The sequence below is a fragment of the Shewanella sp. Choline-02u-19 genome, from assembly GCF_002836205.1.
Taxonomy (GTDB): Bacteria; Pseudomonadota; Gammaproteobacteria; order Enterobacterales; family Shewanellaceae; genus Shewanella.
The window spans coordinates 346,029-403,699 of the sequence record NZ_PJBE01000013.1 but is presented as its reverse complement, the minus strand read 5'-3'; the positions used below and the strand labels follow the sequence as shown (position 1 = coordinate 403,699).

The following is a 57,671-nucleotide window of genomic DNA, read 5'->3' as shown; positions in this document are numbered from 1 at the left end:
TCCAAGGTCGATGATTTAGACGGGCAATCTTGTGATGCCGATATATTGTTATTGCCTGTATCCACTCTATCTCTGCCTATCCCGTTTTTAAGCAATGTATCCAAGGATTCATCAACCACTAGTTGACCTGATTTAATCATCAAAATACGCTGTGCTATTTTTTCCATTTCAGGCAAAGTGTGCGTGCTCAACAATACCGTTCTTTGTTCTCGTTGGTTGCTTATAAGTGCTAATACTTGCTGAATTTGCATAGGATCTAGGCCACTTGTGGGTTCATCTAGAATAAGCAGTTTAGGCTCATGAATAATCGCTTGCGCAATCCCTACCCTTTGCTTATAGCCTTTAGATAATGTTGAAATCGTTTTTTGTTTTACCTGTTCTAAATCACACTCTTCTAGCACTTTAGCAATCTTAACCGCTTGTTTTTTGGACGGGACATCTTTTATCTCAGCGGCAAACTTTAAATATTGCAACACGGTCATGCTGGTGTACAAAGGCGGGGTTTCAGGGAGGTAGCCAATTTTCTGTCTGATCGTTAGAGAATGCTTAGTAATATTATCGCCATCAATAAAAATTCGGCCTGAGGATGGTGCAAGAAAAGAAGTAATAATACGCATCAAGGTTGTTTTTCCTGCGCCATTCTTTCCTAAAAAGCCGACGATATCACCTTGATTAATTTCAAAGCTAACATCATCTAGCGCTTGCAGGGCACCGAAGCTTTTACTGATATGTTCAACCGTTAGAATACTCACTCAATAGCCTTTTCATCGTGATTGTTAGAAACTGGATTTACATTGCCTTTTTGGGCTAATCGTCTTAATACCTGCCCGTACACCTACCGCCTGACTTTTGCCTATTCTCTTCATACCGAATGAGAATGAGCAAAACATAGCGATGCATTGAAAGAGACGGGGCGGGCTTTAATCACCATCACAGAAAAGCGATGGGCCAGTGTAGCACGAACAATATTTTTTAATTTTACAAACAATATCTTGCAGTCATTACTAAGTAAGCCGCCGTACTAATCGAGGGGCGCTGGAGGTAAATACCCACGAGCGTCTTTAACTAAATCACTCTTTCCCAACGTGCTGTCATTAAGCGCGTTGCCATAATTATCTCGACAATGAACGCAGGGACTCATCTTGTTCACGAAGCGGCCTTTTCGAGTGTACTTTCTTATATAAGCATGTGAAATTTTGACATTACCGCGATGTAATCCGATGGCATCGTCCAGCTTATGCCTCAAATCACTGACGGCTGCATCTTCAGCGCACATGTTGTCGCTGGCACAGCCCCAACCGATAACATCACTGCTTGCATATCTAGCCGCGACCCAGGGACCACTGTGATCTCCCGTAGGCGTACCATCGGGGAAATTGGATGGCTTATTAGCCAACTGATACGAGACAAGTTCAAGCGGATCTACAGGGGCTCTATCGCAGAGGGTGTCACGACTTAACGGGCGCCCTGTTGTCACAAAATAATGATGGTTGTGGCTAATTTTCAGATCGCAGTAATGGTGTGACCCTTCGATTTTATTGATGTGCGTTATCTCTGCTACCGCGCCACTGCAGGCTAAGATTTGGTCAGCCATCTTAAGATTGCCAGCCTCAACCCACTCCTGTGCAACAAGGTAAAAACGGTGATTTTCTACCACAAACATCGACGTTTTTAATTCAGCAATAGTATATTCAATCTCGATCATATCTTGTACAAGGCTTCCAAATATTCATTCAATAGGGTTAAGTAAAACGGTTCGGTAAAATAAAGCACTATCGGCACAGGTGTCACTCTAGATATAGATTTTAATCATTTGCCTTAACGCCCAAAGCACAGGCATAAAGGCTGCGAGCAAGCAAACCACTCTTTTCAGGAGGATAGCCCCTTTACTTGTTCAGCTTTATTTGTGGCACAACATTGCCTGCTTAGCTGCTGACAGAAGCTCTAGCTTTTACTCAATCATAGTGTTGCGCTATATTCTCCATAAATACCAGCAAGAGCACAACAAGAACAATAGTCACAACCGATATACTCAGCGGCAACGATTCCCCATTGGCACAGAGTCGCTGTCAATATACCACCCTCTTTCTTGCCAACCACAACAAAGGGCGGTCGACTTGATAAAGGGGGCTACTGTATCAATAAAAATGATTGCCTCAACCACTTTGACCTAAGCTGATTCAAGGGCGTTGTGTCTCACTATGGGGAGCAGTTTAGTTATGCCTTGTTAGTTATTTCAACATGATCAGATAAGGGGAAGTGATGAGCATCGGAAAATATTTATTATATTCAAGCGATAAGCTAGTACTGACTGCATGGCATACACCATCAATAGATAATTTCATTTTAGTGCTAAATCACGTAAACTACGCGCTGTTTTTTAAGTCTCTTTTTAGGTAAATCATGATTCGTTTAAACCAAGTAAAATTGCCTCTCGACCATAATGAAGATGCGCTGCAAGATACCGTATTGCAAAAGCTCTCTATCTCAGCGGAGCAGCTGGTTGACATACATGTGTTTAAGCGTGGCTACGATGCCCGAAAAAAGAATTTAATTTCCTTAATTTATACATTGGATGTGACATTAACCGATGTAGACGAAACGGCATTATTGGCCTCGCTTGAGGATGATCATAACATCCGAGTTTCGCCAGATACCGATTATAAATATGTTGCCAGTGCGCCAGAAGGATTAACGGAACGACCATTGGTGATTGGCATGGGCCCATGTGGCTTGTTTGTCGGACTTATGTTGGCGCAAATGGGCTTTAAGCCGATTATTTTAGAGCGCGGTAAGTCAGTACACGAACGTGCTAAAGATACTTTCCGTTTTTGGCGTACCAGTGAGCTAAACACCGAATCAAATGTGCAATTTGGAGAAGGTGGCGCAGGCACGTTCTCTGACGGTAAGTTATACAGCCAAGTCAAAGATCCTGGTTTTAAAGGCTTAAAAGTAAAACAAGAATTTGTTGCCGCTGGCGCACCTGCTGAAATTATTTATGTCAGCAAACCCCACATAGGTACCTTTAAGTTGGTCACTATGGTGGAAAAAATGCGCAGAGAAATCATTCGATTAGGCGGTGAAGTTCGTTTTGAGACTCGTGTTGACGAAATCAATGTTAGCGATCGTCAAGTCACCGGTGTCACGCTTAGAAATGGCGAAGTATTGCATTCTAAGCATGTCATTGCTGCAATTGGTCACAGTGCTCGCGATACGTTCCAAATGTTGCATGACAAAGGCGTGTATATGCAAGCGCAGTCATTTTCAATTGGTTTCCGTATTGAACACAAACAAGAGATGATCGATAAAGACCGCTTTGGCACTAACGCAGGCCACCCAATGTTAGGCGCTGCAGATTACAAGTTAGTGCATCATTGTAAAAGTGGTCGCAGTGTATACAGCTTTTGTATGTGTCCTGGTGGTGTGGTTGTGGCAGCAACGTCAGAAGAACACGCTGTTGTTACCAATGGTATGAGTCAATACTCGCGTAGCGAACGTAATGCCAACAGCGCCATTGTGGTGGGGATTAATCCAAGTGATTTTGATAACGATCCATTGCAAGGTATTGCACTGCAGCGTCAATTAGAGCGCAATGCCTATGTTATGGGTGGCAGCAATTACGATGCCCCTGCACAAATGGTCGGTGACTTTTTAGCGGCAGGTAGTGGTAAGCCGTTTGAAAACGTAGTGCCCTCTTATAAGCCTAATGTAAAAATGACCGATTTAAGCGATGCGTTACCACAATTCGCTATTGATGCAATCCGTGAAGCACTGCCGGCGTTCGGTAAGAAAATTCGTGGGTTTGATAGTAAAGATGCCATGTTAACCGGCGTTGAAACGCGTACCTCTTCACCAGTGCAAATAAAACGTGGTGCAGATTACCAGAGTATTAATACCAAAGGTTTGTACCCTGCAGGTGAAGGCGCTGGTTATGCTGGCGGGATTTTATCGGCGGGTATCGACGGCATCAGTATTGCTGAAGCCGTTGCATTAGACATGCTAAAAGAGCTGACAAACAGTTAATCTGGCCTTGGATAAAGAGAACAGCAAAGTCACATAGGGCTGTTCTTTTTATGACCACCGCAACAAGTGCGCATTGGTAAACCAAACATTGAAGCCATCATTCAAGCCTGAATAATACAACGAAATATACTGTGATAACATGGAGCCCCCCTCCAAACTCACTAACACTTTCCTTGCTGTCCACATAATAATCAATTCTCATCAACAACCATGACTTAAACTTTCTCAAGGGAGCTATCTCTAACAATGTTGAGGGACTTAGTTATTTTTATTTTCTTGTTAAAATGTAAGCTTTCTCATTAGCGGTGTTGCTAGTGCGAAACGGGTAAACAGTATTCAATCCTAATATAACGTTACTCATATTAGGATTCACCAATTTTTAGTGAGTTTGCCTTAGAATATCTTCCATAATGGCTATGGTGTTGTGGCTTAATAAATGTCACAAAGTCAATAAACGCGTCTATAGACCTCTTTTTTTTGATATCTTCCATTTAGCTTTTATTTTCTTTATCGGTTACTACGATCTCTTCACTTTCGGTATTTTTTTGATTAGATTCTTTGTCACTTTTACGCGAACTGAATAGGCTGAGAAATTTATCCCACCAGAGTCTTATAGTGGCAAACCCCATGACGACAGACGCTATAATAGCTTGAAAAATTATACTCCCAGTGCCTGGGTCCAAATAAGCGTAAGCGGGGGTACTTATCGTAGCCAATAAGGCTAAATAAATAATTTTTTTCCCTATCTGGTTGTGTTCCATTTTGAACTCTCCAGAGCTGCAAGTAAGTTAAATGGGGTTCTCACTGAATATAGTCAGACATTTACCATTGAGCAAATTGCAAATGAACTATAGTTGTGGGTATCAGATTATTTATCTTATTAAATAGTGAGTTACTTTTTATGGATGGTATAGAGGTACATAGCGCTTCGTTCCGAGATAACAGTGGTTTTATCTTCAGCAAGCAAGGTAGTTTGTATCGACAAGTTAACTCATCATATAAAGAGGAGTTTGATGCTTATGTTGACAGTGGCCTGCATCAAGCACTCGTCAATAAAGGGTATATCGTTGACCATGAAGAGGTGAACCTTGATGAGCATTGCAGGGATAACGTGCATAAAGTCATTAAACCTGTTCTGATCCCTTATCTTACCTACCCATATGAGTGGAGTTTTAGTCAGCTCCAGGATGCTGCTAAGTTGACCTTAAATATTCAATTATTAGCCTTAGATTTTGGTTTTACACTCAAAGATGCCAGTGCGTTTAACATTCAGTTTTACGAAGGTAGACCGATTCTTATCGACACTCTTTCATTTACCCAGTACAAGCAAGGGCCTTGGGCCGCATACCGTCAGTTTTGCCAACATTTTTTGGCGCCTTTGTTGTTGAAGAAATACTGTGATCATCGATTGGGCCGTATGGCTGAACTCTTCATCGACGGAATACCACTCGATTTGGCCAGCCGCTTACTGCCATTGTGCACTTGGTTTAGCTTCAATACTTTGTCACATATTCATCTGCATTCAAAAATGCAATCTCACTATAGCGCGAGTGGAGACGATGGTAGCCAGCGTATGGCGAAAGTGAATTCGAAAATGGACATCACCAAACTTGGGGCACTCATCACTAATTTGAAGTCTTATGTCGAAGGCTTGCGATGGTCATCGGCTAATACCGAATGGGGTGACTATTATGACCATACCAACTACTCCAAAACGTCAATGCAAGGTAAGCAGGACCTTATTGAAAGCTACCTTAAAAATCTCGGAAAAAAGGTATCCTTATTAGGCGACCTTGGTGCCAACAATGGGCATTTTAGCCGCCTGGCGAGTCAATATTCACACAGGGTTGTGTCGTTCGACTTTGATGAACTAGCAGTTGAACGGAATTATCTCAAGGCAAGGGCTGAAGGCGACACTAAACTACTGCCGGTGGTGTTAGATCTGTTTAACCCGTCCCCCTCGATTGGTTGGGGTAATGAGGAGCGAAGCTCGTTTGTGTACCGTGAAAAATTCGACGTAATTATCGCTTTAGCCTTGATACATCACCTAGCGATAAGCAATAACGTACCACTTAATAAAATTATTACCTTACTACACAACTTAGTCACTGATTGTTTGATTATCGAATTTGTCCCCAAGACTGACTCTCAGGTCGAGCATCTGCTATCAACCCGAGAGGACATTTTCCCAGACTATCATGAGCAAGGTTTTGAGCAAGCGTTGCAGGGCTACTTTACCGTCACGAGTAAAGACAAAGTGCCTGATTCAAATCGCATGCTGTATTGCCTTAAGCGAAATTAAAAATTAAGTTGACCTACATCGTAACCCATATCCTTGAGATGCGTGAATATCATGTCATACGCTAACTCTGGTTCAAGATCGGTTGCAGGACATGTGGCAGTTTTGGCGTGAACCCTTTCTTGGGAAAGTAAAATGTGGTTAATATTGTTAATATCCATAGAGTACAACATTCCACAATATGCCATAGACATAGTCCCCAGAGAGTAAAAAGGTGGCACTAAATTAGCTGAAACCTTCCACTCCCCCGCATTGATTAATTGCTGCTTAGAAGAATTCACGATAAATATTGGATAGACTTCTTTACTCCGTGATAACAGGCTATGGCCGTCCATCCACTCTGGCGGCGTGACACCTAGAAAAGATAAGACCGTTGGTGCTATATCCATTCTTTGCGATGCTTGTTTCACTGAACCGGTATGTTCTTGATTTGGGAAACGTATGATTAAGGGTAAAGTTTCATTTACTTTATGCCGTTTACCATGATCGCTGCTGAATATCAGCAAAGTATTATCCAGCTCACCCAGCTCATCTAACAGTTGGTATATTTCTCGGCTATAAGCATCCCATTGATAGATCGCATTGTCATAATGGTCAACCATCCAACGGTTAGGTTGTTCCTTCGTTTTGGTAAAAACAGGCTTCTCATAATCAAACTTTTTCCCATGTGGACCGAGTAAGTGAACGTTGGCGAAAAATGGTTTTGGAGCATGTAATATCTGATACTTTAATTGGTCCATACGATCAATATCTGATCTATGGTCTGGCACTTTTTCGCCTTGATTAACCAGTTTATGTGGATTAACCATAGACGTATAGCCACTTAAATGTGCCAAGCGTTGATAAAGCCGCTGCCAGTTGTCTTCGAAAAACTGAACCGAAGTAGGCCAACGTGAAAGAAAGAAATTTTTAACCACAGAGTCTCTATTATCCAGTAACCTATTATTAGCGTAATCAAACGCGTTACGCATTTTGAGATCTTCAGGATCAATATAATGCCTCAAGCTGATATCAATATTATAATAACCTAACCCTCTCAGTACCCTTGGAAAGTGCTGAAACATATCTTTCCCGGAAAAAGTATCTGGTCTAAAAATAACCTTGGTACGAGTTGGATATTTACCACTTAATAGCGAACCTACAGCACCCGTTGTTTTGGCTGAGTTAGTCCAATGATTCATATAGACAAGACTCTCATGAGCGATACTGTCCATGAAGGGTGTCGTTACCCGTTCATAACCATAAATGGACATATTCGTGCTATTTACGCCGTCGGCAGCAAAGAAGATAATATTGGGTAAATCATCCTTTATTGGAGGAAGGTGCACTTCATATTCTGTTGATAATGGTTGATGATAAGATACTGCTAGCGACACAGATGAGATACCTAGCAGTACTGCCATTAACGTAAATAGCGACCTTATATGTCGAGTGATTATTCCGCCATTGGAGTTTCCATTAGCGAGTTTACCAATAGCGTAAATTAAAAATAACGTAATAATAATCCAATAGTATCCCTGAGACGCTAATGTAGAGGCAGAATGAGAGGCGATACCAAACATGGTATAGGAGAAGTTTTCTAGCATTAAAAATGCTGTACAGGTCAGGATAACTGCTGGGGTAACATAGGGGAACTTGTCTATAATAACCTTAATAACTCCCTTTTTGATAGGTAATACAGCAGGTAATAAGCTCATAATGCTGACAGCGGGTAAAGCAATAAATATCATTGTCAAAGGAGCATTGAAGAGTAAGGCTAAGTTTTCAGGGACCGTCAAATAACTCAACATGGAGGGTCTAGAGAGGAAGAATAACCATTCCATTAAATAGTAAAAGTAACAACTCAATACAGTTAACACTAATAAGCTACCCAAGAGCCTGAAGTTGTTAGTGTGGCCTAGCATCATTTAATCCCTTAATGTGTAGTCTTAATTCATTGTTAATATAGAATCATCAATATTTTCTCTTCTTTAGTCTATATCCCCGTTCTCCTGAAACTGCAGGATTCAGTGGGCATTTAATGGGCTTTGATCAATGTCAGTTATTGCTCCTGCATAACTGACATTCACACCATCCTTGGTGCTTGCATTAATTGCCACTAATGGTCGCTCCCTTGGTAAAATCAATAACACAGAGTAAAGGCCATTAAAACCCATCAAAGAAGGCGTTGTGCAAGCCCACTTCGTTGTTGCATTAACTTAAAAGGAAATCACCATTTCTACGTTAATGCGCCTAGAATTGAATTGGCACAACACCTCTGAAACGAGCATTTTCAAGTAGAACGGGTATAAGTATAGTCGCGGATCAAAAAACAACTAAGACATCTATTGTTATTTCTATCTCGTAGTTTGCATCATTAAATGACTTAATTTTAAGAGTATTCATTCGCGTTAATGGAAAACCAATTCATCAAGTCAATATCTAACTAACGCCAAATATCGATTATTTATCCGATAAAAAGCCAACAAGCCATGCTGACGAGAAAATATAGCGAAGAGGGGGAGCTTATCCCCCCTTTTTTAGGACTACATTATGCAGAGACAACTCGCTCAATGGATGAGCTTTAATATCCAACCGCTGGCTAATACCGCTCAGTTCTATTGTTGACTCTGCAGTTGATGAGTTGCAAAGCTTATTATACGAGCTCAGATCTAATAGTTTTGCCCAACGGTACTATTTATATTAAAACCCACTAAGCAGCACTGTTCCTTAGCTGTTGCAGCTGCTTTTTAATGGTTCCAGGAGACTGAGTTGAACGGCAAAGCAGTTTATACATCGTCGGTATCACCACTAAAGTCACCAGCGTTGAGAATCCCATGCCGAAAAAGACCACCACTCCGACAGAGACTCGACTTTCAGCGCCTGCACCACTGGATAGCAATAACGGTAAAGCCCCCGCTAACGTGGTAAAGGCGGTCATCATGATAGGTCGTAGTCGTCGGCTAGCACCGTCGATAATAGCATCATCGAATGACACTCCTTTATCCCTTAATTGACCAATAAATTCGACAATAAGAATACCGTTTTTGGTTACCATACCAATTAGCATGATGATGCCAATCTGGCTGTAAATATTAATGCTTTCTCCCATTAACCAAATACCTAACACTGCACCAAATAATCCCGTCGGCACCGTCAACATCACCACGAAGGGATTAATAAAACTCTCAAACTGTGCTGCCATCACTAAATATGCGACTAGCAGTGCTAATACAAAGATAATAAAGGTACTGCTTTGATTGTCGATAAACTCTTTAGATTCACCTGCGTAACTAAAGCTAATATTTTGCGGCAATACCGTGATAGCAACTTGTTCAAGACTGCTTAACGCTTCTCCTAGCGTTGCCCCTTCGACTAAGTTAGCTCTGACGACAACGGATTTGCGCTTGCTGATGTGGGTCAGTTTTTGCGCCGAGGCGACTCGATTAACCTTGCAGAATGTATCTACCGACACGAGATCGCCCGAGGCGGTGCGCATAAAAATACTGGTTAAGTCACTGCTCGAGTTAAACTGCGCTTCATCACCTCGTACAAAAACATCGTACTCTTCACCGTTTTCTACATAGGTCGTTTCTGTCTTGCCACCTAACATTACATTAAGCGTATCAGACACTTCAGACACGCTGATTCCGAGTTCAGCAGCACGTCTGCGGTCAACTTTTACCACCATTTCGGGAGTTTTCTCTGAATAGTCGACTAAAGACCCCGTCATCAATGGACTTTCATCCATCTTAGATTGCATCACTTTAGCCCACTTATTAAGCTCGCTGTAATCGCTACCGCTAAGGGCTATTTGCACAGGCTCTTTTGAACCGCCTTTAAAGCCTGGAAGTTTAGGTCTAATTCTGACGTCTGGAATACCAGCCAGTTGCAGCTTCACTTTTTTCAAAATGGTTTGTGCATTTTCATCACGCAGATCCCAATCTTTCAATTGCAGAATGGCTAAACCATATTGGTCACCATTTTTACCGCCAGAGATCGGGGTTTGTATGCTTAAGGACTTCAGGCTGCCATTTTTCAACATCGCCATAAGCCGCGTTTCAACTTTTTGCATATTCTCTGACATACGCGAAAAACTGGTCCCTTCCGCGCCATTAACCTTAACCATTATGACGCCTCGATCTTCTTGTGGCATAAGCTGAGAAGAAAGCTGAGTCACGACAAAGTAACTGCCAGCTAAACAAGCGATGATAATCGCTGGCGCAACAAAACGGTACTTAAGGCTCAGTGTTAGCAGTTGTCGATAGCGAGTTTCGAGTGCACCGAGTAAGCGTTCAACGTAGGTATTAATGGCGTTGTGTTTTTGCTTTTTAGTGAGTAATTTGGCTCCGAGCACCGGGGTCAACGTCAATGCGATGAGCGTCGAGAACATCACCGAGACCGCTATCATCACCGAAAATTCGGTAAACAAACGCCCTATCATGCCGTCCATCATCGCGATGGGCAGAAACACCATCACCAGTACAAACGTGGTCGCCAGTACTGCAAAGCCCACTTCCCGAGTACCTTCAAAGGCTGCTAGCAGCGGTGGCTTCCCTCGTTGAATATGATGATAAATATTCTCAACCACCACAATCGCATCATCGACCACCAGCCCAATAGCCAAGATAAGTGCCAGCAAGGTTAACAGGTTGATGGTAAAGCCTAAGTAACTTGCGAAGATAAACGTTGCGATAAGGGAAACCGGTACTGTTACAGCGGGGATTAATGTTGCTCTTGCTTGACCAATAAAGAGATACAGCACCAAGATAACCAGAGCGCAGGTCATGAACAGGGTTTTATAGACCTCACTTATTGAGCGGTCGATAAAGACGGTGGCATCATAATCCACCACCACTTGCGTGCCTTTGGGCAGAAACTGTTGGATTTTATCCACTTCAGCATGAATGCGGCTAGAGAGATCGAGTGGATTTGCATCGGCCTGTGGAACAATCGCTAAACTGACACTGGAGACGCCATTACTCCTGTAACTTGAGTTTTCACTTTCAGCTTGTAGCTTAACCTCTGCCACTTGATTCAGATAAATGGCCACTCCCGTTGCCGATTTCCCAATCACTAAATACCTAAAATCCCTTTCGGCATCGTAGCGCCGCTCTGTGCGCACTGGCATAACAATCGAATTGTTTCTTATCTCGCCAGCGGGACTCTCTAAGTTTTCAGCCCGTAACGCGCTAAGAATATCGGTAGTCGTGACTTTATGGCCAGCCATTTTCTCAGAGTTAAGCTTTATAAACATGACTTTATATAAGCCACCAGCAACATCAACGGCACTTACGCCACTAATAATGTTGAATCTATCTTCAATGTTTTGGCTGACATAATCGGTAAGCTGAGTGCGATTCATCGCTGATGAACTCACATTAATATATAACGCTGGCTCCCCGGTGCCATCGTCTTTCGATACCGTTGGCTCATCGGCGTCATCGGGTAATGATCCTTTCGCTCTGGAAATAGCATCTCGAATGTCACTGACGCTGTCATTAATATTAGCACCCGTTTCAAATTCGACGGTGATGCTGGATGCACCATTTTTACTGACCGAAGTGATGTCTTTAACACCGCTAATCCCGGTTAACTGAGCCTCTATTTTAGCGGTCACTTGGCTTTCAATAATGACCGCTGATGCCCCTTTGTATTTAGTGCTTATCGTTGCTATGGGACTCACCATATTGGGCATTTCAGTGACTGGAAGCTTAAAAAAAGCCACTATGCCAAAGAGTGTTAATAAAATACTTAACACTATTGCGATAACAGGACGCTCTACACTGGTATCTGAAATCAACATTATTGGGCAGCCTCACGACTAAAAGCAGGCGCTTCTTTGACGACATCTTTATCACTAATATTCACCAGCCCCTCAATAACAATGCGTTGCCCAGATGCTAACCCTTCACTCACCACCACTTGCTCGGCTATCTGTTCCCCGAGTACTACTTCAGTTTGATGGGCTCGCCAGTTTTCATCGATAACATAGACAAATGTTTTCTCACCGGCATATTCAATTGCTTGCAAGGGCACAACGGTATAACTCGATGCTGGGAATTTAAGCTTCGCATGTGCCAACATGCCGGGTTTGAGTTTACGGTCCACATTGGTAATGCCGACGCGTATTTTTATATCAAGGCTTTGTGGTTGCACTCGAGAGTCAATGGCTGCTACTTTCCCTTCAAAAACATCTTCCCCCCAAGCACTGACTTTGGTGGTGATAGTTTGCCCTTTGGCCAGTTTTGAAATGTACTTTTCAGGAATATTCAAATCAAGCTGCATTAACGCGGTATTGTCCAACGTCATAACCGGGGTATCTTTGATGAGCCTTTGCCCTTGAGTAATATTAACCAAACCCAAAACCCCTGATATTGGCGCCAATATACGATGATAATCGTAATTCACTTTTGCGGCATTCATCCTTGCTTGAGCAATATCAACGCTTACCTGCTGACTTTCTCTAATCGTGGCACTAACACCGCCTTTTGCACCAAGTTGTTTAAACTCTTTTAGCTTACGGTTTTCATCTTTAAGATAAGCCTGCGCCTCTTCTAATTCGGCTTTAGCTTGACGATCAATCAATGTAAATAGCAGGTCTCCTTTTTGTACTTGCTGGCTATCGGTCACCTTTATCTCGGCAACACGGCCATCAACCTCTGAAGCGATAATCACTGACTCTTTTGCCACCAGCGTGCCCACAAGTTTTATAGGTGTACTCATACTTTGAACTTCGACCAACGCGCTCGATACAAATATTGATTTATCTTTAGCCTTATCGACTTTGGCGCTATCACAACCTACAGCGAGCATTAACAATATTAAGGTTAACGATGCTTTTTTCATAAAATTTAAATCCATGATAATGATGTTTTAAATGACCCGTCAGCAAAGGTCGACGCGAAAGTCTAAATAAGGTTTGTATTCATGTCTTGGCGTTTTACACTTCATTACACTCCTTTGTAATTCTTTTAGAATAGCTGACGTTTATTTTTTAGTCTTTTTCACTAGGTAAACACAATAACCTCAATGTTCGATGGGCGGTTAAAAAGCAAGATTAAAACGTTCAAACTGATAATTTCAACCCACTGATTCACCACTGGATCTCACCGAAAAATGCGCTTCAGCCGCGTTAACAGTCCGGCCATATCGCCGTGGATAGAGAGCCTTGAACTCGCTCAACCCGCTCACCTAGCAACATTCACGACGATTAAGTGTTAACTAGTTAACAATAATGAACATTCATTACATGCAACTCTTCTTATTTACACCCTTTGGGCAGAAGAATTAGCCAACACTATCAATAAGTTACATTAGTAAAGATAATTATAATCATCAGAACCTATATTCTGGTGAACTTTAGTTATCTATAAATTAGTCGACCCATGCTGGAAAATATTAGCCGTAACTTTATCTTGATTCTATTTGAGTAGATGCCAGCACTCATAAGCAGGCGGTACCCAAATAGATGCAGCATATAATTGGTAATATAGTGGGATTGATTAAATGTCTAAAAAAATAAGAAAATATAATGTACTTGCGGCTATCGTCGCCGCAGTCATTTTAGTGGGTTGTAATGATGGTAATGATGGTGCGCCAGGAGAAGATGGGCCACCCAGTAGTGGTAATACCGTATCTACTGCAGCAAGTTTAACCGTGACTATGTCACAACCAACCTTCGAAGCAGATAAACTGACTTTCACTTTTACAGCTGAAGACCAAAACGGCAGAGCATTGGTTGGCATAACTGATGTCCGCACCACCCTCGCTAAACTCATTCCAGATGAAGACGGTTACACAACAGACTGGAGCAGCTATCTGCGCAAGGCTACCGATATTGATAGTGCACAGTATCCTGATGTGAGTAATGTCAGCTTACCAACAGCTGACAAGGGTGAATTGATAGACAAAATGGATGGTAGTTATCAATACACGTTCGCAGCCGATGTATTGAGCACAACCGACCCAATATCTGGTGAAGCTATAGCGTGGCAAGAAGCGCTGACTCATCGAATCGGTTTAGAAGTTCGAAAGTCTGACAATTATCCAGTGGCTAACACTACATTTGACTGGGTACCAGCAGGTGGAGACATCAGTGAGTCTCGCCAGATTGTGGCCATTGAAAGCTGTAATAGCTGCCACACTGAGCTTGCATTCCACGGTGGTAATAGAATTGATACCGACAACTGCGTGACTTGTCACAACCCAGACGCGAACGACCCTATCAGCGGTGAAAGTTTAGATTTAAAAGTCATGGCGCATAAAATACACCAAGGTATTGATCTGCCGACGCTAGCTGAAGTGGGTAACAAGTACAGCCTATTTACTCGCAACGGCGACAAAGAAACCATTTTTGCAGAAAACGATGGTCTCTGGGTGTTAAATAACAAAGGGACTATTGACGGTATTAACTACCCACAAGACATCCGTAACTGTACAGGCTGCCATGCAGATGATGCTGATTTAGTGTCGAACCCTGATCTTCAAGGTGTCATTACCTCTGAAGGCGGTAACTGGAAGAGTATTCCTACCGTTGCAACCTGTTCATCTTGCCACGATAACATTGCCTTTAATGAAGCGATGTTAACGGCTAAGCCAAACAGCGAAAAACACATCATGTTCCCAGCTGAAAATGACACTTGTTTATCTTGTCATGGTGAAGGCGCTGGGATGTCTGTTGAGAATGTTCATACGTTAGCAGCGCTAGGTAAGAAAGCAGCGGGTATTGATTATGGGGTGAAGTTTGAAGTCACCCATCTAACCGCAAGTAGCGCAACCGCCTACGATGTGCATGTTCGCGTCACTAAAGACGGCAATGGTATTTCGCTAACGGATGAGTTCCTGCAGTATAAAAATAGCGTTCGTCTGCTACTAAACTGGGACAACGGCGCTGGTTTTGAAACTCATGTTGCGAAGAACACGCCCAACTCTTTTGAATTAGATAAAAACCCACTTTGCCAAGCAGGCGCAACGACTGGCGACATTATTTGCCAGTGGGATACTGCACTAGACTCGAATATTAACCAGGGTGAAGCACTCACTAGCGGCGATATTCTCACGACGTTCATCTCTTCTGGAGTGTGTGTCGATAGTCGTAATGAATTGGTCAACTGTGAAGACAATAGAGCACTAGAGAAAATCTCAACACCTTCGACGGTGATCAATAATTTCTTTGATGCCGCAACATTAACTTATAATCCTGATTTTGAAGTTAAATTTGGTGCTAACTTTAACAAGTGTGATTCGTGCCATGAACAAGTTATTCAGCATGACAGCCGTCGTTCAGATGACCCGTCGCAATGTAAAGCTTGCCATAACTCAAATCGATTCACTCGTTCACCAGCAGATTCTCCACGGACTGGTGGTTCTAGTGATTTGAAGTTTGAAGTACACAAAATCCACTCAAACTTTCGCTTTGTTAATGCCGAGAATGACTTTGATATGGTAGGACGTAACGAGTTCTACTCTGCACCTATCAGCGATTGTGCTCAGTGCCATGATGATAATCAAATTGATTTACCTTTGACACAAAACAGCAGAGCTTCAATCACACGAGCACCAACAACCTCACTCAGTGACGGTAACAACCTAGTGCGCGACGGTGCGGTATACACCAGCCCTATCGCTCTTGTATGTACCTCTTGTCATCTAAGTGTCGGTCCAGGACTTATCGGTTCAGACGGTAAAGTGGTACTCGATGCCGATGGTACCACTCTGCTAACGCGAGATTTGAGCAGCAATGGCCCTGGTTATGATAATGGCGAGTTTCCACAAGTCCCGGTCACGATTACCGCGGCAGAGCAAAGCATGCTGAACCACATGATCTTATCTGGCGGCGCAGTATTTGGAGCAACGTCAGCAGCGCAAGCTACTGGCACTGAGTCTTGCTCAACCTGTCACTCTATCGGTAGCGCATCAGGCGTTGATAAAGTGCACGGCCAAATACACTAATGATCATCTAATCGTTAGCGAACTAAGGCTGTAAAAATAAAGTCAGTATCAAATGTTCCTGTTGAAAGTACTGACTGATACAAAAAAGGCGAGCACTGTCATTAGTGCTCGCCTTTTCTTATCAGCTTTGTTCTCACTCTAACGCTCAAGAACAAGCCCACTATTCTTACTTCTAAATACCAAGTGTCCAGCTTTTAAATCGTTGCTAAAACCCTAGTTAGCCAGAATATACTCAGTCGCGTCGACCAGTTTGCGATCATTGGGATCGGATATATTGGTCTTCCATACCACTTCGCCTAAGCGATTGATAAAGAAGGTTGTGGGCGTACCCGCCACCGCGTAATCAGCAGCGGCTTTTTCACCATCAACCAGTGTAGGAATTTGAATACCACGGGCCAATAGCATCTCGGCAGGTTTGGCGCCATCGTCTTCGTTAAAGCTAATGGCTAACACTTGCAGATCGCTCTGTTGATTGTTTTGCCTGATCTTCTCAAGTCCCGGTTGCAGCTTTTTGCAGTAAGGACACCAAGTCGCCCAAAAATGCAGGATTAGTGGTTTGCCTTTATAATCGGCTAACGAATGTAGCTGGCCGCTGGCATCTTTAAGCGAAAAATCGGCTGCCATCGGCTTTACTTCTTCCGCTAGAACCGCTGCAGATAATACAAAGCCTGCCAACACCATACTGACCAACAGCACGCTAATATTGACAAGCTGGCTGAATCGCTGCGCTACGTTTTTAGTGATTAAATGCATATAACCCTCTTTAGCCCCTGCGTTAAAAAATCACGTTAAATCCTACTTTTCCAATATGCCATGTTAGACGCGACTCTGCTGATGGCTTTCAGTCAGCTTATACATAGACCGAGCCACTGCTGTTAATCATTCAAGCTAACGTCTTTTAAATACAATTTGTGATGAAAATCACTACAGTGTAGTAACAACGTTGAAATTTATGGTGGTTTGTCAGTGTCTTTGTCTAAAGTTAACTTAAGACCATTGGCTGGAATGAATAAATGAAAGTATCTATCTCGGGCACTGAGACCATTAGTATTTTTCAACTCACTGCAGTGTTTAGTATGTTGTTTGCGTTGGTTGGTTTTAGCTATAACGTTTGGCGCATGGAAATTACTGAATACAATAACAACGTGCGCTCAGCCAGCTTCGAGCTGTTACTGCAGCTTTCAGAACTTGAATCTATCATTTACGCCGCCCATTATGACCAAGATATCATTCAAGGTAGTCCGCGAAAAGGCTGGGTAAAAGTCAATTTAATTGCCGATCTGAGTGTTGTTACTGAACCTGAAATTCAAGCGGCAACAGAAAGGTTAAAAGCCAATTGGCAACTCAACTGGGAGAGTGTCGCCAGCGATGAAAACAGCGCTATGCAGGTCGTCGAAAAAATTGATGATACCCGCCTCCAAGTGCGCCAATTACTGAGCACGTTAGAATGATATTAAGTACACCGCTATACTAATAAGCCTATTCGCAGACACCCCATTAAATACAGCCAGTAATTAGCTTGGAATCAGTTACTGGAAAACTCTGACGTAAGCCACACACGCGAGAGGCGCTGTCTCTGTGAATGCATAAAGCCACTTTTACCGATGAGGTATTTGCTACAACCCCTTGTGGCTTAATGGCTCTGAACACTCATTCGAATTCATTCGCTAATTGATATTTTGCAGGCTCAGTAAAGCGGGAACTTCGGCTAGAAATGCATTAACGGACTCTCTTTCACTCCGGCTGTCATAAATCGCGTAAATATCAGCTAAAATCATCTCTTTCAACGGAATAAAGCACACATTGTGCCATTGATGTTGACGATAACTTTGAGGAACAATCGACACCATAGTACTCGTCGCCACCACTGCCATTAACGTCGTAGGTTCAATGACCTCCTGAGTCACCTTAGGGTAAAACCCACTGTCAACAAGGCGCTCAATAATCATATCGGTGGATGCAGAGTTAGTACGATTCATAAACACAAACTCTTCATTAATTAGATCATCCATACTGAGACTTTGGTTCATTTTCAATGGATGCTCATCAGAGACCAAAACACACATTGGTTCTGCGTATAACAGCCTTTCACTCAACGGATAAATGTTACGGGTATCAGCAAATCGGGCCAATCCAATATCGATACGATGCTTTATTAGCGCTTGCTTCTGCTTCTCCGGTGATAACTCAATAAAATTAAAGGTATATTGCGGATAACTCTTTTTGAACTCTCTTAGAACAGTGCCGAAACCAGCCCAGAATATCGAGCTCATTAACCCTATATTAATCGTGTTATCTAACGCTCGTCCCGCCTTTGCCACCTTGTTTATCGAATCACCAAACAGTTCGAATAACAGTCCGCATTCCTGTTTCAGCAATAAACCCACATCCGTGAGCTGAACATGGCGGGTTGTACGCTCAAACAAGGTCACATCAAGCACAGACTCTAACTCTTTAATTTGAGCACTCAAGGGCGATTTTGAAATATTAAGCTGTGCTGCCGCTTGTCCAAAATGCATACATTGAGACACCGCATAAAAATAGCGGAGCATTTTTAATGTTATACGCCCACTTAATACATTTTCATTAATGTTCATTATCCACACCTCAATGTTTGACCGCTTAGATTATACGCAAAATCAGGATAATAGCGCTGAATTTAGTGATTAATTCAGAATAAAGCTTGGGGTAAATTACCCCTAAGATCATTAATCAGCAAGGAACAAACCATGAAGATAGATCCAGTAGATAATGCACTCGCCACCATTTCAGCCCTTAAACCAAATTTCAGTCCCAAGGCTGCATTCATATTAGGCTCCGGCTTGGGGAGCTTTGCCGACGAACTGGAAGACAGAGTCTGTATTGCCTATGAAGATCTTGATGGTTTCCCTGTCAGCACTGTCGAAGGTCACTCTGGCGAGTTAGTTTTAGGGCGAATGAATGGTATAGACGTTGTTTGCATGAAAGGCCGCGGCCATTACTACGAACACCAAAGTATGAAAGTCATGACAAATCCGGTGCGTACTTTTAAACGTTTAGGCTGTGAATTGCTAATCGTGACGAATGCCGCAGGGTCTTTACGCCCCGACACTATCGACGTCGGCTCCCTCGTTATTTTCAATGACCACATCAATACCATGCCAGGCACCCCTATGACGGGACGTAATGATGATGCCTATGGTCCACGCTTTTTTAGCTTAGCGAATGCTTATGACAAATCCTTACGACTGGAAGCATTGGCGGTAGCAAAAAGAGAGGGTATTAATGCCACTGAAGGAGTATTTGTCTCTTACAGTGGACCAAATTTCGAAACCGCTGCCGAAATACGCATGATGCAGATCATTGGCGGAGACGTCGTCGGAATGTCTGTGGTACCTGAGGTTATATCTGCAGCTCACTGTAGCCTTCCCGTATTGGCTATCTGTGCAATCACTAATATGGCTGAAGGACTTGGCGATGTAGCTCTATCCCATGAACAAACACTTAAGTGTGCTAAGTTAGCGCAGGATGACTTTATCAATCTCATCAAAGCATTTATGGAAAATCATTTTTGATGTTATACCAATAGCGATAATTAAGTGATCTAATCAGCGCTTTTTTGGCCATTGAATTCAAGGTAACTGAATAAGGGGATTAAGCTCCCTTATTCAGTTATTAACGCTGAAGTAAGTCACTAACAATGCGCCTTAAGATGCGTTTGAGTACATCCTCTTTTCATCCGCTCACAATACACTTCAATATCGTCAGGTACCCTGCCATCTGAGCCGTTTGGCCGTTTTGTTACAGCATGAGTTATGTTAATAACACTTTTATTTTAAATCCTTTGGCTTGAACTTCGTCGGTATAACCGAAGCTGATCCTCCCCCCTTGTTTCTCAACAATACTATTAACGATAGATAAGCCAAGCCCTGAGCCTATATTGGTATTTTGACTATCCTGAACTCGATAAAATGGCGAAAGAAGCTTGTCATGATGCTCAGGAGTGACACCAATACCACTATCACTGACGGTTATTTGTGTTTGACCCGACTGTTGGCTTATTTGAATATCAATTACGCCATCTTCAGGAGAATAGCGAATGGCATTATCGAGTAGATTTTTGAATAAAGTGTATAGATCTAATTTATCGAGTGGGCAGTCGATGTTTAGATCCCCTTCTATACCCAAGTCTAGATTTTTTTCATCGACTATAGGGTAAAGATCTTCGATAACACTCTTCAGCACCGCTTCAATATTAGCGGTCTGATGTTCGACAATATGACTGCCTTGAACTCTAGCAAGTGTTAGCAGCTGCTCTAGTAGCTTGCGACTACGCGCAATACCTAACCTGAGTGCTTTGACACGTTGCAGCTCTTTTACGGGAAGGTTCTCATCTCCGATACATTCAGCTTGGAGTGATAATGCGGTTAGCGGTGAGCGTAACTCATGGGCCGCATTCGCAATGAATATTTCTTGCTCTTCTATCGAAGATTTCAACCGGCCAATGAGGTGATTAATTTCAGATACGAAAGGGGTAATCTCCGTGGGCAGATCCTCAAGTGAAATAGGTTTAATATTGTGTCGGTAGCTAGACTCTACCGCTTTCGCCGCTAACTGAATGGGTTTAAGTCGGCTATGCAGTATTAGGTTCATGATTAAAATTAATAAAGGAATGACAGCAATAAAGGGTAACAAGGTGGCTCTAGCCATCTCCCATGCGAGCTCATCTCGCTCCGATGTTTTTTGAAGAACCAGTAGTTGCTGCCTTTCAAGCGATGAGCTAATTAGCACTCGATAGTCATTTTCAGCGAGTGTTAGATTATACAAACCGTCATTGAGTTGCTTAGAAACATCTTTAAAAGGCAGTGTAAGCGCTTGGGTTTGATGCATATCTCGTATCGCAACAAGGATCTCAGGCATGCCCTTTTCACTCTTTGTTTTGATGATGGTGTTGGGTTTAGGTTTATGCTCGGCATCAAATAGCTTTGATACTTGTTTTAATGTTGCATCTTGCCACTCAATAGCTTCTTGATAAGTATTAAAAAAAGTATAGCCCGCAATGCCCGCAGCCGCTGTAATAAGGCTCACTGTCAGCCATAGGGAAAGTTGATATTTTAAAGAACCTATCGCCATTATTTTAAGACCATCCATCCTACACCACGAATATTTTTAATCGTTATCGCACCTAATTTTTTACGCAGTGAATGAATTAAATATTCAATCGCGTTACTCTCAACTTCATTGCCCCAACCATAAATTTTCTCCTCTAGATCAGCTTTAGATAAAATAGCGCCAGGTCTCATCAATAATGCTCTAAGTAGGGAAAACTCTCGATTAGATAAAAGAATACTAGTGGATTGCAGATCCATTTTGTCTGCGTACGTCTGCGTAAAACTCACCTCATTAGTGGCAGGATTAAGTATAAGCTGGCTACTTTCTAAGGTCGGTACTGAATTGCCACTTCGACGTCGAATAACCGCTCTCATCCTTGCTAACAGTTCACTCATGTCAAAAGGTTTAATCACGTAATCATCAGCCCCAGAGTCGAGCCCGTCAATACGACTTTTTAAGGTGTCTCTCGCGGTGATGACGATCACTGCGAGGTTATATTTTTCGCGGATCTTAGCCAGAACAACTAAACCATCGAGGCCGGGCAAGCCAAGGTCTAGCAACACACAGTCATAATTATGTGTTGCTAGGCTATCTAATGCACTTTGCCCATTGTTTACCCAGTCTATAGCATAACTCGCATCGATTAGTGATTGCTGCATCGCTTCACCAATCATAATATCGTCTTCAACAAGTAAGATCCGCACTGCTTTACCTTCTTATATTTTCTTCGGTGATTTAGATAACTTATAAGACTTAGATGACAATGCTCGATAGGTTATCGGCATAATAATTATCGCTAACGGGATCTGCACTAATAAGCCTGAAATAATAGCAATCGCTAAAGGTTGCTGCATTGCAGAGCCTTGTCCTATCGCTAAGGCGAGTGGCATAAGGGCCAAAATAGTTGCCAGAGTCGTCATTGAAATAGGTCTAAGTCTATTACTACCCGCTTGAATAATAGCTTGATCAGAGCCGACACCATTCGCTATTAATTCTTTATATTCAGAGAAGTAGAATATAGAGATCTCCGTAACAATACCCGCAATCATCGTCATGCCCATCATTGCAGTAATGTTTAGCTCAGTATTGGTTACCCATAGGCCAATAAATACAGCCGAGATGGACAACAACGGAGTAAGAATAATGGCAACCGCCGCAGAAAATGTTTCATACATATAAAGAAGCAGTATAAATATTAAGGCTATAGCGGCAACAAAAACGGCGATTAAGCCTTTAAATGCAATTTGCTGTTGCTGATATAACCCCCCTAACTCAAAATAAACATCTTTTGGCAGTAACGGGGAATTATTGAGTAACAGCTTAATTTCTGCAACCGTTGACCCCATATCTCTGCCATCAATACGACCCGTTACTGCCACCATATTCTTTAGATTATCGCGTACGATCTGAGGCTGTCCAGACTCTATCACTACATTAGCAATTTGCTTGAGCTGCAATCGATGGCCGTCAGGGGCGGTTAACCAAAACTGCTCCAAGCTGAGAATATTAGTTCTATCTCCTTCTGGCACCCAAACTCTCACATCGACAAGTTTAATGCCTTGCTGGATGGTGGTTACGACTTGTCCATTAAACCAAGAATCCAATTGGCTGGTAACCTCTGCCGGTGTTAACCCCTGTAATATGGCCTTATCTCGATTAACAATCACATTGACGGCATTACCCGCAAGTACAATACCATCTTTAACATCGACCACTCCTGAGATATTGCTGATGGCATCTGCAACTTTAGGTGCTAAAGCCATTAATTCTTCAGGTTTATTACCATACAATTTAATTTCAATCGGTTGAGGAACCGCGGTTAAATCACCAATAACGTCTTCCATTAACAGCGCCATCTCGATCTCTAGCCCCGGCACTTGATCATCAATCTGATGACGGATCTCACTCATAATCTGATCGATAGGCGGTCTTGGGAAAGGCGTTAACCTGACAAAGAAATCACCTTCATTTGCTTCAACTAAACCGCCACTGAGTGCTAATCCTGTTCGTCTAGAGTATGTTTCTACCGCTGGATTTTTTTGCAAGATATCTTCAACTTGCAATAACAAACGATTAGATTCCGTTAATGAGGTTCCCGGTGCAGAGACATAGTCGAGTACAAAGCCCCCTTCATCCATTGCAGGCATAAATCCAGTGCCTACATTTTGATAACTCAGAAAGCCGCAGAAAAGCAAAGGAACTAAACCGAGGCTAATTAACCAAGGTCGCTTTATCAAACGGGACATTAGTTGACGATATGCTTGCTGGATCCGAGCAAAAATAGGCCCTATATCTTCTTTATCAACATCTTTATCCGTAAGAAAATACTCTGCTAGTAGTGGCACTATTAACCAAGTGAATAAAAATGATATCAGTAGACTACTTGCCATTGTCAGTGACAGTGCTTTAAAGAAAGAGCCGGTAACACCGCTAAGAAAAGCTAAAGGAATAAAAATAACAATGGTCGCCGAAGATGAGCCCACCAATGGTTTGGTAAACTCAACGGCTGCTTTTTGAATGTTTTCTAGTTTGTTGGTGCCTGGTTTAGCATCTCTGAGTCGTCGAATAATATGCTCAATCATCACGATAGCATCATCGACAATTAATCCTACAGCCGCCGCCATACCGCCTAATGTCATGATGTTAAAGCTCATACCAAACAACCATAGCAATAGCACCGTACTGGCCAGAACGGCAGGCACGATAATCATAGCAATAAGGGTTATTTTGATGCTTCGAAGAAATATCAGCAGTACCAGTCCAGCCAACAGTACGCCAATGATAATAGCATCGCGAACACTGGTGGCTGATTCCGTGACCAACTGACTTTGATCATACCAATTGGCAATTTTTAAACTGCTTGCATTCGTCGCCGAAAAATCTGCCAACTTTTGATTAATATCTTTCGTTATCTGAACAGAATTACCCTGAGGTTGTTGGTAAACCTGCACTAATACGGCTTCATGACCATCCGCATTCACTTTAATCCACTGTGGTGCAGTCGCTAAACTGACTTTAGCGACATCCTTTAGATAAATATTTCCCGTAGTTTGACTCTTAACAACAATATTATTGATCGCTTGCTCGCCCTTTAAGCGGGAGTCCGACATCAGTAAATACAGCTTATAGTGGTCTTCTAAACGTCCTATCGCTTGTAAAGTATTATTAGTGGATACAGCTTGAGCAATATCATTAAAGTTAAGTTGGTAAGCGGCTAATTTATCGGGATTAACATCGATATGGTATTCCGATTCCTGGCCACCTAATACGCCGATTTTAGCAATACCGGAAACGGAGCTCAGCAGAGGAACTAACTGTAAGTCAGCGATATCTTTAAGCTGTACTAAAGATAGTGAGTCAGACGTTAAACTGTAGGCCGCGATAGGAAAAACAGTCGGGTCCATACGCCTAACACTAAATTTAACCCCTGCAGGCAGCGTGGCAAGACTTTGGTTAAGGGCTGCATCTACCTGTAAAAGAGCAGATACCATATCCTGCCCCCATTCGAAATTAACCGAAACCTCAGCACTGCCTCGACTCGAGGTAGAGCGTAAATTCACCACGCCTGGCACGGCTCTAATCGCTTGTTCTATAGGACGCGTGACCGCAATAGACATTTTGTCAGCGGGCTGATCGCCGGCATCAATCGCCACCACAATCCGCGGGAATACCACATGAGGAAATAATGACACGGGTGATATAAACGAAGTTGCAAGACCGGCTAATGTTAGAAATGACACAAAAAATAAAATCGAACGCTTATGTGAAGCTGCCCATGATGCTGCCGTCATTACAGAGCCCCTCTTAATGCCATACCATCGGTTAATACGTAATTTCCGGTACTAACAACGTTATCCCCGACGGTTAAATCCCCAATAACTTCGGTTAGTTTTTCCTGCTCAACTCCAACCTCCACCCCTATTTTAACCGCAATATTATTGACGTTTTTGAACACATAAGCTTTACCATTTGTCGTTAACACCGCACTTCTAGGCACAACTAAGCCGACATGGGTCTCAGCTCTAATGCTTGCTTTAACGTTCTCTCCCAATACAAATAAATGAGATTGTTCTTCTGGTATGTGACTAAATATATCTACTAGGTGAGTGTTTACGTTTAGCATCGAGTTAATATTACTTATCTCACTATCGGATTCACTCTTACTATCAAAAACGGCTGTGATGGTCACAGGTAACTTAACCGTCAGTTGATTAACCTGTTTAGGTTCAATACCCAGTTGGGCAATTAATCGATTATTCGCAGCGATGAGTACTGCATTGGTATTTATTGAGACTCTTTGTCCTTGAGAAACACTGAGCTGTGTTATCACCCCATCGACTGGTGCTCTTAGTATTTCTAATGATTTATCAACGTTTTTTTGTTTCAAAGCGTTCAGTGACGCCTTAGCATCGTTAAGGTTACTGTAGGCCGAATCAAGGTTTCCCTGAGTGACCAGTTGAGACTTTAATAATCTTTGGCTACGGGCTAATTGCTTTTTAGCCAATTCAACTGCACTTTGAGCCTGAATATATTGCATTCTCGCTTCCGGTGCCGTAATCAACTCAATCAGTTTCTGTCCTTTTTGAACCCGCTGCCCACTGCGGACCCAAACTTGATTGACTTGTCCCGCATGAGATAAAGACATGTTTATCAGATAAGCGGGATCAGGAATAAGCAAACCATAAGCGGTGATCACCTCACTGATACTCTGCTCAGCAACCGGAGTGGTGATCACGGCTGCCGAAGTTTGCGCATAACTTGACGTAGCACAGAGCAGAAGTGCGGCTGCCATCGCTAATCGACAGGTAAAAGATGACCAAGGAGAAAGTAACGTCATTATATTGATTCCATTGATTTTTGAGGTGTTGAATAAGTCACTTCTGCCGGTATCGCCAGTAATGCATTAAGTGAGATGCTGGTATTCCAGATGCTTTGTTTTAATCTCAGTTGTTCAAGCTGTTTATTGAGTAAACTGGTTTCTATTGTGAGCATGGTCAAAGAGCTGATTTCGCCATTTTTTAACGCTTTTTGTGCTTGAGTAACCATGTCTTGTAATGGGGGAATGTGCTGATCCAGATACTGCTGTTCTTCTGCCAGTAAGCTTTGCAATGCTAATAATTGTTCGACTTGATTACGTGATTGAGTCATGCGCTCATTAAACTCCATTCTTAACTGCTCTCGAGTCGCTTCTTCTATCGCGATATTGCCTTTGTTAGCATTAAATAACGGCAAGCTCAGCCCAACGCCGATACCATTAGTGACTAAACCACCGGTATCTTTTGCGTGAGTGATCCCCGCTGTCAGTGCTGGGAATTGCTTTAAAATAGCTTGGTGATAACGACTTTCTTGTGCTTGATATCCTGCAGATAAGGCGAGAAGATCGGGGCGATTACCAGCTAAGTTTGTGAGCAGTGAATCTGCAACATTTTTAGGCACGACTTTCAAGCTAGGTAAATCACTAATGTTAAGCGTGGTACTCGAGTCGATACCCATTTCTAGACAGAAATCATGGTGAGTTTGACTGTGTTTCTGCGCGAGTTGGCTCAACTGTACATTGATGTCGAGTAACGCCGTTAGATCCGGCCCATAGGTTTCTAAAGTAAGATTACCCGCTGCTAATTCATGCTGAGACTGATTAAATCGTACTTGATACAAGTCGTGTATTTTATTTAATAGGGCAAGTTGTTGCAGCTCCAATTTATATTGGATGGTTAAGGTTTGAACGCGTTGCACAACTTGCCACTCTGCCCACAGTAGATTGAGTTTATTTTGTGTCATGAAGTACTTTTCTGCATCTAATGCACTTGTGCGAGTAAATAACCAGGTAGTATCAAAATTGAGACCTGCAGACCACGCATTGACAGCGGTACTGCTATTGGGCTTATCTAAACTCATTGATAATTGTGGATCAGGTAATAGTCCAGCGGAAAAAACCTGTGCTTGCGATACCTTTAACTGCGCTCGCTTTATTTCAAGAATTGGATTCGCGTATATCGCAAGGGTGGCTATTTCGGTAAGGTTCAAACCATCATCGATTGAAACTGCACCAGCTGGAGCCAATGAAACAAGTTCATTAATATTTAAGGGTTGCTTAGGGGATAAATTGAGCGGCTTTGCTTGATAAGTTGCACAGCCAGATATTGTAAAAATTAGAGTACAGAAGAACAGTGTTCTAAAAGGGGACAATGGTTGCTTCATTACGAATGCTCGCGTGTCGGATGCCGTTAAAGTGCAGAATAGAGCGGCAATCTTAGGAGAAACTTAGCAAGCTAAATAATTTATTAGAAATTGATGATGCCACCCTCGAAGCGTGGCAGTTATTGAGTGCGTTAGAATGAGCACTTCGGCGTAAAAAGCAGTGTAATGTGATACTGAAATACGATGTTATCGCGCCGCTTTCACGCTGCTTTTGCAGTGCCGAGCACATTGAGTAGCGCTCTTTATTGATACAATAACCGACTAACATTAAACACGACGCTGATTAAACTGCACTCCCATTAAATAGCACTTAATGATGGGCAGTGTTGCCCTTACATCAACCTGTAACCCTCGCGAGTGCAGGCAGATATAAGCTCAGAGATGTGTAAAAGTAGCAAAGGAAATAAATGACTCTAATACGTTCTATTGGCCAGCAATGGAGTAAATCAATTCTAGCGCATCGCTTAGGGTTAACATTGCAACATAATGAGGTTGTACAACAACTTTTTGGTGGTGCTACGTCACTCACCACTGTGACCAACACGATTGCGGCATTGACCTTTTCTGAGGGAGCGCCGCTATGGTTACCAGCGCTTGAAAGTGGTGATGACACGCCACTGACAGATTCGGTCACACTCAACTGTTTATTCGCTGCTTGTCGTTTGTTGTTTATTAAAGAGCTTGAGCAAGGCGAACTAAATCAGTCAGAACACTTGGTACTCGCCATAGGATTCCAATGGAGCCAATCGTTAATCAACAAAGATACTGATGCGACATTAACCGCTGACAGCAAACAGCTGTGCAACTTACTGCAAACCATTCATCGCCAGTTAGAGCAAGTGCGTACAGATAAACGTGTATCTAACCGCAACATGGGCAGTTAAGTTGTGATCTGCCCCCTCCGGTTTTAATCCATAAAAAAGCCCGCAACTTATTCAGCTGCGGGCTTTATTTTTGTCTTGATCAATTTAACGATAAAGGCGTGTCTCTTTTGGCAGCAGTTGAAAATCTTGCTGCATCTGCAGTAAGAAGTCATTCCCGAGCAGTGCAATACCACGATAAAAATCAGTATTTGCATCCGCCAAAGCCAACTCAAAACAACGATAAGCCCAAGGTAGAAAATGCTGTTGTAGCAAGACTTGGGTAAAGCGTATTAAGGCTTGGTTATCGGCTTCAAGCTCAAGACGACCAAAGGTTTGATCCAGTACGGCAAAGAACAACCCAATATGATCAACTGGTTGTGGGTAATCCACCGCAACCTCAACGCCATGTGCGCGATAGAAATCCATAAGCGCCGTGGTCGAACGATCATTGAGTAACTGCGCTTCACTGAGATATACCGAACCTTGCGGTACGGCTTTAGGCTCACCAGGACCAAAAAATAGCCGTCCATAATCAAGCTTAAGCTCAATCAACTGTTCGCTATGGTCATCACTTTGCCACTGTTGTAAAAACGTAGTCAGAGCCTCGCGACCTTGGCTATTTTGCTTATTGTTAGCAAATACTGGCCAGCTACCTGCTACATCACAATCCTTTAGCCCCTGCACTAGCTCGGCTTCTGGATAACGAATAAGGCAGTGGTGCAAAATGCGCGCTAGGCCTTGGTACTCGATAAAATCAACCGTGTTGATAGACGCTGTATTTGAAGACATGGTTCACCTTTAAAACTAAACGCCCATATTGGCCGTCGCTTTGATTTCACTCGACTTTAATCATAACGATTAGCGCCAAAGTTCGGCGCCAATCGCTGGCCATTTTACACTTCTGACGTGTTTAAAATTCTGCCTTCACCGCTACCTGCCGGACTACCGTTGACGTTAGCCTTGATGATCAGGTTGGGAGAAGTGATTGATGGTGATGGCAGTGGTGCAATATGACCATCGCCTTCGCCATATTTGGCACGTAAGTTATCCATAGTATCGAAGTCGAGTGCACGCAGTGGGCAAGACTCAACACACACAGGCTTACGACCATCAGCGATACGCTCATAACAACCATCACACTTAGTCATGACTTTGCGTTCGCGGTCAATTTGCGGCGCATCATACGGACAGGCACGAGCACAGCTTTCACAACCGATACAGATGTCTTGTGCCACGTGGACGAGACCGTCTTCACGACGCTTGTGCATTGCACCTGTTGGACAGGCTTTAACACACACAGGCTCAGAACAATGGTTACAACCAATAGACATATAGTAAGCAAATACATTTTGCTCAAAACAACCGTTGTTACCTTCAGTCCATTCTCCGCCGCCGTATTCATACACACGACGCCAAGTTACGCCGTCTAGCGCAGGCAAGGTATTGCCTTCTGGATTACTATTGTTACGAATTTCATTGCTTTGACGATCTTTACAAGACACGTGACACGCTTTACAACCACTGCACTTAGTGCTGTCTACATAAAAACCGTATTGAGTTGGTTCAGTCATAATTAACTACTCTCTTAAATCTTTTTGATGGCAACACGGATGGTGTGCTGTGGATTACCTTTAGCAACGGGGCTTGGCTGATAGCGAGTTAGCGAGTTAATCGCGCCGCCTTCATCAATAATGTGCCCTGTGCTACCAACGGTTGTACCTGGGTTGAACCAAGCACCTTGACCCAGTGCAAATACACCCGGCGCTACACGTGGAGTAATACGCACCTTGACTTCGATTGAGCCACGTTCGTTGTACATCTCAATCTTGTCGCCAGAGCTTAAGCCATGCTTAGCACCGTCCATTGGGTTAACCCAAACGGCATCTTCTACCGCTTCACGCAACCAAGGTACGTTATGGTAGCTCGAGTGAGTACGGCCTTTAGTGTGGTAACCCGCTAACTGAATGGGGTAGTCTACTTTGGTCTCTTCATCTTCATAGCCGTCCCACGTCACTGTGTACTTTGGAATCGCCGTGATGGTGTCACCCTTTATACCCGTCGGGTTTTGCGCACTGTTTTCTTGATCCCAGTTCGCTGCACGCCATGCAAGTTCAGCAGAGTAGATCTCAATCTTGCCACTTGGCGTTGATAGTGCTTTGCCACCTTTAATGTAACTTTCAAGTGCAACGTGCTTGTCGTTCATGTGCTTACGGAAGAAACCAATCTCTTGTGCTTCTTTGTAAGTCGCAGGAAACGCAGGGACGACACCGACGTTGGTGCTGCTGTCTCTGGTTTTTTGGTAAAGCTCTTCAAGCCACTGCTCTTCAGTCTTACCTTCAGTGAACGCAGCTTCACAACCCATGTATTTAGCGATTAAAGCAGCCGCTTCGTACATAGACTTACAATCCCACATAGGTTCAATCGCCGACTTCATTGCCGTGATGTAACCCAGTGCGCCAGATGCGTAAGAGTCGTTAACCAAATCGTTTGATTCTAACCAGCTGGTGTCTGGGAGGATAATGTCGGCAAACTTAGCGCCTGGGGTCATCCAGCAATCACAGCTAACGATGAGCTCAACACCCGATTCATCTTCTAAGATTTTAGCGGTGTTGTTGATCTCTGCATGCTGGTTTAGCAATGTGCTATCAGAGGCAGAAATGATCACTTTGATGTTAGTACCAAGTGGCGTATCTAATCCCTCGGTACCACGAATACCATGGCTACGAGCCGTCATGGTTTCACCGTTGAGAATCGCTTCAGACCAAGTGAAGAAAGAGATACTTTCTTTTACTGGGTTGCTACCCGTTGGGATGCCTGCACGGTACATACCGCTCATGGATGGCAACTCACCGCTTGATGCACCTAGCGTACCTAGCTTACCGGTTAGCACTGACAACATGTAAAGCGCACGCATGGTTTGCTCACCGTTAGCTTGACGGTTAACACCCGCGCCGACAACGATATAAGGTCTTTCAGATGCCATTAGATCATCAGCAATCTGTATAATTTGCGCAGTCGGAATACCAGTGATTTTTTCAGCCCATTCAGGGGTTTTCTTAGGTTCATTGGCATACATGCCTTCACTTAAGATGTAATCACGGTAGTTCTCTTCTGGGTTCATGACGTTGGCATATTCTTGCTTAGTCGCATCACCGCTGGCTGCAAAGATATCGATTTGCGTTTGAATAGACGCAGCGTCAAAACCCACGGCAAACTTATTGATGAAATCCAATGAGTTTGTATCAACCCAGCCAGAGCTTATCATTTGGTAAGCAATCGCTTCAGCAAATGCAGCATCGGTACCGGGACGAATAGGCAGCCACTTAGACTCTTTACCTAACATTGAGTCAGTGTAACGAGGGTCAATCATCACGACTTTTAAGCCGTTAGACTTTTGCAGTGCTTTTAAGTAATCGTAACCTTCACCGCTACCAGACTGACGAACTTCACTTGGGTTGTATGCCACGCCCAATAGAAAGTCACTTTCGGCCAATGTTACCGTTGAAGAACCTTCAGTACTGCCAGTACCAAAAGTGTGCTTCGCCGCTTCCATTTGCTGTGCCCAAGAGTAGTTACCGTAAGCATTCAGGCAACCGCCGTTTAGGTTGAATAAACGGTTAAAACACGCGTTTGATGCAAAACCATAATAAGCACCAGAACCGTAGCTACGGAAAATAGCTTTGTTACCATGCTCATTAATAACCGAAGATAACTTAGTACCAATGGTCTTTGCGGCTTCGTCCCAAGTGATTGGCACAAACTTGCCTTCGCCACGCTTACCAACACGTTTCATTGGCGACTTTAGACGGTCAACGGCATAGGTACGTTGGCGTAACGAACGACCACGGGCACAGGCACGCACTTGGTAAATATCATCACCATCGACAATGTCATGATCCGTTTCAACACGGGTAATAACACCGTCACGGCTGAAGACTTTAACGGGGCAGTTTGAACCACAGTTTACTAGGCACGCAGACCAGGTAATTTGCTCATCACCAACAGGGGGTTTAGGCGGAATAACATTGGCATCATCAGAGCTGGAATTACAGCCTGTAACCGTTGCTGCACAGCCCAGCGCAGCACTCATTTTTAAGAAACTTCTACGTTCCATAATCTCGTTTTCCTCAAACTTAAAATGTGACTGACTCGACTTAAATCAGCTTGTAGCTGAAGGTCAACATCAGTTGATGGGCGTTATAATTGTGATTTAGTTCACCAAGGGTGATTAAACTTGAATTGCTATTAGCGCTGACCATTGCACTGTCTGTATCGAAATAGCGCTCAAACTGATAAGCCAGTTTTAGTGCCATTTGAGGTGAAATCAGATATTGCCCATAAAGGTTCACGCTGTGGTTATATGAATAGTAAGCACCGTAAGCACCGTCACTTGATGGGTTCACGCCGGTGTTGCTTTCTGAGTTGGCAAACAGGTAATCCATGCCTAACGTCAGTCTGTCTTCCATAAGGCCTGAATAAGTCGCGCCTAGACCTAAGTTAATAAACTCGTCGCGAATTTCAGAGTGCCAAATAGCGGTTTGATCGCCACTTTGGTCTGAATCAATCCACTGCTGGCCTGCAAAAGCGTAAAGTGATAATGGCTCAGTTAACTGCACTTGAACGTTGGCGTCATAGCCATAGTCTTTAGCCTGAGTTAAGCCAATTTCTGTTGCATCATAGTCATCGTTGGCATAGTGAGTACTAACATCAAAGCTTAACCACTCAAGCGGCGTGTAGCTTGCTCTAGCATTTAGCTCAGTGCGATTACGATCCGCTAAGTGATACTTACGCATCAGCGACTCGGTTTCCTCTGATGTGAGTTCGTCAGCTTGGTAATCACTGCCACCACGCTCGCCATAACTCAACCCAAAATTAAGGGTTAACTTGTCGATAGCACGAATGCTGAGTTTGCTCCAAAGCTCATTGTCTTGAGTTTCTTCACGCTCACCATAACTGCGATCGACTTGCTTATAGTTGTAACCAGCTTGCAGACGGTAACCACTGGCAATTCGGTAACTAGCGTTGGCCTTAAAGGTCTCGCGCTCAATGTCCATTGGGGTGTTTTGCTTATATGCACCCGACATGGCGTTATATTCATACTGGGCAAAATCAAATACCGAAGAGCGATTATCACGCTTGCTATAGTCATAACTAGCCCCAAGACGTAAGCGATTACTCACTCGCGTACTCGCCGCCAGATTGCTGGTAAAGGTGTCTACTTGGCCATCCCAGTTTTGAACCGGATTACCACTCATCTGCACCAGGTCTTGATCTTGGATCATACGACCCGACACCACGCGGCCACTAAAGACACTTGACGCAAGACGGTACTGACCCGATAACGACACTTGATGTGCTTGGTTATCTGGCGTTGCACTGTATACGTCGTAGTTATTTGGCAGACTTAAGTTGTCAATGTTGTTTTCGTAGCGAGAACCGGAGTAGCTCAGTTCTGATAACCAGTTTTCGCCATCAAGCACAACACCCGCACTAAAATTATCGGTCGTTTCATCAACGGGTTCAGCAAAGTTAACTGGGCTTGGGTCCATCAAACTTGCAGAACGGTTACCGGTTTTATCTTCACGGTCATAACGGGCATAACTGTTAAGGCCAAGATCGGTTAGTTTAGAAAAGTCATACTCAAAACCAATGCCGCTTCGCTGGCGTTGCAAATTAAGATCAAGCACACGAGTTTGATCACTCGGGGTGAGCATACCGTTGTTTTGCCAAAGGTTAGTTTGCGCATTGCTGTACTGATTAGTGGTAATCGTTTGGAAATCGACATCAAGCTTATACTGTTCGCTCTTACCAGCTTCGACGTTGATAAAACCATTATCCATACCCAGCTGGTGAGCCTGAACCTTAGCGCGGTAACCACTTTTCTGGTATGCGATATCGGCATTAATGCCCGCTATTGCGCCATCAGAGCCAGTACCGAGCTGATTAATCGCATGTTCATCATCAGCATCAATAACGCCAACACTTGCACCGACGGTGCCTGAATAGCCATCATTAGCAACACAACGTTTACATTGGTAGTTTGCTGTTTTTAAGTGCTCAGTATTGGCTTGCTGAACACCAAAATCTGCAGCCATCGCACCTGTCGCGGTTCCCAACAAGGCAAGAGTAATCAAATTTAAAGAAAATAATTTAGTTGAACGCATAATACTCACTCCAAGTCTTAACGGGCAAAGTTGCTACCAGCAGGATGGTTAGAACCATGGATCTTGCTGTGACAGTTAAGGCAGCTTTTACCTGCGCTAAAGGCATCAACACCCGCTTGTGAAGTCATACGACTTGCATGTCCGTCATCGGCATGACATTGCTGGCATAACTGAGGAACTCGCGCTTTGAGCAAGGCGTCATTAACACTGCCGTGCGCTGTGTGACAGCTAGAGCAATCTTCCATTACTGGCGCATGCTCCCACAAGAATGGACCACGTTTGTCAGCGTGACAGCTAGCACAGGTTTCATTAAGGCTTGGCTTGTTTAACGCACTTTCGGACATAGAACCATGTGGGCTATGACAATCAATACAGGTCATCTGGTCCCATTTCATTGGGTGTGATGAGCGCTTGTTCATATCTGCCTTAGCGCGGGTATGACATGAGGTACACGTATCGTTAACCATGAGTCGGTCAAGCGCTGGGTCTTTAGCAGCGTGAACGCTATGGCAATCAGCACAAGCGACTTCTTCAAGGTTGTGAGTACTGTTATGCCACGCCATCTGCTTAGGATCGTTATGACATCCTTGACACACACTGTTCTGCGTTTCTGCTGATAACTTGCTGTCAGCACCAAAACCAATCATTGGCTCTTTACCGCCACGATTATGTTTGCCTAAAGGACCATGACAAGCTTCGCATTGCATGCCAGCCATTGGAGACTTACTGCTATTCATGTCGCCATGAACGCCGTCAAAAATAGCCATGACCTTAGCGTTCTTCTTATGGCACATCAGGCAAGAATCAGCGCCTTTAGAAGAGTACTTACCCTCAGCAAATTTTTCGGTTAATTTTTGTTCTAATTGGTCGGAATCAAGAGAACTCCAAGGAGTTGCTTGAGCTGGTAAAATAATAATGATTAATGTGAGTAAACTCGTAGCCACTAACTTGGCCATAAAATTCACTGACTTTATGGTATTGATGAAGGACATTAATTTCAGACCTGTTGTATATCGATAGGGGTATTCTAGAGCTTGAACATCTGTTGATTCAACCGCATACAAGCTGGTATCCGAGTTGAGGCTTACGCCATACTTTTGGGTAAATTGTTTGCAAGGTCACAATATAAAGATGCAGTTGAAATACTCGTTCAAAAGCGGTTAAAACAAAATAGTTATAAATTTCAAAATGATATGATTTAACTGAGAATGGTTGTTATCTTTAGCAGTTATTAATATAACAATGGAATGTAAATAAGTTGAATTTGTGGGGCGTATTTATTAGCGCTAGATCACTAATATATTTCTAACTATTCAGCGCAAAGACAGTAATACCCCTTAAGTTATAGCTTAAAGTGCTAATATTTGAACGGATCACAACAGATGCTCACCGACTATAAGCAGGGACTCATCAACATTGATCAGCGTTAACCATAGAAGCCACTTCATCGTTCAATACAGCATCCAGCTGTTTGCCATACTTTTTCTCACTGCATGGAAAGATAACCATATCGATTGTGCGATAACGTTTAGTTAACCCTTAGTGATATTTTGATACAGGATGCTTATATTTTGCCAATATCCTCTCAGTAACATGGCTAAGTTCACCACTCGTTATTGAGTTAACAATAAAAAAAACACAAATTCTGGTGACTAAAAGCATATATTCTCAATTTTCAGCTAATATGAGGCAAGCAAAGCCTGTATACTCGCCTTTCTAGAAGGTGTGTGAGATAATCCTTAATTAATTGATTATTAGTACACGCTTTGAGCGGTCGAGCTTAATAGCCGCGCAAGGCGCGTATAAAAGTGTTATAAGCTAAACTAGTTTAACGTTCTGATTTTGTAATGGTGATAGCACATCAGAATTATATTTTTCACCGAAGATAAAGAGAATATTATGAGTAAAGGTATAGTCAAGTGGTTTAACGCCGATAAAGGTTTCGGTTTTATTACTCCAGAAGACGGAAGCAAAGATTTGTTTGTTCATCATTCAGAAATTCAAGCTGGCGGTCAATACGCTACATTGAATGATGGCCAAGCGGTTGAGTTCGAAGTTGGCGAAGGACAGAAAGGTCCATGTGCTAATAAAGTTGTTGCCGTTTAATCGATGACACTTGATCGGGTAGCTGGGAGTATCTAACCTCCAGCCGCCACAACACCCTGCAGCCCAGCTGCTGGAGTATGTTGTAGAGGGCAGTTCATTTACTCTTAGTAATGAATTGCCCTAACTTTACCTTCCTTCTTTAAGTCTACAGCCAACTGCAAACTAATCATCCTCAGTAAATACAATCCCACTGATTTAACTGTTTCAACCTGCTTGGTATTACTTGGCACTTGTTGTATCTCCGGCTCCCAAAGTCACAAGCACAATGACCTTTCCCTAATTTAAGCCCAGCAGCCTAGTCAGTCCAAATTTAGTCGTCAGTAATGCGCCAATCTGGGGCATAACAACACCAAAACTGACGAGCAAAGACGCTTTTACCCAGCGTGAGGCTGTTTTAAACTAACGATGAGAATAAGAAATCTAAACAACCAACATCAATAGCTAGCGGCAGTCGATCTTTCGAGCTTAGTTTTTGTTCGACTCTTTCCCGTAAAGAATAATGATTTTAGGTCAAGGCTTGAGCCATGATTTAGCAACCGAAGTGAAAAGCTCGTAACGCATTCTAGTCATAAAAGACTAAAAGTATTGAAACGAACCCTAAGGGCCGCGCTTCTTGGCTATTTTTACGGTGTTGTTGGCTATTTGTGGAGAATGACTAAACGACATAGCCTCCACCTTGTCGAAATAGCCAATAAACAGCGGCAAAAACAACCGTGAAAGATCTACAGCCCCTAACCCCTTCTTAAAATGAACAAAATTTAATGTCGCTATCGCCGCAATAAGAATGACGAGTCACAACAAAAGTCCACTATTTGTATATCAGATAATTTATGGCGACATGTTGCCAAAGTGATAATTCAATGAGAGTCGCTAATATGATGTGTATCAACATCTTGTATCCAATGCGATATCAAGGGTAGCGAAGTGACGCAAAACGTTAACAATTAAAGCCCTGTTAAACTAACTGTCTCAAACTGCTTAGTTTGAAAAAATAATACAGTTATTCCTATTATTACAGCACAATATTAATTGAAACTTAAAATTTGAGTTTGATGTTAGTTAGATCCACTTGGTATGGTGGTATTCGCTACTCATAACAATTAGTCAATAAAATGCAGTGCGTTATCACAAAGGGAATCTCCATGCGTAAGTCTATCCTCACTACGGCTATTTTGGCCAGTTTAACGATCACAGGTTGTTCAGAAGTCTCTGGAAGCAAAGATATTACTCCACCAGCTATGAACGCAACAGAAGTCAGTAACACACAGGTAGAAGTGAGCAATGTATTAATGCGTCAGAGTCGTTTGCAGTATCAAGCACCAGAGTTCGATCAAATCTCCTTCGCTGATTATGCTCCCGCCTTTACCCAAGGGATCGCTGACCATGATGCCGACATTGCTAAAATAATGAACAATAAGCAAGCGCCAGGATTTGACAACACCATAGTGGCGATGGAAAAAGCAGGCAGCTTACTAACTCGAGTTTCTAAAACGTTCTTTAATCTTGCCAGTGTTAACTCTTCCGATAAAGTACAAGCTTTAGAAGCAGAGTTGGCCCCGAAGTTATCGGCACATTGGGACAATATCTATCTAAACCCCGAACTGTTTGCTCGTGTTGAAGCTGTGTATCAGTCACGTAATACATTATCCGCTACGGATAAGCGTTTAGTGGAATTCTACTACCAGAATTTTGATCGTGCTGGTGCCAAGTTATCAGATGCAGATAAAACCACAATGCGCGACCTCAATGGCCAGCTGGCCAGCCTGACTACCGCGTTTTCAAAAAACGTGATGAACGCATTTAAAAATGAAGTGGTTATCGTCACCGATAAAGCCGAGCTCGATGGTTTGTCTAACGCAGAAATCGCGACCTTAGCACAAGCAGCTAAAGACGCAGGCAAAGAAGGGTATTTAATCACCCTAGTCAACACCACTCGCCAGCCTATTCTTTCTAGCCTCAATAACCGTGCATTGCGCCAGCGTATATGGGAGACCTCTTCAAATCGTGCAATGGATACCAACGGTCCCAATATTATTAAACAATCGCACCTGCATGCCGAGAAAGCGGCGCTGTTAGGCTATGACTCATGGGCGGCCTATACCGTTGCCGATCAAATGGCTAAGACTCCTGCCGCCGTGTATAACATCTTAGATGATTTAGCCCCTAAAGCAGTTGCAAAAGCGAAGCAGGAAGCTGCCGATATTCAGGCCGAAATAGCTAAAACCGGTGCAGAATTTGAGCTTGCTCCCTGGGATTGGGCTTATTTTGCCGAAAAAGTACGTAAAGAAAAGTATGACTTGGACCAGAGCCTAGTCACTCCCTATTTCGAGTTTAACCGTGTACTAAACGATGGCTTGTTCTTTGCGATGAAGAAGCTGTACGGCATTACGGTTAAACCGCGTACAGATCTACCCGTGTGGAATGAAGATGTGTCAGCTTACGAGATTTTCAATAAAGATAATTCATCCATCGGTATCTTCTATCTCGATCCCTATGCTCGAGAAGGAAAGAGTGGCGGCGCATGGATGGATGAATTTGTAACGCAAAGCGGTTTATTAGGCACTAAACCCGTTGTCTATAACGCGCTCAACATTCCAAAGCCCGCATCGGGCCCAACCCTGATGACCTTCGATGAAGTGACCACCATGTTCCATGAGTTTGGTCATGCCGTTCACGGTTTATTCTCTGATGTGAAATACCCTAGTTTGGCTGGTACAGCCACCCCACGCGACTTTGTCGAGTTTCCATCTCAAGCCAATGAAGACTGGGCTATCAATCCACAGGTTATCGCCAACTATGCCAAGAATTATCAAACCGGTGAACCTATTCCAGACGCGCTGTTGTCTAAGGTATTAGCGGCAAGTAAGTTTGGAAAGGGTTTTGATACCACTGAATACCTCGCTGCTGCTATTTTGGATATGGAATGGCACTCAATTTCAGTGGATACTAAAATTGATGATGTAGAAAAGTTTGAACACCAAGCGCTAGCTAAACACGGTATCGACTTTTCACCGGTGCCTTCGCGTTATAAATCAGCGTACTTTAGCCACGCTTTTGCTGGTGGATATTCTGCGGGTTACTACGCCTATCTATGGACCGAAGTCTTTGCCGCTGATGCATTCGATTACATGAGCCATAACGGCGGTTTGTCATTGGAGAACGGTAACAAATTCCGCGATAATGTACTTTCTAAAGGTAACAGTGAAGATTTGATGCAAGACTACATCAAATTTACCGGCAGAAAACCTAGCGTAGATGCTCTACTCAAGCATCGTGGATTAGTAGACTAACCTTGCTGGTTATCCTGACGTCGGCGAACATTGAATAGCGATTCAATCCTTGTGAGTCTAACAATAAGCGGCAACCTTAAAGCTTGCCGCTTTTTTATGGCTAACAAATGTTTAAACAGACACAACAAAAAAGCCAGTGGCGGTTAGCGACTGGCTTCTAAAGGGTCTCAATTGATGTTAGAACAACAAGAGGTTAATCCCAGATAAACTCTCTGAAGTGTTTACGGCAAACCGACTCGTAGCTTTCATTACCACCAATAGCGACCTGTTCACCCTCTCGCATTGGCTTGCCATCATCATCTAGACGCACCACCATATTGGCTTTACGACCGCAGTGACAAATCGTTTTCAGCTCGACTAACTTATCAGCCCATGCAAGTAAGTATTGGCTACCCGTAAATAACTCACCTTGGAAATCGGTTTTAAGGCCATAACACAGCACTGGGATATCCAGAATATCAACCACATAAGTAAGCTGCTTGACCTGCTCTTTACTTAAGAACTGAGATTCATCGATTAAAATACAGTGCAGCGTTTGCTCATCGTGAGCCGTGTTGATCATACTGGTTAAATCATCACCACTGCCAAATACTTGCGCTTCGGTCTCAATGCCAATACGCGAGGACACTTTACCTACACCATATCGATTATCGATTGACGCTGTCATGACTAAAGTATTCATACCGCGTTCACGGTAATTATATGAAGACTGTAATAGTGAAGTCGACTTACCGGCATTCATTGCCGAATAATAAAAATAGAGTTGCGCCAAACCAAGAGTCCTTAAGGATGAATTCGTTGTTAGTCTAGCATTGTTCGCTAACAGAAATCATCCACAACCCACGATATAGTGAGGCTGATCATCCGTTATGTTTATCACTGGTTTTATCACTCTACGCAGCGTAACCGTCTAGACAATAGCGGCAAGCTAGCGAGTTAACACCAATTTTAAAGCCCGCTTATCTCAACATAATTTTGGGCAAGATTAACCACATCCCCCCAGTCTGCGTTTGCCATACAAAATGACCCTTTCAAATCCATATCTATCGTCATGAAAGACACCAAACACAAAATCAATTCCCCCATTCTTAAGCATCAGTTAACAAACAATTGCTAATGTCACTTACAGACTCATCAGAAAAAATAACTATAATTAGGGAATTATTACTCGATGCATAAAACACTCATCGCAGCCGCTATTACTGCAACGCTCGCATTAAGCGCCTGTTCAACGACTAAAAATGATCCAACGGCAGCGACTATGATTCAAACTCAGAATCCTTTCTTACAAGCCAGTGCCTTACAATACCAAGCACCTGATTTTAGCTTGATTAAAGATGAGCACTTTGCGCCAGCACTCGAACTAGGGATCAGTGAGCATTATCAAGAGATCCTCGAAATAGCGAATAACCCAGATGCTGCAACATTTGAAAATACCATCGTTGCGATGGAGAAAAGTGGCGAGCTGCTAAACCGAACCTCTAAAGTGTTCTATAACCTGACGGGCTCAAACAGCAACCCAACGTTACGCCAAGTACAAGGTAACATGGCGCCGAAAATGGCAGCGCATTCAGATAATATCAATCTCAATCCAGCGTTATTTACTCGCGTAGAGAGTATCTATAACAGCCGAGCTGATCTTAACTTGTCAGCAGAGGCTAACCGCTTAGTTGAGGTTTACTATCAGCGTTTTGTTCGTGCGGGCGCTAAGCTCAACGATAATCAAAAACAGCAGATCCGCGCATTAAACGAAGAACAATCAACGCTCACCAATGAATTTGCTCAGCGCTTAATGAGACTGACCAAAGAGATTGCGATTGTTGTAGACAATAAAGCTGAACTTACGGGTTTATCTGATAGCGCGATTCGCGCCGCGGCGGCAGATGCTAAAGCTAACGGCCACGACGGTAAATATCAACTCAATATCACTAACACTACGCGTCAGCCTGTGCTGACCCAGTTAGACAATCGCGAACTGCGTCAGCAAGTGTGGCAAGCCTCAGCTAATCGTGGTCTTGAAGGCGAAAACGAAACGGCCTCTTTTGTGGCTCGTTTAGCGCAACTGCGAGCAGAGCGCGCTGAACTGCTTGGATTTGATAGCTGGGCTGATTACCGCCTTGCGCCACAAATGGCCAAAACGCCAGAAGCCGTTTACAAGATGTTCGGCTCTATGGTGCCAGCCGTTGTTGCCAACACCAATAAAGAAGCTGCCGACATTCAAGCCATGATAGGCAAAACAGGCGCTGATTTTGAACTTGCCCCATGGGACTGGGCCTATTATGCCGAGCTTGTGCGTAAAGATAAGTATGACTTAGACGCTAGTGCTATTCGCCCCTATTTTGAGTTTGACCGCGTGTTAGAAGACGGCGTGTTCTTCACCCTTAACGCGCTTTATGGTGTGAGTTTAACCCCGCGTCCAGACTTACCGGTATACCACCCAGATGTTAAAGCCTATGAGATGTTTGATGAAGATGGCACTAGCTTAGCGATTTTCTACGCCGACTATTTTGCCCGTGATGGCAAACGTGGCGGCGCTTGGATGAGCTCGTTTGTGACCCAATCGGAGCTGCTAAATAGCAAGCCTGTTGTGGTTAACGTAATGAACATTAAAAAAGCCCCCGCGGGCGAGCCGACCTTTGTTAGCTATGATGAAGTCACCACCATGTTCCACGAAATGGGTCACGGCACTCATGGCATGTTCTCTAAAGTCACCTACCCGACGCTTTCGGGCACTGCGGTTTCACGTGACTTTGTTGAGTTTCCATCAACTTTCGAAGAAGATTGGGCTGCGCACCCTAAGGTGTTAGCCAACTACGCCAAGCATTATGAAACCGGCGAGCCTATTCCTGAAGAGCTACTTAATAAGTTGCTTAAATCGCGTAGCTTCAACCAAGGCTTCGATACACTTGAATATATGTCAGCCGCCCTGCTCGATTTAGAGTGGCACTCACTTAAAGCTGATGCGCCACTGCAAGATGTCGCCAGTTTTGAAGCTGCGGCACTTAAAAAGCACGGCGTCGACTTGCCTGCGGTACCACCAAGATATAAGTCGACCTACTTTGCTCATGCGTTTCCTGGCGGCTATTCAGCCAGTTATTACGCTTACATGTGGAGTGAAATTCTAGCTGCAGATGCCTTTGCTTACGTGCAAACCCAAGGTGGATTGAATCGTGAAATAGGCATGAAATTTAGAAAAACTATTCGAGAGGTCGGCAATACTGTTGCACCAATGGATGCCTACAAAGCCTTTAGAGGTCAAGAGCCAACCACAGAAGCATTGCTTAAGCGTCGTGGCCTAAACGACTAAGGCTTAAATCGTCCTCACAAAAAAGCCGTTCTCAACTGAGAACGGCTTTTTAATGCCTTACGATAAGCGCAATCAACAAACTAACGGCTTATCACTTAGCTAAGCCGTGATCCCCTGACGAGATTTAATCCGCAGTATTATCACGCTAATCACAAACAGCACACTACAGGTCAATAAGCCGGCATACACTGATTCAGTGAAACCGAGTACGATGTAACCCCCTAGGCTAATACCTGCGACAATCAGTGCATAAGGTAACTGCGTCATCACATGGTCGATATGATGACAGTTTGCACCGGTTGACGACAAAATCGTGGTATCAGAAATAGGTGAACAATGGTCACCAAACACAGCGCCCGCGAGCACAGCTGCAAGCATTGGCAACATCATACTCGTATGACTGCCCATCGCCATATCAGCGGCAATGGGTAACATAATACCGAATGTGCCCCAGCTCGTTCCAGTCGAGAACGCTGTTAAGCCTGCCAAGATAAAGAGGACAGCTGGCAACATCGCAAACGGAATATTACCGGTCGCTAAACTTGCCATATACTTGCCAGTCTCAAGCTGACCAATAACGCCTGAAATCGTCCAGGCAAATACCAATATATAGATTGCTGGCAGCATAGACTTAATGCCTTCGACCAAGCCTTTAACGATCATCTTCTTATCTACACCTTGGTAAATAATAAGCGCTAGCGTCACGGCTAAACCAATTAAAGCACCAAAGAATAGTGATGAGCCAACGTCAGTATTTTCAAACGCGCCAATCAGGCTGAAAGTTTCGTTTTTAGCGGCAAGCGCATCACCACCACTACTGACCATAAAGTAGAATGTGGCAAACACCAGTACCGTAATAGGCAAAAACAAACCGATGATTTTACCCGTATCAGCTTCTGGTAATCCAGAGCTAGCACCAGGTGGTAATCCTTTAGATTCATCATAAAGGCTACCTTTTTGTGCATTAAGCTCATGTTGACGCATAGGACCGATATCAAGTCCCATTAGTGCGACACACAGTAGCAGTAATAACGCGAAAATAGCGTAGAAGTTCATCGGGATCATCTGTACAAACGTGCTCAAATGTCCTGTATCAGTAAATCCATGTGCTGTTAATATGCCACCAATCAAGGCAATAATGTACGCGCCCCAGCTCGATACTGGAGATATCACACAGATAGGTGCAGCCGTTGAATCCAGTAGATAAGCAAGCTTACTACGCGAGATATAGTAACGGTCTGTTAGCGGTCTTGCGACGCTACCCACCACTAAGCTATTAAAGTAGTCATCAATAAACACCACACAACCAAGGAACATGGTTAATAGCTTGGCATCACGCTTATTACGGATATGCTTGCGTGCCCACTCGGCAAACGCCCGAGCCGAACCGCTCACGGTAATGAGTGCGGTGATCATTCCAAGCACAATCAGGAAGCCAATAATATATAGGTTCCAGCTGTTGAGTGCGCCATCATCCCACACCAGCGACATGACTTTTGTGCCCACGTATTGGGCAGTGTTTGCGGCAGAGAAATCTGTCAGCAGTAGCGCACCCAGTAGGATCCCCACCCCAAGAGAAAGTAAAACACGACGGGTTAACATCGCCAGTACGATTGCCACTACCGGAGGCAGCAACGAAAGTGCCGAATCGGCATAACTTAAAATTGTCATTTAATTATTATCTTCGTTAAGTACGAATGGAGGCCGACTGAACTGGTGGGATATAGCATTGAGAGCTGATTACACCTGTCCTATCAGTAGCGCTCCACAGTAATATTAATGTTCGACATCAATATAAAATCTTCTTATCTTCCCGATAAGAAATACTATGGCAGTGCTGTTCCTATTTGGTAACAGCCCCAGCAACAAGCCTCGATATGCTATGTCACTTCGGCATCAAATCCTTTCTCAACAAGTCATAGGCATCACCCTACTTATTGGTACTAATATTGAATGCACCTCTACTTCTAAGGACGTTAAATAGACTGAGCTAATTAACGTGAGTGACATAAAAACATAAGCGGCTTTAGGGATGCTACCCTAAAGCCGCTTATCGTGACACAGATCGCAAATATTACCAACTCGAACACATGGCCGATAACAGCCTAGTAACCTATTGAAAACAACTTGGCGGTTATTAGTTTGTCACGGCTATAATGGCTAATGAGTTACAGCAGTTCTAACAGCTGTGGAACCGCTTCAAATAGATCCGCTTCTAATCCATAATCAGCAACCTGAAAAATAGGCGCTTCTGGATCTTTGTTGATAGCCACAATCACTTTTGAATCTTTCATGCCAGCTAGATGCTGGATAGCACCCGAAATACCGACAGCAATGTACAAGTCTGGCGCAACAATTTTACCTGTTTGACCCACTTGCAGATCGTTAGGTACAAAGCCTGCATCGACTGCAGCGCGTGATGCACCCAGTGCACCCCCTAATTTATCAGCAAGTTGCTCTAGGATGCCGAAGTTCTCACTGTTGCCCATTGCTCGGCCGCCAGACACGATAACAGAAGCATTACCCAATTCTGGGCGCTCTGATACCGTTAGGCTTTGAGAGATAAACTCAACTTGAGGTGCAACCTCTTGTGTCAGTGTCACAAGCTCTGCACTACCATCGCTTGCAACCGCATCAAATGCACTTGAGCGTACCGTCATCACTTTTTTGTCATCCAAGCTCTGGACTGTGGCTAACGCGCTACCCGCATAGATAGGGCGGACAAACGTATCGCTACTCACCACTGCGATCACTTCTGAAAGCTGGTTAACGTCGAGTAAAGCTGCAACGCGCGGCAATACATCTTTACCATGGCTTGATGCCGCAGCAAGAATATGCTCATAGTCAGCTGCAACGTCAGTGACTACATCGGCAGTATTTTCTGCCAGGCCGTTGGCATAAACGGCAGCATCGGCAACTAAGACTTTGCGTACGCCATTGAGCTGTTGTGCACTGCTCACCGCATCATTACAGTTGTGACCGATGACTAATACATCAATGTCGCCACCAATCGCTTGACCGCAAGCAACCACTTTAGCGGTATCCAGTTTTAAACTGGCGTTATCGTGTTCTGCTAATACTAAAATTGCCATTAGATCACCTTCGCTTCATTCTTTAACTTTTCAACCAACTCTTCTACAGAAGACACCATCACACCCGCGCTACGCTCAGCGGGCGGAGTCACTTTAAGGACTGTCTGGTGAGACTTTAAGGTCACATCGAAATCTGCAGGAGTCAGTGTTTCAAGTGGCTTACGTTTAGCTTTCATGATGTTAGGCAATTTTGCGTAACGAGGTTCATTTAAACGTAGGTCGGCGGTAACCACTGCTGGTAAAGGTAGCATCAATGTTTGCAGGCCACCGTCAACTTCGCGAGTGACCGTAAGCTGGTCTGCATTCATCTTGATTTCAGAGGCAAACGTTGCTTGTGGCATTTTGCCAATAGCCGCTAACATTTGACCTGTTTGATTGTTATCGCTATCGATGGATTGCTTACCCAAAATAACTAAGTCGACTTGCTCTTTTTTCTGTACCGCATGTATAAGCTTAGCCACAGACAAAGGCACAAGGTCTTCATCAGTCAGAATATGAATAGCGCGGTCAGCACCTAATGCTAGCGCGGTTCTCAATTGCTCCTGCGAAGCTTTTGGGCCAATACTCATGACGATCACTTCAGAAGCACTTCCCGCTTCTTTTAAACGAACGGCTTCTTCTACTGCAATCTCACAAAACGGGTTAATCGCCATTTTTAGGTTTGCGGTATCGATACTCGTATTGTCAGCATTAACCCTGACCTTTACATTGGCATCGACGACACGTTTTACTGGCACCAATACTTTCATAGGGCTTCCTTCTTACGTCGCTTAATGAACGGGATTATGCGAATAGCTACTTATATATCAAAGCAACTATTACAGAAATTAGAGTTACTTTACGTGCTGTTGACGTTAACGTCAACATGCAGCCGAACGACTGTTCACATTAATCTAATTAGATAAGCAGTAATTGACCGATATTGATAACATTTGAGAAATATAATCACTGTTAATACAAATTAATCTTAATTAATATTTTTTATTCTCAATTAAATTGAAATTTTATTTGATCCTTATCGAAATAGTTCCTATTATTTGTGACAGAATATAAAAATACTTTTCTATCTTAATTGGACATCTATCACTATGAACGAATTTTTAGATATATTGACCCACGGTCGTCGTTTTAAAGCTGCGGTTAAAGAGTTATCTCTTGAAGAGTTAAAAGATCTTGGTGTAAAGCTCGAAAAAATTATCGAAGAAAAAGCATCTCAAGCTGAAGCAGAAAGTGAAGCAATGGCTGAACGTAATGCTAAAATTGAAGAAATTCGTCAGCAAATGGAAGCGATTGGCTTATCAGTTGACGATATTGGTGGTGTAGGCATTAAAGCAGCACCTAAGAAACGTGCTCCACGTCCAGCTAAATACCAAATTGAAGTCAATGGTGAAATGGTTCAGTGGACTGGCCAAGGGCGTATGCCAACCGTATTCAAGAATGAATTAGAAAAAGGTCGCACAATGGAAGACTTTCTTATATAAGTTTCCATTTACTTCCTATAAAAACCCAGCGCTTGCTGGGTTTTTTTGTTAATACTCATCACGTAATTACATTCGACGTTACAATTACCGCTTAGTAATTGCTATTAAGTTAAGGTATTCTCACACTTCCCCCTACTCTTCTAACAAACATAAGTACGATAATGCATAATCATAAAATAAAAGCCCTTGTCGCTCTACTTAGTGCGTTAACCAGTCATGGCGCACTAGCCAATGACCAATTGACCGATAACACACCAAAAATCACCGCATTAAGTCATGCAACCCTTATGCTTAAACCCGGTGAAATACTGAAAGATGCCACACTGTTAATTGAAAATAATCGAATCAAGTCGATTATCAAAGATAATGACATTCCCGAAGGTGCGCTCGAAATTAACTTAGCAGGTCATATTATCTATCCAGGTTTCATTGACCCATTTACTGAATATGCCATCGAGTATGAAGCAGAAAGTGGAGATAGCAGTGATCCGGTTTATGAAATAAAACGCATTGGGGGTAACGCAGAGAATGGCGCGATTCATTCAGAAAAAGAATGGTTCAATTATGTGTATCCAGATAAAGAGCAAGCGGGGAAATGGATTAACAATGGCTTTACAAGTGTCCAATCTAGCTATTTAGATGGCATTTTTAGAGGCCGTGGAGTCAGCTTATCTTTAGCAGACAAAAAAGCAAACGATATTATATACAAGGCTAAAACAAACCAATTTATGGCATTTGATAAGGGAACCTCTATTCAAGACTACCCTCAGTCATTAATGGGAAGTATGGCCCTTATTAGACAAACGTTTTCAGATGCTCGTTGGTATAACGACAATATAGGTAAGAGTTCCAATACCACTAACAACATTGAGTTTAACATTGCATTAGAGCGTCTGGCGGGTCTTGAAGAACAAAGCTTTATATTTCAGACCAAAAATCTAAATAGTCAAATAAGAGCGGCCCGGTTATTAAATGAACAAAATGTAAAAGGTAGCCTACTTGGTAATGGTCATGAATATGCCAGAATTGATGAACTAAAATCTTATCCATATAGTTTGGTGCTGCCGTTAAATTACCCAGCCGCTCCGACAATCGGTGACAGTGACAGCTCGCGAGATGTCAGTTTAGCGGCATTAAGACATTGGGAAAGCGCACCAAGTAACCTTGCGATAGTTGCAAAAGCGGATGTGCCTTTTGCATTAACGCAGTATGGGATTGAGTCAGACACGTTCTGGCCACGACTAAAACAAGCAATAGAGCGCGGCTTAGATGAAGAAACCGCCCTTGCAGCACTCACAACAGAAGCGGCTGAAATTGCGGGCATTAGCAATATGGTGGGGCAATTAAAATCCGGGTTCATGGCGGACTTGGTGATTAGTAATGGCAACGTATTTGAAAATGGTAAAATAACCAGTATCTGGTTACAAGGTGAAGAGCGTCAACTTATCAATCGTGATCTTGCCATGCTTGCTCAGCCTTACCAATTGCAAATCAACGAACTCACCTTTGATCTTAACATTGGACAAGATCCCAGTTTAAGCGGCACGTTATCAAGCGGCGAAAAAGAAATAACCCTCGGCGATGTTAACTTTAATCAAGGTAGAATGACTTTCAGCGCAGATTTAACTGACGCCGGAATAAGTGGTATTAGCCGCTTTACATTGTGGTTTGATGAAGCAGGTCTGCGTGGTCGCCTACTGGACAGTCATGGCCAAACTATCCCCTTTGGTGGAAGCAAACTTGAGCCCGTTATCGATGACGCAGAACCGCAAAAAGAGCAACAAACTGCGCTGAGTCAAATAGCCAAGCAAACATCACCTAATGTAGCTTACGGTCTACAACAACAGCCAATTCAAGACAAACTTCATATAAAGAATGCCACGATTTGGACATCCGATAAAAGCGGTGTGCTACAAAATACCGACTTAATTATCTCCAAAGGCCGTATCGAAGAGATAGGTAGCCAACTGCGTACACCGTCGGGTTACCAAGTGATTGATGCCACCGGTATGCACTTAACAGCAGGGATCATTGATGAGCACTCGCATATTGCGCTTAATGGCGGCACTAATGAAGGCACCGATGCTATCACCTCTGAAGTGAGGATTGGCGATGTCATCAACCCCGACGATATAGCCATCTACCGTGGTCTTGCTGGCGGCGTGACCACAGCACAAATTTTACACGGTAGCGCCAACCCTATTGGTGGCCAAGCACAGGTTATTCAACTTAAGTGGGGCGATAACGCTGACCAGCTAAAATTTGCCGGTGCCCCAGCCAGTATTAAGTTCGCGTTAGGTGAAAACGTAAAGCAGAGTAACTGGGGAGATAAATTTAATCGTCGCTTCCCACAAAGCCGCATCGGGGTTAAATCACTCTTTAGTGAAGCCTTTAACGAAGCTTTAGCCTACCGAAAAGCACAAAAAGATTATAAAAATATGCGTTCTAGCGAACGCAGACGTACTGTTGCGCCGCAATACAACTACCGCTTAGAAGCTATAGCGGAAGTGCTAGAGCAGAAGCGTAGCGTACATATTCACTCTTATGTGCAATCTGAGATCTTGATGTTTATCAGGCTCGCTGAGGCTTACAATTTTAAAGTCGGTACCTTCACTCATATTCTTGAAGGCTACAAAGTCGCTGACGAAATGGCTAAACATGGCGCTTATGCATCGACCTTTTCTGATTGGTGGGCTTATAAATTTGAGGTTTATGACGCCATTCCACAAAATACCTGTTTAATGCAAAACAAAGGCGTACTCACTAGCATCAACTCTGATGATTATGAGATGCAGCGTCGACTTAACCAAGAAGCCGCTAAATCGATGATGTATTGCGGTATGGCAGCAGAAGATGCCTGGAAAATGGTCACCATTAATCCTGCAATACAGCTTGGCATTGATGAAAAAGTCGGTTCACTCGTCGAAGGTAAGCAAGCTGATATCGTACTTTGGAGCGATTCACCGTTGTCGGTTTACGCCAAAGTGGAATCAACTTGGATTGAAGGTCGTCGTTACTTTAGCCGTGAGCAAGATAAACTGGCTCAAATTGCAGTTGAAAAAGAGCGCGCCGCCTTAATTCAAAAAGTATTGCTTAGCGATGACGCCCACAAACAGGGTGAACCCAGTACTGAGCAAACAGAACCAGAATGGCACTGCGATACCCATTTCAATGCTTGGCAACAAACTGCACAAGGAACACTGTAATGATGTTTACTCAATCCACTAAGCACGCTTATTCACTGCTTAGTGTTGTCAGCGCGTGTATCCTTAGCAGCGCGGTTTATGCCCACGATATGCTTCCTGCCCCAAAGGAAAGTGGCGCGATGCTTTTTACTAATGCCACCGTTCATTCGGTTATTCATGGCTCACTCGAGCACACAGACGTACTTGTCGCCGACGGAAAAATTGTGGCGGTAGGTCAAAAACTGGCCACGCCAACAGCAATAGAGACCACAAATACAACGGAGGCAGCAACCGAAGCAGGCAAAGCGTCGTCAGCAACGGCGGTTTTAGCCGCCAATGCGGTTGTTATTGATGCGACTAATAAGCACATCTATCCCGGTCTTATTGCGCTTGATACCACTATGGGGCTAATTGAAATTGAGATGATGCGCCCAAGTAACGATGCTTATGAAGTTGGCTTTATCAACCCACAACTTGAAGCGATAACGGCGTTTAATCCCGACTCGGAGATCATCCCCACCGTTCGGGTTAACGGTATTACACACGCTCAAATTGTACCACAAGGTGATGGGCTTGCTGGTCAGTCAGCACTTGTTTCTCTGGATAGCTGGACTATCGAAGATGCGCTGGTAGACACCAATAAACAGTTCAACCTCTATTGGCCACATATTCGTTGGCTCTCATCTGATGCTGACAAGCGTCAAGAGCAGCTAGATGATCTCAGTAAGCGTGTCGACAAGGTGCACAGTGCCTTTAGCGATGCTCACCGTTATCAACTGGCGCTGAAAGCGGGAAAGATTGTTAAAACTGACCTACGCTGGCAAGCATTAACACCTCTTTTTGAGGGTAATGCACAGTTGTTTGTCCATGCTCAGTCACAAAAACAGATAGAGGAAGCGATTGCATTAAGCAAAATCTATGGCTTTAAGATAGTGATAGTTGGCGGATATGATGCGTGGCGATTAGCGGATGCGTTAAGTGAGGTTAATGCCTCGGTTATTTACACCCAGACCTTAAGTTTGCCTAAGCGTAAGGATGAGCCGATTGATCTTGCCTTTAAGATCCCTGCGCTGCTTAAGCAAGCCAATATTCCATTCGCACTGGGTTTCTCATCTGACTGGAACAGCCGTAACTTACCTTTTGCAGCAGGCCAGACTGTTGCTTATGGATTAACCAAGTCAGAAGCGCTACAAAGCATCACACTTGATGCCGCAAAAATACTCGGTATCGATGACATGGGCGCGATTGCTCCCGGGTTTAAGGCCAATATTATTCTCGCCACTGGCGACATATTAGATCCAATGCAAGCCGCAATAGAGTCGGTGTACATTGATGGTCGTAAAATTGATTTAAATAATCGTCATCAACAGCTTTATCAAAAGTACCTAAAGCGCTAGAATTTCAAACTTATAGCGCTAGCAAGATAGTTCGATAGAAAAGTGCTCTTTATGGGCACTTTTTTGAACACCATTTTTAATGTTAGGCTTTTATATCAATGCCTTTCACTGGCCCCAGCAACTCATATAACAGGCAATCATTATGAAATACCTACTTCCTGCATCTCTCATCCTTTTACTCAGCGCTTGTGCGGGTGAATATGCCTTCAACAGTAACCTCGATAGTGATGCGATTAATGACTATTTTAAAGCCTCTGATGTCACCGTCTATGAAGGGAGTGTTCAACCTAGAGGCCCATATGAAATTAAAGGGCTAGTTGAAGGTGAAACCTGCCAAATGGGTAAAAACGATGCCCCCGCGTCTATCGCTGAAGCGCGCACATTAGCTCGCCGCGCAGCTGCCGATAAACACGCTAATGGTTTGATCATTAAAAATTGCCTATTAATCGAAGCATCGACACAAAATTGTGTCACCAGTGCTCTTTGTGTTGGCCAAGCAATTACCACCACCAGCGTCCCAAAATAGCCGCGCCTCAAACTAAGAGTAACCAATGTCCTTTACTAACCAAATCCAAGCTGTCGCGTATTGCCGAACGCCTTATAAACAAAAATTTGGCATCCCACGCCAACCAGGCTTAGTGTCCGCAGCACGTGGTTTTGTTGAACTTGCCGCCCCTTTTAATCAAGTTGATGCCGTTAGAGGGCTAGAGCAGTACTCTCATGTGTGGTTGCTGTTTTGTTTTCATGAGAACTTAGCTCAGGGCTGGAAAACCACCGTTCGTCCGCCAAGATTGGGCGGTAATGAAAAGCTGGGAGTATTTGCCACGCGATCAACCTTTAGGCCAAATGGCATCGGTCAATCGGTGGTGAAGCTGCATGCGGTACATACTGACAATGGTAAAGTCAGACTTGAGATCTCAGGCATGGACTTGCTCGATGGCACCCCTATTGTCGATATAAAACCCTATATTCCCTTCTCTGATGCGATTGATGACGCACACGGCGGCATAGCCCAAGAAGCACCAAAGTTGGCAAGTGTGACATTTTGCGAAACAGCCCAACAACAACTTGAGCAATATCAGCAAAATCCCGCATATCCGCGCCTAGCAGAGCTTATTGAAGGCGTATTAGCACAAGACCCTCGCCCAGCGTATAAGAAGGCCAAAGCCGATCCTAAGTTGTATCAAGTCGCGCTATATGATTTAGATATCTTATGGAAAGTAATCGACGATAGTATAGAAGTGCTAGCGTTACGCCCCTCTCAAGTGGGACTGTAAGCATGAGCAGCCTTTTAGCCACCACTAACTCAGTTGATAAACCAGATTATCGAACACAACATAAGAAACGCCTGTCTTATATGCCGTGGCTGTATTTCTCGTTAAAAGAGAAACACCTTTTATGGGCTAAACCTTGGCAAGATGAGGTGCAAACACATTTTTGCGCCGTAGAAACAATCTCGATAGCTGATAACTGCTTTATTGCGCCAGAGGCAAACCTGTTTGCCGAACCTGGCCGCAATATCGAAATGGGTAAGCAATGCATGATTGCCGCCGACAGCTTTTTACATGGTCCAATAACCTTGGGTGATGAAGTGGCTATCAATCACGGTTGCTCATTCGATGGCGGCCGTCATGGTATCACCATCGGCAACCAAACTCGTATCGCTAACAATGTCACTATCTATGCCTTTAATCACGGTATGGCGCCCGACACCCCCATTTATCAACAAGCCTCAAACTCCAAAGGCGTAGTGATTGGTAATGATGTGTGGATAGGGGCTCAAGCAGGCATTGTTGATGGTGTCACTATAGGTAATCACGCTGTCATTGGTATGGGCGCAGTTGTAACTAAAGATGTTGCCCAGTACGCCATTGTGGCAGGTAATCCAGCAAGAGTGATTGGAGATAGACGAGACAAAAACTAAGCCGTTGGCACTCGCTTTTCAGAGAATTCCAGCTCGGCAATTATTGCTTAATTGCCGAATCTCCAGTTGCAACTCTCATCATGCTCTTTCCCTTGCAGGATGAAAATAGATCAAGTGACTCCTGATACACACTAGAGCTGACCTGCAATAGACCTAACATGCTATGAAAGATATTATCGTGGCTAAACTCATTTTGCTCTGCGTTTTTTGTTAGACACTTAGTATCAACTTTCATTGGCTCGGCAAACCAAGTTAACAAGGGTACATGTTTTTGCGATTCCGGTGCCAATGCATAAGGAAAACCATGCAAATATGCCCCGTTTTCACCAAGCGACTCACCATGATCAGAGACATATAACATTGCCGATTCAGTGTTAATCGGTAATCCACTTAGCTTATCTATCACCTTTGAGATCACCCAATCGGTATAAGCGATGGTATTATCGTAAGTATTAATTAACGTCGCTGTACTGCAATTTTGGATATCACTGCGTGGGCAATCATCTTTAAATATACGTTGATTATCAGGATAACGCTTATAATAAGTAGGACCATGAGACCCCATCATATGCAACACTATCAAAGTAGTATTAGCCGTTAGATTTTGCAATTTATTCTCTAGTGGAGCCAGTAATGCTTCATCGAAACAGTAATCACCATCACACAGTGGCGAGTCTGATTTAACGTCGATGGTCACTGTTGGTACTCGCTCACATACCCCTTTACAGCCATTATTATCCACCCACAACACATCAACTCCAGCCAGTAAGACTAAGTCGAGTAAATTTTGCTGTGAGTTCGCTTTATTGTGATCGTATTCCTCTCGGCTTAATGCAGAAAACATACAGGGAATTGACACCGCAGTTGCAGTACCACAGGAGTACATGTTTTTGAATGAGGTCACCGGTTGCACTTGAGTGTACGGGTTAGTTTGTTTTGAATAGCCATTATGTGAAAAGTGATCTGCCCTCGCCGTTTCGCCCACTAGCATCACAAGAACCCGCTTAGCTCCAGCATGTTGATTATGCAGTTTTGGCTCACTATCTAGTAACTTAAATTCAAGTGGGGTCGAAAAATAATGGTCGCGTGCATATTTACCTGTTGCGACTAGATATTGAAAGGGGATAGAGGACTTCTGCAGAAATTTATTATTGCGCCCAACAGAGGCGTAATTGGGATAATACAAGTAAGCAATCATCACTATAGTAACGAGACTGATGAGGCTCAGCTTTACACTATGGGCCACATTTCTACCCATCGACAAATAATGGACGTCACTACGAGCAATCAAAATGGCTGGTAATAGCCCACTCAGCAAGAAGAACAGCACCGAATACTGATTGAGGTACATCATGGCTTCTGAGCTATGGCTCTGCAATGAGTTTTGTACCATACCGTAATCAAACACTACACCATAAGTTTGCCTGCTATAAAACGCTAATGAAGATAGCAGTAGCAACGTAATAAGCACTGGCTTTAACAAGTATCGATGACCGCCTAAGCTAAGCAGATTGATAACCTGTATACATAGACAAAAAACCAGTAGAGGTATGCTATATAAGAAACCGAGATTATATTCAGGCAGCGCTGTTACAACAGCCCAAACTTCTTTTAAAAATGGAAAGTTAAATACTAAGGTAAAATATAATGCAGTAATACAAACCAGCTGATTAACGCTAATATTACTCAGTAAATAATACAAAGGATTAATATGTTCTTCTCGACTCTTCATACAGAAATAAAACACCGTAATGGCTAAAGAGGCTAGGCTATCACTGAGCTTAGTTTTGTAGTGTAACCGAGTGTAACCCGCAAGTAAGCAGATGTAAGCGCTGAATGGTAATCGCTCTGGTAAAATACCATGGTCCAAAGAGTATGATGAGTGGAGCTGATTTCAGTCCAGCATCCAGCTAGACAAAGACTTTAACTAGCAGCTGTTTTTATCTATTTCAATAAATACCGGACCAGTTCAAAGCTATTTAGATCTTGTAATTTAAGCTAGGTTGTTGAATAAATTCAGCAACACTTATAAGTCAAATTCACCAAATGAGCCGATTCACTCCCCTTTGTAAGTTAACCAAAAAATAATCTACGTTGTTCATTAATTTTTAACCCATGCTCAATCATTCTCCCCTATATTAAAAATGCCCAACCAGAGAGTGATATCGATTTAAATCATGAAAGCCGCAAAATAAAGGTATTGTTTAACTTGTCCAGACTAAACACTAAAAGCAGAAAAGCAGAAAAGCAGAAAAGCAGAAAAGCAGAAAAGCAGAAAAGCAGAAAAGCAGAAAAGCAGAAAAGCAGAAAAGCAGCAAGTCTGATAGCAAGCTTTATAGGTTCAATATAAATTCGATTTAAAATATTTTGACGATGACTTTGTTCTATTTTTAAATGAACATTCCATTATTCTTATGAGAAAAAAAGGCCAAGTCATTGCTGAACTCGGCCTTTAAAACGAGATAAACAGTAATGCTATCGCTTAGCTTGCAGCAACACCTTTAGGGTTATCACCGTAGCTGTTTTCATCGTGACTGTCTTGTACATAGAAAACTATCAATACGATAAGACCAATCAGAGGAATAATCCCAATCAACTGCCACCAGCCACTTCTGCCAGTATCATGAAGTCGCCTCGCGCCGATACTTAGCGAAGGGATGAGTAATCCAAGCGAGAAGATAAATGTTAGCACGCCAAGACCCAGTAAAGAGTCAATAATACCCAGTAGGAAACTAAAAATCATATAAAACAAAATAAACATCCAGAATTCAGTTCGTCTTGCGCGCCCTGAAAAATCTGCGTACTTCTTTAAAGCTCCAATAAAATAATCCATTATTGTGGACTTTCCTTGTTGTTATAAATTTCTACACTCAATATTGAGCAAATACGTATATCACAATATCTCATAAAACGACCAAAGCCATCCAAACGGGTCACGGTAAGACTCTTTGCAGTCCACAACACCCGTTTTAAAACACTTGAATTGCCGCGAACTGCCATTAATGGTGATAAGCAAAAAATAAAATGCCTAATTCCACTTTAATCAGCAACAACGCTGACGCCACAAATGCTCACTCTAGAGATTACAAATACGTTAAATTAAATCACGTTAATTAACAAGCTCTTAAACTAAATAATCAAGCCTGTCTTTGGATATTATTTAATACCATTACAGTTAAAAAAATTTTCACGCTAACACTGTGTCAATACTGTACTCATCACAGCAAATGTGACACATGCTATATATCTCTAATATTAAAGCTTATTTCAGTTAAAACATTTGCGTTTATCGACTGTATTATTAGTGAAACTCAACAA

The 57,671-nt window shown here is 43.2% G+C and carries 39 protein-coding genes and 1 riboswitch (1 of these 40 only partly in view); of the genes, 15 read left to right on the top strand and 24 right to left on the bottom strand.

Features of this window, described 5'->3' with window-relative positions:
- Positions 1 to 752, bottom strand: partial view of an ABC transporter ATP-binding protein gene (locus tag CXF83_RS08440; protein ID WP_232775077.1) — the 5' portion only. The gene continues 58 nt to the left of window position 1, outside the view; 752 of the gene's 810 nt are visible here — the first part of the coding sequence; its start codon is at positions 750 to 752; its stop codon lies beyond the left edge, outside the window.
- Between the two features lie 269 nt (positions 753 to 1,021).
- The gene (locus CXF83_RS08435) at positions 1,022 to 1,705 is read right to left on the bottom strand and encodes a hypothetical protein (protein ID WP_101092843.1); all 684 of its coding nucleotides are present in this window, start codon (positions 1,703 to 1,705) and stop codon (positions 1,022 to 1,024) included.
- A gap of 698 nt (positions 1,706 to 2,403) precedes the next feature.
- Here CXF83_RS08435 and CXF83_RS08430 point away from each other — a divergent pair.
- A complete protein-coding gene (locus tag CXF83_RS08430; RefSeq protein WP_101092841.1) occupies positions 2,404 to 4,023 on the top strand; it encodes an NAD(P)/FAD-dependent oxidoreductase in 1,620 nt (539 codons plus the stop codon).
- Positions 4,024 to 4,514: 491 nt separating this feature from the next.
- On the opposite strand, the gene CXF83_RS08425 is transcribed toward CXF83_RS08430, so the two are convergent.
- Positions 4,515 to 4,784 carry a hypothetical protein gene (locus tag CXF83_RS08425; protein WP_101092839.1) on the bottom strand — a complete coding sequence of 90 codons (270 nt, stop codon included), beginning with the start codon at positions 4,782 to 4,784 and terminating at the stop codon, positions 4,515 to 4,517.
- A gap of 140 nt (positions 4,785 to 4,924) precedes the next feature.
- Here CXF83_RS08425 and CXF83_RS08420 point away from each other — a divergent pair, with 140 nt between their 5' ends.
- Positions 4,925 to 6,325, top strand: a complete 1,401-nt coding sequence (locus tag CXF83_RS08420; protein WP_101092887.1) for a class I SAM-dependent methyltransferase — start codon at positions 4,925 to 4,927, stop codon at positions 6,323 to 6,325.
- Here the strand turns inward: CXF83_RS08420 and CXF83_RS08415 are convergent.
- The 3 genes from CXF83_RS08415 to CXF83_RS08405 all read right to left on the bottom strand — a co-directional run bounded on the left by CXF83_RS08415 (position 6,322) and on the right by CXF83_RS08405 (position 13,150).
- Positions 6,322 to 8,229 carry a sulfatase-like hydrolase/transferase gene (locus CXF83_RS08415; protein WP_232775076.1) on the bottom strand — a complete coding sequence of 636 codons (1,908 nt, stop codon included), beginning with the start codon at positions 8,227 to 8,229 and terminating at the stop codon, positions 6,322 to 6,324. The genes CXF83_RS08420 and CXF83_RS08415 overlap by 4 nt on opposite strands.
- A 785-nt stretch (positions 8,230 to 9,014) precedes the next feature.
- The gene (locus CXF83_RS08410; RefSeq protein WP_101092837.1) at positions 9,015 to 12,107 is read right to left on the bottom strand and encodes an efflux RND transporter permease subunit; all 3,093 of its coding nucleotides are present in this window, start codon (positions 12,105 to 12,107) and stop codon (positions 9,015 to 9,017) included.
- Positions 12,107 to 13,150: an efflux RND transporter periplasmic adaptor subunit gene (locus CXF83_RS08405; protein ID WP_157822938.1), complete on the bottom strand. Its 1,044-nt coding sequence runs from the start codon at positions 13,148 to 13,150 to the stop codon at positions 12,107 to 12,109. Before CXF83_RS08405 ends, CXF83_RS08410 begins: the two co-directional genes overlap by 1 nt.
- 660 nt (positions 13,151 to 13,810) lie before the next feature.
- Between CXF83_RS08405 and CXF83_RS08400 the strand changes: the two genes are divergently transcribed.
- Positions 13,811 to 16,255 (top strand): OmcA/MtrC family decaheme c-type cytochrome, encoded by a 2,445-nt coding sequence (locus CXF83_RS08400; RefSeq protein WP_101092833.1) that lies wholly within the window; start codon positions 13,811 to 13,813, stop codon positions 16,253 to 16,255.
- 213 nt (positions 16,256 to 16,468) lie between these two features.
- Here CXF83_RS08400 and CXF83_RS08395 read toward each other — a convergent pair whose 3' ends face one another.
- On the bottom strand, positions 16,469 to 17,008 hold the full coding sequence (locus CXF83_RS08395) for a TlpA disulfide reductase family protein (protein ID WP_232775075.1): 540 nt from the start codon (positions 17,006 to 17,008) through the stop codon (positions 16,469 to 16,471).
- A 260-nt stretch (positions 17,009 to 17,268) separates the two neighbouring features.
- Here CXF83_RS08395 and CXF83_RS08390 point away from each other — a divergent pair, with 260 nt between their 5' ends.
- Positions 17,269 to 17,706 carry a hypothetical protein gene (locus CXF83_RS08390; RefSeq protein ID WP_101092831.1) on the top strand — a complete coding sequence of 146 codons (438 nt, stop codon included), beginning with the start codon at positions 17,269 to 17,271 and terminating at the stop codon, positions 17,704 to 17,706.
- A gap of 216 nt (positions 17,707 to 17,922) precedes the next feature.
- Here the strand turns inward: CXF83_RS08390 and CXF83_RS08385 are convergent, their stop codons facing one another.
- The gene (locus CXF83_RS08385) at positions 17,923 to 18,852 is read right to left on the bottom strand and encodes a LysR family transcriptional regulator (RefSeq protein WP_101092829.1); all 930 of its coding nucleotides are present in this window, start codon (positions 18,850 to 18,852) and stop codon (positions 17,923 to 17,925) included.
- Positions 18,853 to 18,984: 132 nt separating this feature from the next.
- On the opposite strand from CXF83_RS08385, the gene xapA reads away from it, so the two are divergent.
- On the top strand, positions 18,985 to 19,809 hold the full coding sequence (xapA, locus tag CXF83_RS08380; RefSeq protein ID WP_101092827.1) for a xanthosine phosphorylase: 825 nt from the start codon (positions 18,985 to 18,987) through the stop codon (positions 19,807 to 19,809).
- Positions 19,810 to 20,047: 238 nt separating this feature from the next.
- Here the strand turns inward: xapA and CXF83_RS08375 are convergent, their stop codons facing one another.
- From CXF83_RS08375 to CXF83_RS08355, 5 genes are read right to left on the bottom strand one after another with little or no spacing between them, the layout of a single operon-like run.
- Complete coding sequence (locus CXF83_RS08375) at positions 20,048 to 21,367, bottom strand: sensor histidine kinase (protein WP_180961078.1); 1,320 nt, start codon at positions 21,365 to 21,367, stop codon at positions 20,048 to 20,050.
- The gene (locus CXF83_RS08370) at positions 21,367 to 22,050 is read right to left on the bottom strand and encodes a response regulator (protein WP_101092823.1); all 684 of its coding nucleotides are present in this window, start codon (positions 22,048 to 22,050) and stop codon (positions 21,367 to 21,369) included. Before CXF83_RS08370 ends, CXF83_RS08375 begins: the two co-directional genes overlap by 1 nt.
- A gap of 12 nt (positions 22,051 to 22,062) precedes the next feature.
- Positions 22,063 to 25,137 carry an efflux RND transporter permease subunit gene (locus CXF83_RS08365; RefSeq protein WP_101092821.1) on the bottom strand — a complete coding sequence of 1,025 codons (3,075 nt, stop codon included), beginning with the start codon at positions 25,135 to 25,137 and terminating at the stop codon, positions 22,063 to 22,065.
- Positions 25,137 to 26,183, bottom strand: coding sequence for an efflux RND transporter periplasmic adaptor subunit (locus CXF83_RS08360; RefSeq protein WP_101092819.1), 1,047 nt, complete (start codon positions 26,181 to 26,183; stop codon positions 25,137 to 25,139). The genes CXF83_RS08365 and CXF83_RS08360 overlap by 1 nt, the downstream gene beginning before the upstream one ends.
- On the bottom strand, positions 26,183 to 27,544 hold the full coding sequence (locus CXF83_RS08355) for a TolC family protein (RefSeq protein ID WP_101092817.1): 1,362 nt from the start codon (positions 27,542 to 27,544) through the stop codon (positions 26,183 to 26,185). The genes CXF83_RS08360 and CXF83_RS08355 overlap by 1 nt, the downstream gene beginning before the upstream one ends.
- Positions 27,545 to 27,951: 407 nt before the next feature.
- On the opposite strand from CXF83_RS08355, the gene CXF83_RS08350 reads away from it, so the two are divergent.
- The gene (locus CXF83_RS08350) at positions 27,952 to 28,428 is read left to right on the top strand and encodes a hypothetical protein (RefSeq protein WP_101092815.1); all 477 of its coding nucleotides are present in this window, start codon (positions 27,952 to 27,954) and stop codon (positions 28,426 to 28,428) included.
- Positions 28,429 to 28,512: 84 nt separating this feature from the next.
- Here CXF83_RS08350 and CXF83_RS08345 read toward each other — a convergent pair whose 3' ends face one another.
- The 5 genes from CXF83_RS08345 to CXF83_RS08325 form a co-directional block, all read right to left on the bottom strand.
- Complete coding sequence (locus CXF83_RS08345) at positions 28,513 to 29,196, bottom strand: TorD/DmsD family molecular chaperone (RefSeq protein ID WP_101092813.1); 684 nt, start codon at positions 29,194 to 29,196, stop codon at positions 28,513 to 28,515.
- Between the two features lie 104 nt (positions 29,197 to 29,300).
- Positions 29,301 to 29,978, bottom strand: a complete 678-nt coding sequence (locus CXF83_RS08340; protein WP_101092811.1) for a DMSO/selenate family reductase complex B subunit — start codon at positions 29,976 to 29,978, stop codon at positions 29,301 to 29,303.
- A gap of 14 nt (positions 29,979 to 29,992) precedes the next feature.
- A complete protein-coding gene (locus tag CXF83_RS08335) occupies positions 29,993 to 32,521 on the bottom strand; it encodes a DMSO/selenate family reductase complex A subunit (RefSeq protein WP_101092809.1) in 2,529 nt (842 codons plus the stop codon).
- Between the two features lie 40 nt (positions 32,522 to 32,561).
- Positions 32,562 to 34,571 carry an MtrB/PioB family decaheme-associated outer membrane protein gene (locus CXF83_RS08330; protein ID WP_101092807.1) on the bottom strand — a complete coding sequence of 670 codons (2,010 nt, stop codon included), beginning with the start codon at positions 34,569 to 34,571 and terminating at the stop codon, positions 32,562 to 32,564.
- Positions 34,572 to 34,588: 17 nt separating this feature from the next.
- A complete protein-coding gene (locus tag CXF83_RS08325; protein ID WP_101092805.1) occupies positions 34,589 to 35,527 on the bottom strand; it encodes a DmsE family decaheme c-type cytochrome in 939 nt (312 codons plus the stop codon).
- Positions 35,528 to 36,470: 943 nt separating this feature from the next.
- On the opposite strand from CXF83_RS08325, the gene CXF83_RS08320 reads away from it, so the two are divergent.
- On the top strand, positions 36,471 to 36,677 hold the full coding sequence (locus CXF83_RS08320; protein ID WP_101092803.1) for a cold-shock protein: 207 nt from the start codon (positions 36,471 to 36,473) through the stop codon (positions 36,675 to 36,677).
- Between the two features lie 1,142 nt (positions 36,678 to 37,819).
- Entirely contained in the window at positions 37,820 to 39,967 is a 2,148-nt protein-coding gene (locus CXF83_RS08315; protein ID WP_101092801.1) for a M3 family metallopeptidase, read from the top strand.
- 193 nt (positions 39,968 to 40,160) lie between these two features.
- Here CXF83_RS08315 and CXF83_RS08310 read toward each other — a convergent pair whose 3' ends face one another.
- Entirely contained in the window at positions 40,161 to 40,739 is a 579-nt protein-coding gene (locus CXF83_RS08310) for a thymidine kinase (protein ID WP_101092799.1), read from the bottom strand.
- Positions 40,740 to 41,138: 399 nt separating this feature from the next.
- On the opposite strand from CXF83_RS08310, the gene CXF83_RS08305 reads away from it, so the two are divergent.
- Entirely contained in the window at positions 41,139 to 43,274 is a 2,136-nt protein-coding gene (locus CXF83_RS08305; protein WP_101092797.1) for a M3 family metallopeptidase, read from the top strand.
- Between the two features lie 99 nt (positions 43,275 to 43,373).
- Here the strand turns inward: CXF83_RS08305 and CXF83_RS08300 are convergent, their stop codons facing one another.
- From CXF83_RS08300 to CXF83_RS08290, 3 genes are all read right to left on the bottom strand, one after another.
- Positions 43,374 to 44,945, bottom strand: coding sequence for a Na+/H+ antiporter NhaC family protein (locus CXF83_RS08300; protein WP_101092795.1), 1,572 nt, complete (start codon positions 44,943 to 44,945; stop codon positions 43,374 to 43,376).
- 79 nt (positions 44,946 to 45,024) lie between these two features.
- Positions 45,025 to 45,246: riboswitch (Lysine riboswitch) on the bottom strand.
- A gap of 196 nt (positions 45,247 to 45,442) precedes the next feature.
- Complete coding sequence (locus CXF83_RS08295; RefSeq protein ID WP_101092793.1) at positions 45,443 to 46,366, bottom strand: electron transfer flavoprotein subunit alpha/FixB family protein; 924 nt, start codon at positions 46,364 to 46,366, stop codon at positions 45,443 to 45,445.
- Positions 46,366 to 47,115: an electron transfer flavoprotein subunit beta/FixA family protein gene (locus tag CXF83_RS08290; RefSeq protein WP_101092791.1), complete on the bottom strand. Its 750-nt coding sequence runs from the start codon at positions 47,113 to 47,115 to the stop codon at positions 46,366 to 46,368. The genes CXF83_RS08295 and CXF83_RS08290 overlap by 1 nt, the downstream gene beginning before the upstream one ends.
- A 339-nt stretch (positions 47,116 to 47,454) precedes the next feature.
- Between CXF83_RS08290 and CXF83_RS08285 the strand changes: the two genes are divergently transcribed.
- From CXF83_RS08285 to CXF83_RS08260, 6 genes are all read left to right on the top strand, one after another.
- A complete protein-coding gene (locus CXF83_RS08285; RefSeq protein WP_101092789.1) occupies positions 47,455 to 47,847 on the top strand; it encodes an H-NS histone family protein in 393 nt (130 codons plus the stop codon).
- A 161-nt stretch (positions 47,848 to 48,008) separates the two neighbouring features.
- Positions 48,009 to 51,053 (top strand): amidohydrolase family protein, encoded by a 3,045-nt coding sequence (locus CXF83_RS08280; protein WP_101092787.1) that lies wholly within the window; start codon positions 48,009 to 48,011, stop codon positions 51,051 to 51,053.
- Positions 51,053 to 52,429: an amidohydrolase family protein gene (locus CXF83_RS08275; RefSeq protein WP_232775074.1), complete on the top strand. Its 1,377-nt coding sequence runs from the start codon at positions 51,053 to 51,055 to the stop codon at positions 52,427 to 52,429. Before CXF83_RS08280 ends, CXF83_RS08275 begins: the two co-directional genes overlap by 1 nt.
- A gap of 142 nt (positions 52,430 to 52,571) precedes the next feature.
- Entirely contained in the window at positions 52,572 to 52,955 is a 384-nt protein-coding gene (rcsF, locus tag CXF83_RS08270; protein ID WP_101092785.1) for an Rcs stress response system protein RcsF, read from the top strand.
- A 25-nt stretch (positions 52,956 to 52,980) separates the two neighbouring features.
- Complete coding sequence (gene tsaA, locus CXF83_RS08265) at positions 52,981 to 53,706, top strand: tRNA (N6-threonylcarbamoyladenosine(37)-N6)-methyltransferase TrmO (protein ID WP_101092783.1); 726 nt, start codon at positions 52,981 to 52,983, stop codon at positions 53,704 to 53,706.
- A gap of 2 nt (positions 53,707 to 53,708) precedes the next feature.
- Positions 53,709 to 54,353 (top strand): acyltransferase, encoded by a 645-nt coding sequence (locus CXF83_RS08260; protein WP_101092781.1) that lies wholly within the window; start codon positions 53,709 to 53,711, stop codon positions 54,351 to 54,353.
- A 40-nt stretch (positions 54,354 to 54,393) separates the two neighbouring features.
- On the opposite strand, the gene CXF83_RS08255 is transcribed toward CXF83_RS08260, so the two are convergent.
- Positions 54,394 to 56,223, bottom strand: coding sequence for a phosphoethanolamine transferase (locus CXF83_RS08255; RefSeq protein WP_232775073.1), 1,830 nt, complete (start codon positions 56,221 to 56,223; stop codon positions 54,394 to 54,396).
- A gap of 612 nt (positions 56,224 to 56,835) precedes the next feature.
- Positions 56,836 to 57,186: a DUF805 domain-containing protein gene (locus CXF83_RS08250; protein ID WP_101092779.1), complete on the bottom strand. Its 351-nt coding sequence runs from the start codon at positions 57,184 to 57,186 to the stop codon at positions 56,836 to 56,838.
- Between the last annotated feature and the right edge of the window lie 485 nt (positions 57,187 to 57,671).

Excerpts from the sequence above, each read along its gene's own strand:
- CXF83_RS08425 (WP_101092839.1), bottom strand. The coding sequence starts at position 4,784 with ATGGAACACAACCAGATAGGGAAAAAAATTATTTATTTAGCCTTATTG.
- CXF83_RS08400 (WP_101092833.1), top strand. The coding sequence starts at position 13,811 with ATGTCTAAAAAAATAAGAAAATATAATGTACTTGCGGCTATCGTCGCC.
- rcsF (WP_101092785.1), top strand. The coding sequence starts at position 52,572 with ATGAAATACCTACTTCCTGCATCTCTCATCCTTTTACTCAGCGCTTGT.
- CXF83_RS08335 (WP_101092809.1), bottom strand. The coding sequence starts at position 32,521 with ATGGAACGTAGAAGTTTCTTAAAAATGAGTGCTGCGCTGGGCTGTGCA.
- CXF83_RS08290 (WP_101092791.1), bottom strand. The coding sequence starts at position 47,115 with ATGAAAGTATTGGTGCCAGTAAAACGTGTCGTCGATGCCAATGTAAAG.
- CXF83_RS08415 (WP_232775076.1), bottom strand. The coding sequence starts at position 8,229 with ATGATGCTAGGCCACACTAACAACTTCAGGCTCTTGGGTAGCTTATTA.
- CXF83_RS08260 (WP_101092781.1), top strand. The coding sequence starts at position 53,709 with ATGAGCAGCCTTTTAGCCACCACTAACTCAGTTGATAAACCAGATTAT.
- CXF83_RS08375 (WP_180961078.1), bottom strand. The coding sequence starts at position 21,367 with ATGGCGATAGGTTCTTTAAAATATCAACTTTCCCTATGGCTGACAGTG.
- CXF83_RS08395 (WP_232775075.1), bottom strand. The coding sequence starts at position 17,008 with ATGCATTTAATCACTAAAAACGTAGCGCAGCGATTCAGCCAGCTTGTC.
- CXF83_RS08430 (WP_101092841.1), top strand. The coding sequence starts at position 2,404 with ATGATTCGTTTAAACCAAGTAAAATTGCCTCTCGACCATAATGAAGAT.
- CXF83_RS08320 (WP_101092803.1), top strand. The coding sequence starts at position 36,471 with ATGAGTAAAGGTATAGTCAAGTGGTTTAACGCCGATAAAGGTTTCGGT.
- CXF83_RS08410 (WP_101092837.1), bottom strand. The coding sequence starts at position 12,107 with ATGTTGATTTCAGATACCAGTGTAGAGCGTCCTGTTATCGCAATAGTG.
- CXF83_RS08250 (WP_101092779.1), bottom strand. The coding sequence starts at position 57,186 with ATGGATTATTTTATTGGAGCTTTAAAGAAGTACGCAGATTTTTCAGGG.
- CXF83_RS08295 (WP_101092793.1), bottom strand. The coding sequence starts at position 46,366 with ATGGCAATTTTAGTATTAGCAGAACACGATAACGCCAGTTTAAAACTG.
- xapA (WP_101092827.1), top strand. The coding sequence starts at position 18,985 with ATGAAGATAGATCCAGTAGATAATGCACTCGCCACCATTTCAGCCCTT.
- CXF83_RS08300 (WP_101092795.1), bottom strand. The coding sequence starts at position 44,945 with ATGACAATTTTAAGTTATGCCGATTCGGCACTTTCGTTGCTGCCTCCG.
- tsaA (WP_101092783.1), top strand. The coding sequence starts at position 52,981 with ATGTCCTTTACTAACCAAATCCAAGCTGTCGCGTATTGCCGAACGCCT.
- CXF83_RS08360 (WP_101092819.1), bottom strand. The coding sequence starts at position 26,183 with ATGACGTTACTTTCTCCTTGGTCATCTTTTACCTGTCGATTAGCGATG.
- CXF83_RS08305 (WP_101092797.1), top strand. The coding sequence starts at position 41,139 with ATGCATAAAACACTCATCGCAGCCGCTATTACTGCAACGCTCGCATTA.
- CXF83_RS08285 (WP_101092789.1), top strand. The coding sequence starts at position 47,455 with ATGAACGAATTTTTAGATATATTGACCCACGGTCGTCGTTTTAAAGCT.
- CXF83_RS08330 (WP_101092807.1), bottom strand. The coding sequence starts at position 34,571 with ATGCGTTCAACTAAATTATTTTCTTTAAATTTGATTACTCTTGCCTTG.
- CXF83_RS08340 (WP_101092811.1), bottom strand. The coding sequence starts at position 29,978 with ATGACTGAACCAACTCAATACGGTTTTTATGTAGACAGCACTAAGTGC.
- CXF83_RS08365 (WP_101092821.1), bottom strand. The coding sequence starts at position 25,137 with ATGACGGCAGCATCATGGGCAGCTTCACATAAGCGTTCGATTTTATTT.
- CXF83_RS08435 (WP_101092843.1), bottom strand. The coding sequence starts at position 1,705 with ATGATCGAGATTGAATATACTATTGCTGAATTAAAAACGTCGATGTTT.
- CXF83_RS08405 (WP_157822938.1), bottom strand. The coding sequence starts at position 13,150 with ATGAAAAAAGCATCGTTAACCTTAATATTGTTAATGCTCGCTGTAGGT.
- CXF83_RS08355 (WP_101092817.1), bottom strand. The coding sequence starts at position 27,544 with ATGAAGCAACCATTGTCCCCTTTTAGAACACTGTTCTTCTGTACTCTA.
- CXF83_RS08280 (WP_101092787.1), top strand. The coding sequence starts at position 48,009 with ATGCATAATCATAAAATAAAAGCCCTTGTCGCTCTACTTAGTGCGTTA.
- CXF83_RS08345 (WP_101092813.1), bottom strand. The coding sequence starts at position 29,196 with ATGTCTTCAAATACAGCGTCTATCAACACGGTTGATTTTATCGAGTAC.
- CXF83_RS08420 (WP_101092887.1), top strand. The coding sequence starts at position 4,925 with ATGGATGGTATAGAGGTACATAGCGCTTCGTTCCGAGATAACAGTGGT.
- CXF83_RS08350 (WP_101092815.1), top strand. The coding sequence starts at position 27,952 with ATGACTCTAATACGTTCTATTGGCCAGCAATGGAGTAAATCAATTCTA.
- CXF83_RS08390 (WP_101092831.1), top strand. The coding sequence starts at position 17,269 with ATGAAAGTATCTATCTCGGGCACTGAGACCATTAGTATTTTTCAACTC.
- CXF83_RS08385 (WP_101092829.1), bottom strand. The coding sequence starts at position 18,852 with ATGAACATTAATGAAAATGTATTAAGTGGGCGTATAACATTAAAAATG.
- CXF83_RS08315 (WP_101092801.1), top strand. The coding sequence starts at position 37,820 with ATGCGTAAGTCTATCCTCACTACGGCTATTTTGGCCAGTTTAACGATC.
- CXF83_RS08275 (WP_232775074.1), top strand. The coding sequence starts at position 51,053 with ATGATGTTTACTCAATCCACTAAGCACGCTTATTCACTGCTTAGTGTT.
- CXF83_RS08325 (WP_101092805.1), bottom strand. The coding sequence starts at position 35,527 with ATGGCCAAGTTAGTGGCTACGAGTTTACTCACATTAATCATTATTATT.